The following is a 57,671-nucleotide window of genomic DNA, read 5'->3' as shown; positions in this document are numbered from 1 at the left end:
CGGCGACCGGCTCGACGACATCGCGGTCCCCACCGACGGGCTCCCCGAGGGGATGCAGCTCACGGCGGCCGACGTCGTCGCGGACGGGCTGCGCGTCACGGCGAGCGGCACCGACGTCGTGCTGCGCGCGCAGGGCTGACCGATGGACTGGTGGCAGCAGACGTGGCACGACGTGACCACGGCGCAGGAACCGCCGTCGACGACCGTCGTCGTGCTGCTCGGCGTGGCCCTGCTCGCGGTGCTCGTGGTGCCGTGGGTGTGGCACCTGGTGCGGCACGCGCTGACGATCGTGCACGAGGCCGGTCACGGGTTCGTCGCGGTGCTCGTCGGCCGCCGCCTGTCGGGGATCCGCGTCCACTCGGACACGTCGGGGCTGACCGTGTCGGTCGGCAAGCCGCGCGGGCCGGGCATGGTCGCGACGACCGCCGCCGGGTACCCGGCGCCCGCGCTCGTCGGCCTCGGCAGCGCCGCGCTGCTCGCGCACGGGTACGCGCTCGCGGTGCTGTGGCTTCTGCTCGTCGTGCTGCTGCTGGTCCTCGTGCAGATCCGGAACTGGTACGGGCTGTGGGCGGTGCTCGTGAGCGGCGCGGTGCTCGTCGCGGTGACGCACTGGGGCACCGAGCCCGTGCAGTCCGCGTTCGCGTACGCGATCACGTGGTTCTTCCTGCTCGGCGCGCCGCGAGCCGTGCTGGAGATGGCGTCACAGCGCCGTGACCTGCGCCGACGCGGGGGCACCGACACCTCGGATGCCGGCGCGCTGGGCCGTCTCACGCACCTGCCCGGCGGCTTCTGGGTCGCCGCGCTGCTGCTGGTGTGCGTCGCCGCGCTCGCGCTCGGCGGCTGGTGGCTCCTGGGCTGAGAGCCGGATCGGCGAAGCGGTCACGACGTCACGCACCTGTCGAGCGCTCGGCGCATCGCGCGCTTCTCGTCGGCCGTCACCGAGAGCCCGTACGCGCCCTTCACGCGCACCTGCCGCAGCACGTACGCGCACCGGAAGCCGACCGACGGCGGCAGCCACTCGGCCGCGTCGGCCGCGCCCTTGTCCTGGTTCGCCCCGCCGTCGACGGCCAGCAGGTTGGCCGGGTCGTTCGCGATGCGCAGCCGCTCGCGCGCCGACCACTCCGACGCGCCCGTGCGCCACGCGTCCTGGAGCGCGACGACGTGGTCGATCTGCACGTCGGCCGAGCCGGGCCCGCGCGCGAAGCGGATCACGGTGCCCGTGTAGGGGTCGTCGAGCGTGCCAGAGAGCACCGTGCACCCGTCGGTGTCGACGACGACCGCCGTCAGGTCGCGGTGCAGCACGTCGTCCCGGGTGTCGCAGCCGTTGCGGTCGTCGTCGGCCCACGGCGTGCCGAACGCCGCACGGTCGTACGTGCCCGCGTCGCCGCGCGGGGCGACCGTGAGCGCGTCCAGCGTGCGACGAGCCACCGCCAGGTCGGCCGCCGGCACCGGGTACCGCGCGGACGCGCGCGCGGCCAGCCACCGCGGCCCACCCAGCCCCAACACGAGGCACACCATGAGCACCGTCGCCCACACCCATCGCACGTCCACGCCCGCCACGGTGCACGAGGCGGCGCCGGCCACGTGCGCGCCCTCCACCTGTGGATGGCTCGACGGGCTGCTGCCCGGCTGACCGTCGGCAACCGCAACCAGCGGCACCTGTGACGCGAGTGGCCTGGTGTGGCCCCGGCGGGCTCACTCCAGCACCACCAGTCACAAGTGCCGCTGATCCGGTCACGAGACGGCGGGAGATGCCGGCCAGCGGGTCAGTCGCCGCGCAGCACCTCGGCCGCGAACGCCGTGGCCCGCTCGCGCAGGCCGGCGATCCGCCGCTCGATCACCAGCTCCCGCATCGACTCGAGGTCGCTGCCGACCTCGGACCGCGTGGGCGGGCGGCGCACGTTGCGCGAGCACCGGAAGTCGGTGCAGATCAGCGTCCCGATGGTGTTGCCGCGCCGCCCGGCGGCGCCGGCCCGACGAGCGACGTAGAGGCTGACGTCGGCGGTCTCGACGACGTCCTCGCACCACGCGCACATCGCGCGGCGGCGCACGCGCTTGACGGAGTCGGTCGAGCGCAGGAGCAGGCCGGTGGGCGAGCCGTCGAGCTCGACGACCGCGTACGCGGACAGCGGGGCCTTGCGGTCACGCCAGCCGAGGTACTCGAGCCGGTCCCAGTCGATCGTCGACAGGTCGGGGATGGTGGCCTGGGCGGCCTCGCGGCGCGACGCGTTGACGAAGGAGGCGCGCAGCTGCTTCTCGGTCAGGGGTTGCATGGGACGGTCTTCCCGGTCGGTGGGTCCGCGCAGGGCAGGGGCCAGGCGCGGCGGGCTTGCGAGAGCGCAGCACCCGACCGGTGGGACGCGCCGACGAGACGCGAGAGGTCAGAGGGTGCCGCGGTGCCGGCGGTCGGCTGAGCAGGCCGTGGCGGCCACCCCGCAACCTGCGGCGATGCGGTGCATCTCGCTCCTCGTCGTCAGTCGGGCCCCCGTGCGGGACCGACCCATCATCGCGCCCGGTGCGCGGGACGCGCCAACCGATACCCGGCGGTCAGTCGACCGGGGTGAGCACCAGCACGGGGATGAGCCGGTCGGTCTTGGTCTGGTAGCTCGCGTAGTCGGGCCACGTCGCGACCGCGCGCTCCCACCACTCGTCCCGCTCGGTGCCCGCGGCCTCGTGCACGCGGTAGTCCTTGCGGGTCGCGCCGTCCTGCAGCTCGACGAGCGGGTTCGCGACGAGGTTGTGGTACCAGCGCGGGTGGTCGGGTGCGCCGCCCTTGGAGGCGACGACGGCGTACGAGCCGTCGTGCTCGACGCGCATGAGCGCGGTCTTGCGCAGCTTGCCGCTCGTGGCCCCGAGCGACGTCAGGACGATGACGGGCCTGCCGCGCAGGGTGTTGCCCTCGCGGCCGTCGGTGGCCTCGTAGAGCTCGGCCTGCTCGCGTGCGTGGTCCGACGTGCTGGGTGCGTACTCACCGCTCAGTGGCATACCCGCCTGAACGACGAGCGCCCGCGGCAACATTCCCGGGGCGCGGAGTTCATCCAGGGGCCCCTCCGCGCCGATGTCCTGCGTGGGACGATCGCGTCCCCCTCGACCTAGGAGCCCCATGCGGTACAACCCGCCCCCCAACTGGCCCTCGCCCCCGCAAGGCTGGGAGCCCCCGCCCGGCTGGACGCCGGACCCGTCCTGGCCCGAGCCGCCGCCGGGCTGGCCCCTGTGGGTCGACGGTGAGCCGGTGGCGACCACGACCGACGCGGACCGGTACCGCAAGCACGCGGTGCGCTCGTTCCTCATCGGCGTCGCGGTGTTCCTGGGCGGTGCGATCTCGACGATCGTCGCGTCCGGGAAGAACGGCGGGATCATCTGGTGGGGCGGGATGCTGTTCGGCGTCGTGCTCTTCGTGCGTGCCTTCACCAGCTACCGCGACTACCGCAAGGCAGGGGGCGAGCGCCTCGCCCCGCCGCTGACGGCAGTCGCGGCGCTCGGTCTCGTCGGCTGCCTCGCGGTCGGCGGGTTCGCGGTCACGAAGCTCGTCGAGGCGGAGTCGCTGTCCCCCACGGCCGGCTCGTGCTGGGACGGCGCCGACGGCGACCAGCTCGCGCTCGTCCCGTGCTCGTCGGGTCACGACTTCAAGGCGACCCAGGTGGTCAAGGACGAGAACGACTGCCCGGCCGACGCGGTCGCGTGGGTCGAGGGCGACGGCTCGGACCGTCTGTGCCTCGTCGAGGACGGCGCCTGATCGCCGGACGATGAGCCCGAGGGGCTGCCCGTCAGTGCATCCACGGGGTGTGGGAGACGCCGACGAGCAGCCCCTCGGGGCTCTGCAGGCGCGCGGTCGTCTGCCCCCACGGCTCGAGGTGCGCCTCTCGCAGCAGCTCGTGACCGTTCGCGACGAGCTCCGCGGCCGCCTCCGCCACCGCCTCGTGGCTGGCCACGTCGAGCTCGAGCCACGCCTGCGGCACGGGCCGGTCGTCGGGCCAGGTCGGGGAGCCGAACGTCGACTCCGCCGCCTGCGCGAGCGGCCACAGCGCGAACGCCTTGACGCCGTGCATCGAGTCGTTGGTGAGGTATCCCGGCGCGGGCTCCTCGAGCGGGATGCCGAGCCCGCCCTCCGACCAGAACCCCTGCGCCGCGTCGGCGTCGCGCGTGATGGGACCGAACCCGGCGACGAACGAGATCTCCATCGCCCCAGCATGCCCGTTCGCACGGACCCGCGTGGGCCTCAGACGGCCGGGACGTCGAGACCGTGCCGACGGTCCCCGAGCACGATCGCGGACACCTCGGCCTCCTGCGCCGCCGAGAACGGCTGCCGCGCCCGGACGGCCGCAGCGACGGACTCCTCGACGATCTCGGCGTTGAGTCGCGCCGCGACGAGAAGTCCTGCCGCGGCCGAGACCTGCACCATCGCCGACAGGTCCGCGACGTTGCCCGCGGCCCAGACCCCAGGGACGTCGGTGCGACCGTCCGCCGCCGTGGGCACGACCGGACCGCCCGGCCGGTCCTCGGGCTTGCCGCCCAGCTGTTCGTACAGGGCTGTGCGTGCGACGAACCGCGGCGCGACGGCCACGACCTCCACGGGGACCTCGCGTCCGTCGGCGAGCACGACCGCGCTCAACGCGCCGTCGTCGTGCCGCAGGCTCGCGACCCGGCCGTCGACCACGCGCACGCCTCGCGCCGCGAGCGCCTCCCACGCCTCGTCCTCCGGGTCCGGCATGGCGTCGAGGAAGAGCGTGACATCGTCGCTGAGCTCACGGAAGAGCTGCGCCTGGTGCAGGCTCCCCGGTCCGCTGCCGAGCACCCCGATGCGTCGGTCACGCACCTCCCAGCCGTGGCAGTAGGGGCAGTGCACGACGGCCCCGCCCCACAGCTCGCGGACGCCGGGGATGTCGGGCAGCTCGTCGACCAGGCCGGTGGCGAGCACGATGCGCCGCGCGTGGAGCGTTCGCCCGTCGGCGGTGCCGACCTCGAACGCGCTGCCGGTGCGACGTGCTGCGACCGCCGTGCCGTGGACGACGCGCCCCCCGTAGCCGGCGAGCTCGGCCCGGCCGGCGGCGAGCAGCTCGTCGGGCCGCACACCCTCACGGCCGAGGACGTTGTGGGCGCCGTGCGACGGCGCGTTACGTGGCTCGCCGGCGTCGAGGACGACGACGTCGCGACGAGAGCGCGCGAGGCCGACGGCGGCGGCGAGGCCGGCGGGTCCTCCGCCGACGACGAGGACGTCATGGATGCTGGGCATACGGTCGACGGTAGACGCGCCATGCGCGCTGCGCATACCGTCTTGCCTATGGCGCAAGAACTGGACATGGAGGGGATCGTCCGCCGACGCATCCGCGGACTGCGGATCGCGCGAGGGTGGTCACTCGACGCGCTCGCGGCTCGGTGCCATCTCAGCCCGTCGAGCCTCAGCCGGATCGAGACGGGCGGACGTCGCATAGCGCTCGACCAGCTGGTGCCCATCGCGCAGGCGCTCGGGACGACGCTCGACCAGCTCGTCGAGCCTGCCGGCGACGACGACGTCGTGATCCGGCCCGAGCCGGAACGCAGGCACGGCACCACGACCTGGGTCCTGTCCCGCGACCAGCCGGGCGTGACCGTCGCCAAGATGCGGCTGACGCCTCAGCCGCCGCACGAACCGAGGGTGCACCCGGGCCGGGAGTGGTTCACGGTGCTGTCCGGCGTCGTGCGCGTGCAGCTCGGTGACCGCTCGATCCTCGTCGCCGCAGGCCAGGCCGCACAGTTCTCGACGATGGTGCCGCACGTGATCGAGGCGCACGAGGCGCCGGCCGAGCTGCTCACGATCTTCGACCGCGACGGCGAGCGGGCCCACCTGGCCGACGGGCCGCCCTAGAGCCCGGCGAGCGCGCGCGCCTGCAGCAGCACGTCGTCGAGCATCTGGGGAGTGAGCCGCCCGGTGAACGTGTTCTGCTGGCTCACGTGGTAGCAGCCCAGCAGGGTCAGGCCCGACGAACCACGGGTCACCCGCGCCACGGCGCCGTGCCCGAACGTCGGGGCCGGCCGGGGCACCTCCCACCCCAGTGACCCGAGCGTCCGCAGCAGCGCCCGCCACCCGAACCCGCCGAGCACCACGACGACCGCGGGGTCGACGAGCGCGAGCTCGCGCGCGAGGAACGGCGCGCACCTCTCCCGCTCGTCGGGCGTGGGCGCGTTGGCCGGGGGCGCGCAGCGCACGGGCGCGGTGCACCGGATGCCGGTCAGCGTGAGCCCGTCCCCCACGTGCGCGGACGTGGCCTGGGAAGCGAAGCCGGTGCGGTGCATCGCGGCGAACAGGAAGTCGCCGGACCGGTCGCCGGTGAACATGCGCCCCGTGCGGTTGGCGCCGTGCGCGGCGGGTGCGAGGCCGACGACGAGCACGCGCGCGTGCGGGTCGCCGAACCCCGGCAGCGGCCGGGCCCAGTACTCGTCGTCGCGGAACGCGGCCCGCCGCACACGTCCGACCTCCTCGCGCCACGCGACCAGCCGCGGGCACGCGCGGCAGGACACGACCTCCCGGTCGAGCGCGGCCAGCCCCGGCACGGACGCGTCCGCGCCGATGACGGCGGCGACCGAGGGCATCACTCGAACCGGCTCGGGTCCCCCGACCCGACGCGCACCACCTCGGGTGCCCCCGAGGTCCAGTCGACGACGGTGGTCGGGGTCGTGCCGCAGTCGCCCGCGTCGAGCACCGCGTCGAGCTGGTGGTCCAGCTCCTCCTTGATCTGCCAGCCCTCGGTCATGGGCCACTCGGACCCGGGCAGGAGCAGCGTCGACGAGAGCAGGGGCTCGCCCAGCGCAGCGACGAGCGCGTGCGCGACGGGGTGCTCGGGGATGCGTACGCCGACGGACCGCTTCTTGGGGTGCGCGAGCCGGCGGGGCACCTCAGGAGTCGCGGGGAGGATGAACGTGTACGGCCCCGGCGTCGCGGCCTTGATCGCGCGGAACGCGCTGTTGTCGAGGTGCACGAGGTGCCCCAGCTGGGCGAAGTCGGCGCAGACGAGCGTCAGGTGGTGGGTGTCGTCGAGGTGCCGGATGCGCCGGATCTTCTCGGCGCCCGCGCCGTCGGCGAGCGCGCCGAGCGCGTAGCAGGAGTCGGTCGGGTAGGCGATGACGCCGCCGTCGCGCAGGATCGCGACCGCCTGGGCGATCGCGCGCGGCTGGGGGTCGTGGGGGTGGACCTCGAGGTAGCGGGCCATGTTCGCGAGCCTACGAGCGTCGCGCGCAGCGTGCCCGCTCGCTGCCCACGGCGCGGGGGGTCACGATCGGGTGACGGTCGTTGACAACGTTGTCATGCACCCCGCATCCTGACCGCCTCACCCACAGGACCGCGAAGACGCGGCCCGCAGTCGTCCGAGGGGTTCAGTTGACATCGTCGTCGCTGCGCACGTCCGTCCCGTCGCCCGCACGCCGCGGGCTCCTGCGCCGCCTCGTCGTCGGTGCCACCGCGTTCGCCGTCGCGCTCCCCGCCGCCGTCCTCGCGCCCAGCTCGCCGGCGACGGCCGACGACGGCCCCGCGTACGGCGCGCCCGACGCGATCGCCGCCGACTACTACGCCGCACTGCTGCGCCACACGCGATGGGCGAACTCGGTGTTCGACTCGAACCTGGGCGTCTACAAGTCCGCCGACTTCGACTTCGCGGTCGTGCTCGGCAACGCGGTGCTCCTCACGCACGGCGACTACGACGAGCAGCTCGCGGGCATCTCGAAGGCAGACCTGCGGACGCGGACCGTCGCGACCATCACGTACTACGCGGCGAAGAACCGGTTCGTCAGCCCCACCGGCACGTGGGGCAAGCAGCTGTTCTGGGACTCGACGTTCCAGTCGTACTTCCTCGACGCCGGCCGCCTGCTGTGGGACGACCTCGACGCGACGACGCAGGCCAGCCTGAAGACGATCGCCGCAGGTCAGGCGCAGTACACGGCGAGCCTGGACTACGGCGACGACCCGATGTCCGGCTCGTGGACGCCCGAGTGGCCCGACGGGCGCTGGGAGCGGGACACCGCCGCCGAGGAGTCCGGCGTCTACACACAGGCGCTCGCGCCGGGCCTCGCCTGGGCCGACGAGGGCGCCGACACGTCTGCGTGGGAGTCGCAGTTCGGCGACTGGGTCCGCAACGCCGTGGGTCAGCCGACCGCCGACAAGAACAACCCGACGGTCGTCGGCGGCAAGGCCATCTCCACGAACGTCACGCACAACATCTACGACACGTACGTCACCGAGAACCACCAGACGGTCGCACCGCACTACCAGTCGGACCTCTGGCGCTCGGGCGGCCGCAACGCCATCCAGTTCATCCTCAACGGCAAGCCCGTCCCGGACGTGCTCAAGCAGCAGCCCAACTCCGCCGAGCTGTGGAAGTCGCTCGAGCTGCTCATGTCGGCCCAGGGCGAGCCGTTCATGCCGATGGTCGCCGACCGTGAGTACCTGTACGGCCGCGACGTCATCCCGCTCGCGTTCGTCGGCCAGGTGCTGCGCAACCCCGACGCGGTGCGCGCCGAGGCGAACCTCGCGGCGGCGCTCGAGGACTACCAGGCGTACGCGCCGGTGGACCGCCTGGCGAAGTTCTCCGGGGAGCCCAAGTACGAGCCCGAGGCGCGTGCGGAGATCGCGATCGCGTACCTGCTGCACGTCGAGGCGGCCGCGTCGGACGAGGGCGTCGTCCAGCCCACCCCGCAGGAGCAGTACTTCGCGCGGATCTCCGGCGTGCGCGACTACGGCGAGATGCCTGGGCTCACGGTCCAGCAGTCGCAGAAGGCGTGGGCGGCGGCGTCGAGCCGCAAGGGGTACGTCAAGTTCCCGTGGGTGCCGGGCCACGACTCGTGGCTGTTCCAGATCTCGGGGTCGACGCAGTTCCTGTACCCGAACCCCGGCGCGACCGTCGACCAGCGCAGCACCACGGTCTACACCGCACCCCGCGACGGCTTCGAGGGGACGGCGTCGCTGTTCCACGCGGGCGACTCGTACGCCGGCCAGGTGACGCTCCCGACCGGCTCGTCGGTCTACGCGACGACCGGCGCGGGCCGCGAGGACGGTGCACTCACCGTCCGCAACCTGGACCTGGGCGGCTACGACGGCCTCGACGGCTCCCGCACGTACACGACCGCCGACGGCTCGGTCACCGAGTCGCTGCCCGTGACCCGTGCCGCGGACCCGCTCGACGCCAACGCCGCACGCGTCGACGACCTCGACCTGGCGCCCGTGACCGCTCGCTACGTGCGCATGCAGGGCATCCAGGGCGACGCGAAGTACGGCTACTCGATGTACTCGTTCCACGTCTACGGAGCCGACGGCGCCTCCACCGACCTCGCCGCCGGGAAGACCGCGACAGCGTCCAGCGCGGACGTCGGGGGCAACAAGCCCGCCTCGGCGGTCACCGACGCGAGCGCGAGCACGCGGTGGGCCGTCTCGACGGGCGACCGCCTGCGCGGCGACTCGTGGATCCAGGTGGACCTCGGCTCGGAGCAGACGGTCGGCGCGGTGCGCCTCGCGTGGGAGTCGAGCGCCGGTGCGCGGTACCTCGTGCAGACGTCGACCGACGGCAGCACGTGGACCACGCAGAAGCGCTACGGCCCGGACAACCCCGCCGACGCGAACGTGGCCCGGCTCGACACCGTCGAGCTCACGCCCACGGGTGCGTCCGCCCCCGCCCCGGTCGAGGCCCGCTACGTCCGCATGCAGGGCGTGCAGGGCGACGCGACCTACGGCTACTCGCTGTACGGGTTCCGGGCGTACACGCCCGCGGGCGTCGACGTCGCGGCGGGCAGGCCGGCGACGGCGTCGAGCGCAGCCTCGGGCAACGCCGCCTCGACCGTGACGGACGGCAGCTCGACGACCCGCTGGGCCGTCTCGACGGCAGACCGCCTGCGGGCCGACTCGTGGATCCAGGTGGACCTCGGCTCGCCGCAGCAGGTCGCCAAGGTGCAGCTGGGCTGGGAGAAGGCGGCCGGCCGCGAGTACCTGGTCCAGACGTCGCTCGACGGCAGCACGTGGACCGACGCGGCGCACTTCCGCTACACGGGCGACCAGATCGTCAGCACCGACGACTCCTGGATCGACGTCGAGGGCACCGCGGGCTTCGTGGTCCACGGGTCGGACGCGCCGATCACGGTGTCCCGCGCCGACGCGGCCCACCACGTGGTGCGCCTGGCGGACTCGCCGACGACGAGCTCGCACCCGTTCCTCGTGGAGATGCTGCCGACCGACGCGACGGGCACCGCCGCGCAGGCGGCCGCGCCGCAGCCCACCGTGGCCGACGAGGGGGTCCTCGCCAGCACGCTCGACGGGTACCTCTCGCTGTTCAACCTCACGGGTGAGGACGTCACGACGGACGTCACGTTGCCCTACGGCGACGACGAGGTCGCGCTGTTCGCCGGCACGCAGCGGCTCGGCGCATCGGCCTCGACGCTCACCGTCACGGTGCCCGCGGGCACGGCGACGGTGCTCGCGCCGCGGATGACGCTCGCGCGTGCGGCGATCCCCGCCGACGGCATCGTGGCGAAGGTCGACGACGCGCGGTCGCTCGTGCTCTCGTCGGCCGCCGACGCGACGGTCGAAGTACGCAACGTGCAGACCGCCCAGCGCAAGACCGTCGAGGTCGCCGCGGACGACGAGGCCTCCGTCCTGTTCGCCGACGCGACGGCCTTCCCGGTGCAGGACCTCGCGCTCAGCACCATCACGTTCCCCGGGTCGGTGCTGCCTGCGGGCATGACGTCGCCGTCCCGCGCGGTCGACGGCGACGCGGGGACCTCCTGGGTCCCCGGACCCGACGGGCGCATGGTCGTCGACCTCGGCGCGGCGAAGAAGGTCGGCAAGGTCGCGCTGGCGTGGGACGGCACGGATGTTCCCGGAGCGGTCGTCTCCGTGAGCGACGACGGCCTCACGTTCCGGGACGTCGGGACGCCGGCCGGTGACGCGACGACCGGTGTCGTCGACGTCGACGCGACCGTGCGGTACGTCGCCGTGAGCACGCAGTGGGCCGCGGGCGACTCCGGCCTGGCTGCGTTCCGGGTCCTCCCTCCGGGCGTCGACCAGGAGCTCGCGCCCGGTCCGATCACCGGCGAGCTGCCGGTGTGGACCGTGGGCGAGCCGGTCACCGGCGCGCTCGCGGCGAGCGGCACGCCCGCGCCCGAGCTCACGGTCACCGCCGGCGCGCTGCCCGCCGGGGTCTCGCTCGACGCCGGCACGGGCGTCCTGAGCGGCACGCCGACGAAGGGCGGGCCGTTCGAGGTGACGGTCGCCGCGTCGAACGGCGTGGGCGAGCCGTCGACGCGCACGTTCACGGGCACCGTCGCCGCGATGACGCCGACCCTCACGCTCGAGGGCACGGTCGCGGGGACGACGAGCGGCACCCTGACCGCCACGCTCGAGGACGCCGCCGGCGCGGTGCTGACAGCGGCCACCGGCTCGGTCGCGTTCTACGCGTCGGCGTCCGCAGCAGGTGAGCCGGTCGCGACGGTCGCCGTCGAGGACGGCGTCGCGAGCACCGGGGTGACGGGCCTCGCGCCCGACAGCTCGACCGTCTACACCGCGGTCTTCACGCCCGCGGACCCCGCCACGTACGCGCAGGCGACGTCCGAGCCGGTGACCCTCACGACGACGCACGACGTGGTCGACTCCACGACGACCGCCACGGTCTCGTCGGTCACGTGGGGCACCGCCCCGGTCGCGCGGATCACGGTCCGCGCGGGCGGCGACGCCGCGTCCGGGACGGTCTCGGTCCGGGTCGACCAGGGCGCGGCGGTCACGGCGACCCTGGCCCACGGCGAGGCGACCGTGAAGCTCCCGGCGGACCTCGCCGTGGGCACCCACACCGCGGAGGTCTCGTTCGCCGGTGACCCGGGCACGCGACCGTCGTCCGCCACCGCGAGGTTCACGGTGTCGAAGGCGTCGGTCACGCTGGCCGTCACCTCGGTCACGAGCACCACGTACGGCAGGCCGGCCAAGGTCACCGCACGCGTCACCGCGTCGGGCAAGGCCGCGGGCGGTTCGGTGCGGGTCGACGTCGACGGCCGCGCGGTGGCCACCAAGGCCCTCGCGTCGGGTGCGGTGTCGGTGAACCTGCCCGCCTCGCTCGGGGTCGGCCGGCACTCCGTGCGCGTCACCTACCTCGGCAGCGCGACGACCGGCACCGCGGCGCTCACGCGCTCGCTGACGGTCGCGAAGGCGCCGACGAAGGTCGCGCTCACGCTGTCGTCGCACAAGGCGACCGCACGCAAGACGAGGCTCACCGCGACGGTCACCGTGACCGTCCCGGGCACGTCCGTGGTCCCCACGGGCAAGGTCGCCGTGAAGGTCGGCGGGCGCACGGTCAAGGTGTCGCTCACGAGCGCGAAGCACGGTCGCGTGAAGGTCACGCTGCCCGCGTTCACGACGACCGGCTCGAAGGTCGCCGTCACCGCCACGTACGGCGGCAGCGGAAGCCTCGAGGGTGCGACGAGCGCGACGACCCGCGTCGCCGTGAGCAAGGCGACCACGAAGGTCTCGCTCAAGCTCTCGCCGACGACGGCCGTCGCGCACCGGACCAAGGTCAAGGCCACGGTCGTCGTGCAGGTGCCCGGGACCAAGGTGCACGCGACGGGCAAGGTCACGATCAAGGTCGACGGGCGGACCGTGAGGACGGTGTCGCTCTCGAGCGCGAAGCACGGCCGGGTGACCGTGACGCTGCCCGCGTTCTCGCGGAGCGGGAAGGTCGCGGTGACGGCGACGTACGCGGGCTCGGGCACGCTGCGCAGCGCGTCGAGCGCACGGGTCTACGTCAAGGTCGTGCGCTGAGCACCAGGTGGTCCGGGCACGGGTCGTAGTGGTCCGGGCGGAACGTGAGCTCCGCCCGGCCACCCGTGATCGAGCGCAGGTCGAGCACGTAGCGCCCGAGCTCCGCCTCGGGGACGGCGGCCTCGACCAGCACCGAGCCGTCGTCGAGCGACGTGGTCGACGTGATGTGGCCGCGACGCCCTGACAGGTCGCTCATGACGTCGCCCTGGGCGTGCGCGGGCACGACGACCTCCACGTGGCACACGGGTTCGAGCACGACGGTCCCGCCGGTCGCGAGCGCCTCGCGGACCCCGGAGGCCGCGGCGGTCCGGAACGCCATGTCGGACGAGTCCACCGAGTGCGACTTCCCGTCGTACACCTCGACGCGCAGGTCCACCACGGGGTACCCGTGCGGCCCGCCCGCGGCCATCGCGTCCGCGATCCCCTTGTGCACCGCGGGCAGGTAGGCGCGCGGGATGGAGCCGCCGACGATCGCGTCGACCACCTCGAGCCCCGACCCGGGCGCGGCAGGCCCGACGCGCAGCTGCACCACAGCGAACTGCCCGTGCCCGCCCGACTGCTTCTTGACCCGACCCTCGGCCGCGACCTCGCGGCGTGCGGTCTCGCGGTAGCCCACGGGCACGGGCGACGTGGTCACGTGCACGCCGAACACGCGCGCGAGCCGTTCCAGCGCGACGGCCAGGTGGGTGTCTCCGAGCCCGCGCAGCACGGTCGCGTCGGTGCTGCGGTCGACGCGCAGAGTCGGGTCCTCGGCGAGCAGGCGAGCGAGCGCGGCGGACAGGCGGTCGTCGTCGGACTGCGTGACGGGCTCGAGCGTGAGGCCGTACACCGGCTCGCGTCCGCGCAGCGGCACCGGGGTCATGGACGCGGCCGGCCCCTGGCGGTCGGCGAGCAGCGTGTGGGCGGGCGTCCCGGTGAGCTTGGCGACCGCGACGACGTCGCCCGCGCGTGCCTCGTCGACCGGGAGGTGGTCCTTGCCGCGCAGGCGGAACAGGCCGGGGACTCGCTCGTCGGCCCGCGTGGTGGTGTTGACCAGCCGGTCGCCGGGCCGCAGCGTCCCGGACAGCACGCGCAGCACGGTCACCTGGCCGACGAACGGGTCGGCCACCGTGCGGAACGCGTGCGCGAGCAGCGGCCCGGCCGGGTCCGGCGCGACCGCGACGTCCACGTCCCCCGCCCGCACGCGGGCCTCGCGCGAGGCCGGCGCGAGCTCGCACAGCAGGTCCGCGAGCCGGTCGACGCCCACGCCGGACAGCCCGCTCGCGACGAGCACGGGCGTCGCCTCGAGAGCGCCCACCTCGTGCGCGAGCGCCTGCTCGAGCTCGGCCGCGCTGGGCACCTCACCGGACAGGTAGCGCTCGAGCTGCTCGTCGTCGTGCGCGACGATCTCCTCGGTCACCTCGTCGTGCAGCCGGTGCTCCTCGTCGGCGACGTCCGCCGGCAGGTCCTCGTCGTGGTGGCGCCCGTCGGCGTCGTAGGCCAGCCCGTGCTCGGTCAGCACGTCGGCGACCCCGTGGAACGCCTGCTCCTCGCCCCACGGCAGCTCGAGCGGCACGAACCCGTCGCCGAACGCCGCGCGCAGCTGGTCCAGCACGCCGCGGAAGCTCGCGCGCGCCTTGTCCTCCTTGGTCACGACGACCATGCGCGGCACGGCCGCCTCCACGACGGCCCGCCACGCGGCGTGGGTCCCGGCCTGCACGCCGTCGACCGCGGACACGACGACGAGCGCGAGGTCCGCGGCGCTCAGCGCGGCGTCCGTCGTCCCCGCGAAGTCCGCCGCACCCGGTGTGTCGAGCAGCGTCAGGACGAACCGCGCGCCGCCGACCTCCCACTCGAGCGGCGCGACGCCCAGGCTCAGCGACACCCCGCGCGCGACCTCCTCGGGCTCGTGGTCGCTCACGGTCGAGCCGTCCTCGACGCGCCCGGGCCGCGGGATCGCTCCGGCACGGTGCAGCAGCGCCTCGAGGAGCGTCGTCTTGCCCGCGCCCGCGGCGCCCACGAGCGCCACCGTCCGCGCCCCCGACGTCGTCCCCGGCCTCGTCGCCTGGTCCATGGTCGTCTCCCGGTCGTCACCGGTCGCCCGCGGCCTGCCGCCGTCGGCCACCGGGATCAACATAACGACGTGCGCCGCGCGGCGGCAGGACGAGAGTCCCGGGGGACGACGAAGGGGCCCGCCGGATGCTTCCGGCAGGCCCCCTCGGCTGTCAGTGCGTCAGGCGGCGTCGAGGATGTCGACGACGAACACGAGCGTCGACTTCGCGGGGATCGAGCCCTGCGCGTTGTCGCCGTAGCCCTTGTCCGGCGGGATGACGAGCAGCACCTGGCTGCCGACCTTCTGCCCGACGAGGCCCTCGTTCCAGCCGTCGATGACCTGCGCGGCGCCGATGTTCGCGATCGGGAAGACCGACGGGGTGCGGTCCCACGACGCGTCGAACTCGGTGCCGTCCCACAGCCAGCCGGCGTACTTGACGGTGACGACCTGGCCCTTCTTGACCTCGGCGCCCTTGCCCTCGATGAGCGGCTGCGTGACGAGCGTCGTCGGCTTGTCGGCCTTCGAGGGAGCCATCGTCGGCTTGCCGCTGCTGTCGAGCGTGATGACGGGCAGGCCGTCCTTGGGGGCGACGGCGGTGCCCTCGGCGCGGTCGGGGATGGTGCGCGAGTCGACGACCTCGATCGCGAACACCTGCGTGCTGCCCGTGGTGTTCGCCGCGAGCACCGCGCGGGCGCCGACGTGGGCGCCCTTCAGCGCGGTGTCGAGGTCGGGGATCCCGGTCGAGCCGGCCGTGAAGGCCTCGGGGTTCGAGGTGTACGTCGACTGGCTGACCGAGCCGTCGGCCGCGTTGACCGCGACGAGCTGCGTGATCAGGGTGTCGCCGTCCTTGATCTCCTTGCCGGAGCCGTCCTTGACCAGGTTGCCGACGATGCCGCTCATCTCGAACGGCTTCTTCGGCAGCGTGATCTTGGGCTCCTTGCCGGCCTCGCCCTCGAGCTTGATCTGCTTGACGAGAGCGATGTCAGCCGCGCTGGCGGTAGGCGCAGCGGTCGCGCTGGCCGTAGGGTCAGCGGAGGCGGTCGAGGACGCCGTCGGCTTGCTCGACGCGTCGTCGTCGGAGCCGCACGCCGTGAGCGAGAAGGCCAGGGTCAGGGTCAGCGCTCCGGCAGCGACGCTGCGGACGATGTTCGTGCGGCGCACGAGGTTCTCCGTCGTTCAGGGGGCTCCACCCCGGACGACGAGGCGGCGGACCCGGGAACGGTACGCGATGAACCTGGACGTGCGCTGAGCGGGGTCGGCCTGCGGACGTCCCGGCCCGGCCGGGACGGTGAAGTCGTCGTCCGACGGACGACGAGAAGGAGGAGAAGTGGCACGACCTGCCCAGGGGCGGTCCGGGCGCGCACGCTCGGGAGCGCAGCGCTCGCAGCGTCCTCGTCGACCCGACGAGGAGGGGCTGATCCCGGTGCTCGCGGGCATCGCGCGTGACGTCGACGGCGCCGTGCAGCGACCCCCGACGCGCCCGGCCGTGCGCACCAAGTTCCAGGTCGTGGCGCTGCTGGTGCGCGAGGAGCGCGCGCGCGTCATGGGCGACGCGTCCCTCTCGTCGGCCAAGAAGGCGAACGAGCTCAAGCGGCTCGACGGCGTCGCGACCCTCCTGGCCAAGATCGCCGCGCGGGACACGTCGCTGCTGGCGCTGCTGGCCGACGACGCGCGCGTGTCCCAGGCGGCACGCGACTACAAGGCGTCCGTGCTGCGCGCCGGCGGCATCGAGCCCCCCGACGAGCCCGAGCCGGTCGCGCCCGTCGTCGTCGCGCCCGTCGCCGAGCACCGCGTGGTCCCCCGCTCGGTGGTCTCGCGCCAGCTCGCCAACCCGTTCCTCGCGCCGGACTTCGAGGCCGCCGCCGAGCGCGTCGCCGCCCGCCCGCGCCGCCTGGCCGGCTGGGAGCTGCTCGAGCCGCTGTTCCGCTCGTTCGAGTACGCCGCGACGGGCAAGCCGGCGTGCATGGACCTGCCCGACGGTCGCGGCGTGTCAGCCCCGCTGGGCCGCCAGCTCATGCCGCACCAGGCGCAGGTGGTCGCCGCCGCGGCGCGCGGTCACCGCACGTTCCTGCTGGCCGACGAGCCGGGGCTCGGCAAGACCGCGCAGGCGCTGCTCGCGGCGCAGGCAGCCGATGCGTTCCCGCTGCTCGTCGTCGTCCCCAACGTGGTCAAGGCGAACTGGGCGCACGAGGTGAGCATGTGGACGCCGCTGCGCAACGCCACGGTGATCCACGGCGACGGCGAGCAGGTCGACGCGTTCGCGGACGTGGTGATCGTCAACTACGAGATCCTCGACCGGCACGTCGGCTGGCTGGGTGAGCACGGCTTCCGCGGCATGGTGGTCGACGAGGCGCACTTCATCAAGAACAAGTCGTCGCAGCGCTCGCAGCACGTGCTCAAGATCGCGGACCGGATCCGCGAGCGGACCTCGAAGCCGCTGGTCATGGCGCTGACCGGCACGCCGCTGATCAACGACATCGAAGACTTCCGCGCGATCTGGCAGCTGCTGGGCTGGATCGACGACACCGTGCCGCTGGGCGGGCTCATGACGGCCCTGGAGGACGCGGGCCTGACGCCCGCGGACCCCGGCTTCTACTCGTCGGCGCGGTCCGCGGTGATCGACCAAGGGATCGTGCGGCGGCGCAAGGTGGACGTCGCGGCGGACATCCCGGCGCGCCGGGTCGCGGACCTGCCGGTGGAGCTGGACGGTGCCGTCGCGCGCTCGATCCGGGCCGCGGAGGCCGCGCTCGCCGCGCGGCTCGTCGCCCGGTACCGCTCGGCGATCGAAGCGCGCGACTCGTCTCCCGAGGGCATCGACCTCGACCTCGCCCGGCGGATCGCGGCCTCCGAGCTCAAGGACTCCGACGAGCGCGCCGGCGGCGAGAACGTGTTCACGATGGTCCGCCGCATCGGCCAGGCCAAGGCGCCCATGGCCGCCGACTACGCGGCGCAGCTGGCCCGCAACGTGGGCAAGGTGGTGTTCTTCGCGAAGCACGTCGACGTGATGGACCAGGCGGAGCGACTGTTCGCGGACCGTGGCATCTCGTACGTGTCGATCCGCGGCGACCAGACCGCGCGCGCCCGTTCTGCGGCGGTGTCGTCGTTCACCGACGACCCGTCGGTGTCGATCGTCGTGTGCTCGCTCACCGCGGCCGGCGTGGGCCTGAACCTGCAGGTCGCGTCCAACATGGTGCTCGCCGAGCTCTCCTGGACCGACGCCGAGCAGACCCAGGCCATCGACCGCATCCACCGCATCGGCCAGTCCGAACCCGTCACCGCGTGGCGCATCATCGCGGCGCAGACCATCGACTCGAAGATCGCGGAGCTCATCGACGCGAAGTCCGGGATCGCGGCGCGGGCGCTGGACGGCGCGGCCGAGGAAGACCTGCCGGGGTCGGTGGACGTGCAGCTGGAGGCGCTGGTGGGGCTGCTGGTGGACGCGCTGGGGGCGGCGGGCTAGCGGTGCTCCTCGAGTCGTCGGACGGTGCGAGCGTCGAGCTGCGGATCGTGGGATACGAGTTCCCCTCTGCCCCGGCGCGTGACTCGGATGCGAACTGGCTCGTCGTCGAAGGTCGCGTCCGGACCGCCGACGGCCGGGCGTGGACGTTCCGCGACCCCTGCCTCATGACCGACGACCTTCCCCGGATGTCCCGGTGGTTGAGGGCGGTGGCTGACGGGCGCGTGCCCGCAACGGCCGTGCCTGTTCCGGAGTCGCGGCTTCTGGCGTTCACCGAGCCGAACCTCGCGTGGAGCGTGGGCTCCGTGAGCGCGGACGAGGTCGTGGTCAGGACCCACCTCTCGCTCGAGAGCGCGCCGCGGCTTCTTGCTGGCGACGTCGAGCTGTACGAGTACTTCGTCGAGCTCAGGCTTACGCCGGCGGCGCTGCGTGGGGCGGCGGCGGCGTGGGACGACGAGGCGGCGCACTTCCCGGTGCGGTGACGTCCCATCGCAGGCTCGTGGCTTGCACATTGCTAGCATGAGCACCATGACGACGCTATACATCCGGGACGTGTCCGACGACGTCGCCGAGACCCTCAAGGCGCGCGCCGCGGCGGCGGGCACGTCGCTCTCCGCGTACGTCAACCTCGAGCTGACGAAGATCGCGGCGCGGCCGACGAACGCGCAGCTCGTCGAACGCCTTCGCGCCCGCGACCGGTCGGGTGGGCCGACCACCGAAGAGATCGTCGCCGAGGTCCAGGCCGGCCGGCGGTGATCGTGGTCGACGCCTCGGCGCTGGTCGAGGCGCTGGTCGGTCGCGCGCCGGATGCCGGGCTGCTCGATGCGCTGGCCGACGAGGTGAGCGCCCCGCACCTGCTCGACGTCGAGGCCATGTCCGTGCTCCGCGGCCTTCTGCTGGGCGGCAAGATCAGCGCGGAAGCAGCCGACGCGGCTCGGCGCGACCTGTTCGCGTTGACGATCGTGCGTCACGATCTCGAACCGCTCGCCGAGCGGGTATGGGAGCTGCGGCGTCAGTTCACGGCATACGACGCGACGTACCTGGCTCTGGCCGAGGCGCTCGGGTGCCCGCTTCTCACATGCGACGCGAAGCTCGGCGCACGGGGGCACAGAGCCCAGGTACGCGTGCTTGCTGGCGCACGCTGACGGGGAGGCGATCGCCGAGCCGATACGGTGCCTGGGCATGGTCACGGACGAGCCAGACGATGACTGATCGAGGAGCGGCGATGGGGAGCGAGATCGAGCTGGTCTCCGACGGGGACGGGCTCGCCGTCATCGGCGACCGGGCGGCCGTCGACCGCTTCCTGCTCTCCGCCGGGCTCGATCGCGCACCGGCGCGCGAGCTCGACGTGCATCGCCTGTGGTCTGTCGCCACGTCCGCAGGGGCCGCGACGCAGATCGGTAGCGAGGTCGCCGCGAACTCCGGCCGCTGGGTGAAGCTCACCGCGGAGTCCGCCGAGGCCGTCAAGAAGTACGGGCTCATGCCGACGAAGAAGCCAGGGATCAGTCACGCCATGGCGGGCCAGCGCGGGGACATCAAGCAGTGGCTGCAGATCGAGAACGTCCCGACTCTGTTGGGGGGGCCGTTCGCGCTCACGGCGCTGGCGACGATGATGCAGCAGCGCGCCATGCAGGAGCAGATGGACGAGATCGTCGAGTACCTGCGGGAGATCTCCGAGAAGGTCGACGAGATCCTGCGCAGGCAGAAGGACGCCGTGCTCGCGGACATGATCGGCGTCGACCTGATCGTCGAGGAGGCGCTCACGGTCCGCGACCAGGTGGGCCGTGTCTCCGAGGTGACCTGGTCGAAGGTGCAGAGCGCCGGCATGACGATCGCCCGCACGCAGGCGTACGCGATCCGGCAGCTCGACGGCATCGCGGAGAAGCTCGAGACGAAGGCCGATCTCGGGGACGTCGGCAAGGCGACGCGAGAAGCCGAGCCGCAGGTCCGGGAGTGGCTGGCCGTCATCGCCCGGACCTTCCAGCTCCAGGACGGGGTCTCGATCCTCGAGCTCGACCGCGTGCTGGACGCGGCCCCTCAGGAGCTCGACAGCCACCGCCTCGGCCTGCAGACCGCACGACGAAACCGCCTCGAGCTCATCAGCACCGCGACAGCCCGGCTCCTCACGCAGATGAATGCGACCGTGCAGAAGGCGAACTCGAAGGTGCTCCTCAACCCGTTCGACGCTCCCGCCGCTGTGCGGTCGAGCAACGACGTCGCCACGGGGGTCCTGGAGTTCCGCGCGCGGCTCGGGATCGAGTCGGGGCACGAGTCGGTCGACGCCAAGGGCTGGCGGCAGGCAGCGACGGAGACGCGCGACAAGGTCGTGGCGAAGGCGTCTCAGGGCGCTGCGGACGCGGCGCGGCTCGGGTCCGAGACGTACGACCGCGCGGCGGGAGCGATCCGGTCGGTCGGTGCCGTGGGCGCCGACGAGGTCGCGGAGGGCACGTCCCGTGCTCGGGCCGCGACCGAGGACGCCGGGCAGGCGCTCAAGGGACTGGCCACCGGAGTGGTCGACGGGCTCGGTGCCAGGTTCAGGCGCAAGCGGGACGACGCGCACGACGACATCGCGCCCACGGACCACGCCTGAACCAAGTCGGTCAGACGGTGATGCTAAGCCTGTGCTCCGCCCAGTGCTTCGCCAACCACTCGACCTGCGACTCCTGGAGCCGGAGCTTCAACGGCTCGTCGTGGAGCCGGGCGTACTGCGGATAAGCCGACAGTTCCGGGGCGACGTCGATGTGCAGCTGCGCAGGATCGACCGCGAGGGCGCCGTCGTCGAACAGTCGGTGGATGTCGCGGCGCAGCATCAAGCCGCCGTGCGCGTGATGCTCACCCAGCCGCGCATAGCTGTACAGGTGACCGGCCTCGAGGACGCGCTCGGGTGCGCCGCCAGTCAGGGCGCACACGTTGCCCTGGTTCGCGAGGAGGTGCTGGCGGAACTTGCTCTGGCCCCGACGTACCCGGACCAGTGACTGGCGGAATCCTCCGGCGAGCTCGACCTGCACGTCGCCGGACGACCACGCAAGGTCGGGGGCGCGAGCACTCACACGATTGATCGCGCGGTCGGCATTCTTGCTGACCAGGGCGTCGCGGAATGCGGACCAGTCGAGCGGCCGCATCGCGTTGATGTCGATCGCGTTCCGCTGGACGGCGCGAAGCTCGCGCTCGTCGAGGACGCCGTCCAGCGCCGTCCACGCGGCGTCGTACCTGGCGGTGTACAGGTCGACGTCGACAACGTCAGTGAGTGCGGTCTCGAACTCGGCCTTGCAGCGCATGCAGCGGAACCGCGGCACCGCGCGCTTGCGGTCCGAGATCCGCGTCGTCCGGCACTCAGGGCACCTGCTCAACATCTTTCGACCGGGCTCGGTCTCGATCGCCTCGATGACGGAGACGCCGAGAAGTCGCTCCTTGTCCCACAGGGCGATCGGGTCGCCGACCTGGAGGTTCTTGTGGTTCGGGACATTGCTGTCCCACGAGTAGTACGCGTCGTACTGGTCGTCGTAGCCGGCGTTCCCGCCATGGCCACGGTTGTCGCCCGCGGCCATGAGCAGCCACGCACGGCGCGGTGCGTCGTCCACGACGCGAGCTTGTCACGACCACGCGCGCGAGGCGTCGATCGACACCGGCGACGGCGATGTCAGATCACGCCGTCGGGAAGTGCTCAGCGAGCCGACGATGCAGGTGGTCGACCTGCTCCGGCCCCAGCGGACCTTCGCCGTTGAGCACCTGTGCTGCCTTCTTCGGCCACAGCACGTCGACGGAGTCGACGGCGAACGCTCCGCCGATCAGCGGCCAATCGGCGTCGACAAAGCAGAGCATCCCTCGTACTCGCGTACCGGGAGCGACCGATTCGACGACGGCACGCACCAACTCGACCTGCTTGTGCACGCCCGTGAGCAGCTTGGTGCAGTCGCGGCCGCCCACCGTGAACGTCGTCGTCCTGGGCCGGAGGATGCCACCTTGGACGCGCAGGTTCGGCCGACCCTTGTAGCGCTTGGCATCGATCACGTACACGCCTGACGGCGCGACGGCGATGTGGTCGATGTTCGCCTTCGAACGGGGGATGCGCCGATCGTGGAGCACTCGCACCTGCTCGTTCGCCCACTTCTCCAGGCTCCGAGCGACCACCTGCTCGCCGACCGCCCCGGAGCTCCACGCTCGGGTGCTCTGCGGGTCGTCGGACACGGCTAGCAGGAATCCGCCGATGCGAGGATGCGCGGCGCGGACTCGCTCTTCGCGCCGCGCGGCGCGTCGGTCGTGCTCACGCTGGGCGGATGCACCCGCGACGCCGGCGACCACAGGGACAGGCTGAGGGGCCGGGGTGTCGTCGGCCGGTGCGTCAAGGGCTGGCGGGGGCCCGATCGGGACGGGGCACTCGACGCAGCGCACAGTCTTGGTCGGCCGTTCGTACACCGCGACCACCCCCGGGGCGATCGCGGTTCCGCACACACGACACCGCCCCGCGTACCGCAGCCGCATGGTCTTCTCGCCGCCGGGAGCCTCGGCCGGTGTCGTCGTCACGCAGGCGAGATCGGCATCCGCGCCCGCGCACGAGAGCCCCGGACCAGCGACTCCCCCGGAAGGATGATCTCCATCCGGAACCCGTCGCCCGCCCGCAGGGCGCGTGCCGACCCGCCGTGCGCGTGCGCGATGCCGCGCACGATCGCGAGCCCGAGCCCCGCGCCCGCGGGGGTGCCCAAGCCGGTGCCCGTACGTGCGGAGTCCGCGCGCCAGCCGACGTCGAACATCCGCCCGAGGTCGTCGTCGCCCACACCCGACCCGCTGTCGGTGACACCCAGCACCACCGATCCGTCGTCACCCAGCCCGCCGGACACCAGGACCTGTGAGCCGGCCGGGGCGTACCGCAGGCTGTTGGTGAGCAGGTTGGAGACGGCTCGACCCAGCTGGTGGGGGTCCGCCACGACGACGAGGTCGTCGAGGCACGCGGGCACGATGCGCATCTCGCGGGCGTCCGCGAGCGGGCGCAGGTCGGCGGCGGTGTCCGAGACGAGGTCGCGCAGCGCGACGGGCTCGGTGCGCAGGGTCAGCGCCCCGCTCTGCAGCGTGGAGAGCTCGAACAGCGCGTCGACGAGGAGGTTCACGGCGTCGACCTGCTCGCGGACGCGGCGCAGGTAGGCGGCCGGGTCGTCGACCGTCCCGTCCTCGAGTGCCTCGGCCATCGCTCGGATGCCCGCCAGCGGTGTGCGCAGGTCGTGCGACACCCACGCGACGAGCTCGCGACGTGACGCGTCGAGGCGCTCGACCTCGTCGCGCGCGGTGGCGAGGCGGCGCGACGAGCGCGCCAGCTCGGCGTCGATGTCGTCGAGCTCGGGCCAGCCGCTGGGCCGGGCGACCACGACCTCGCCGTCTCCGAGCCGTCGCGCCTGCTCGCCGAGCCGGGCGAACGACGAGCGGGCGGCGCGCGCCGTGAACGCGGCCGCCGCGAGGCTCAGCAGTGCGGAGCTGCCGACGACCCAGACCAGCACGGTGAGGTCGTGCCGCGACAGGTACATCTCGCCCGCGACGGCGAGCGTCGATGCGGCGACCGACCCGACGGCGACGCACGCGACCACCGTGAGCCGCTCGCGCATCGTCGCGCCCCGGCGCAGCCGCAGCCACAGCAGCGCGAGGCCGACGACGACCGCCGTGCACGCCAGCGACGTCGCGCCGACCAGCAGCAGGTCGGCGGGCCGCAGCGGCATCACGGCTCGCGCCCGTCGGGGGTGAACCGGTACCCGCTGCCCCACACGGTCCGCAGGTAGCGCGGCTCGGCGGGGTCCGGCTCGATCTTCTCGCGCAGGCGGCGCACGTGGACGGTGACGGTCGACGGCTCGCCGAAGCTCCACCCCCACACCTCGCGCAGCACGTCCTCACGTGTGACCACCCCGTCGGCGTGCTTGACGAGGTGGACGAACAGCTCGTACTCGCGCGCCGTCAGCACGATCTCCTCGCCGTGGCGCGAGACGCGGCGCAGCGACGGGTCGACGCGGAACGGTCCGACGTGGAACGGAGACAGCGGTGCTCGCGCGTCGGCGCTGCGCCGCACGAGCGCCGCGACGCGAAGGTGCAGCTCGCGTAGGACGAACGGCTTGGTGACGTAGTCGTCGGCCCCCCGTTCGAGCCCGTCGATGCGGGCGCCCACCGAGTCGAGCGCGGTGAGCAGGAGGACCGGCACGCCGGAGAGCTCACGTGCGCGGCGCAGCACCTCGTCACCGGTCAGACCGGGGAGCATCCGGTCGAGCACGACGACGTCGGGGACGCGCTCCTCGAGCTCGGCGACGGCGCGCACGCCGTCGGAGACCGCCCGGACCTCGTACCCGTGCGCCGTGAGGTAGTCGTCGACGACGGTGCGCACGGTCGGGTCGTCCTCGACGAGCAGCACGCTCGCTCCGCGCTCGGGTGCAGGTCGCGGCGCGGGCAGCGCCCTGCGCTCGTCGTCGGCCTGCGGGCCGGGTCGCGTCATGCGCCGAGCGTAGGCCGGGGCGCCGTCGCAGAGGCGACCCCTTACGGTCCCGCAACCTCTTCCCCACGGCTCACGGGACCTGGTTAGCGTCGCCAGCCGCCGGACGGGATCGTGCCGGCGACGACGACAACGAGGAGACGACCATGCGTTTCAAGGCACTCGCCGCGACCTTCACGGTGGGCCTGGTGCTGGCACTGTCCGCCTGCGGCGGCAGCTCGGACGACGACGCGTCGGGAGGGCAGCCGTCGGCGACCACCACAGCGGCGTCCGACGCGATGTCGAGCCGGACCGGGACGTTCGAGGGCCTCAACGGCAAGAAGGTCATGGGCACGGTGTCGGTGGACGGCGACCAGGTGGTGCTGTCGGGGTTCTCGTCCGACGAGGGCCCTGACCTGCACGTCTGGCTCACGAACGGCACTGCGGAGAGCGACGTGACCGCCGGCACCGAGGTGGACGCCGTCAAGTTCGACCAGGCGTCCCAGACGTTCACGCTGTCCGGGGTCGACGCCGCGAAGTTCGACACGGTCGTCATCCACTGCGACAAGGCCAAGGCGGTCTTCGGCGCCGCCCCGCTGGCGTGAGCACGGTCCGGCGCGCGACCCGGGCGGGCGTGGGGCTCCTCACGCTCGTCCGGGTCGCGCTCGGCGCGCTCTGGCTGCACGAAGGCGTCGTCAAGGTGCGCGCGGGGTTCGGGGCCGCGGACATCGGGTTCGTCGCGGACAACGCGCGCACCGACGGCCGCGTCCCCGGCTACTTCTCGGCGTTCGCCGACCACGTCCTCGGCCCGGCCGCGGGCCTGTTCGGGGTGCTGATGCCGGCGCTCGAGATCGGCCTCGGCCTCGCCCTCGTCGCGGGCGTCCTGACCCTCACCGCGGCGGTCGGTTCGGTCGTCACGTTGATGTCCTACTGGAGCGCGGACCAGCTCATCGACCAGTACCCGGTCATGGTGCTGCTCGCGATCCCGCTGCTGCTGTGGCCCGCGGCCGCGGCGCGGCTCTCGGTCACCGCAGCGGTGCTGCGGCGCCCAGGCCGCGCCGGGACGCGCATCGACGGGACGCGCTGGGAAGGTGCCCGTCGCTGGCTGTAGGAGGGGGCGGACGCGGCCGCGCGCGCCGCGGCGGCCCGCGCCCCCTACCGCAGCGGCGGCAGGATGTCCCGCTGCAGCTCCAGGAACTCGTCCATCATCGCCACCGCCCGTGGGTAGGAGTCCACCACGGGGTCGATGAGGATCGCCTGCAGCAGCTTCTCCTTCGACTCCTCGGCGTACGCCTCGACGAGGAGCTTCTGGATGCTGCCCTGCAGGTTCCAGCTCGCCGTCATGACCTCGGGGAACCGCTCCATGGGCGTCGGCACGAGCCTCCCGTCGACGGCGGTCGCGGCGACCTCGACGACCATGTCGTCCGGCAGGCCCGGGATCGCGCCACGGTTCGGGATGTTGACGGCCGGCAGGGGGACCTCGACGCCGTAGCTGAGCGCCTCCATGATCGGCGCGGCGAGCTCCTGCGACGTCTCGAGAGGTCGCTCTCGCCAGTCGTCGTACGACGAGGGAGGGGCATCGGCCAGGAACCCGCGCGAGATGTCGGCGCGGTCGATCGAGTAGTACCACTCAGGCGTGCGCGCGCCCGCCTCCCAGGGCGACTCCGCCGCCGGGTCGTAGAAGTACTGCAGCTCGCCCGGGACGAAGTCCATCGCCCAGGACAGGTACTCGCCGATGTGGTTGCTGCCGGGCGAGGCCCACAGGCCGAACCGACGCAGCAGGATGCGCGAGAGGGCGATCTCGTGCCACTCGGAGACCCAGTTGGCCTTGCTCTCGATCTCGCGCAGCCGGGGGTAGAGGTCCTCACCGGTCACCTTGTGCCGGATCCGCTGGAAGAACTGGAAGTGGTTGATCCCGCCGGCCGCGAGGTCGAGCTCGTCGAGGGGGACGTCCAGCAGCGCCGCGATCTGGCGCGAGCCGCCGAAGTAACCGCCGCACAGGCCGACGGCCTGTACGGAGGTCAGCCGCGTGATGGCCTCCACCACCTTGTGCTCGGGGTTGGAGAAGTTCAGCAGCACCGACCCGGGTGCGAGCCGCTCCATCGTCCGCGCGATCTCGAGCAGCGGGGGGATCTGCCGCAGGGCGTGGAACAGGCTCCCCGGCCCGCCGTTCTCGCCGAACACCTGCTTGAACCCGTACTTGCGGGGCAGATGGAAGTCCTGCGACCAGTAGTGGTAGCGGTTGGTCTCGATCGCCGTGACGACGTAGCTGGAGCCCTCGACGGCCCGCTCGAGGTCGGTCGTGCTCCAGATCTTCGCGTTGTGGTGAAGGCGGCCGGCGACGTCGTGCGCGTAGGCCTCGACCTCGGCCAACGGCTCCGCCAGGAGGTCCATGAGGACGAGCTCGAGCCCGTCGCCGGCGAGCGGCTCGCTGAGCAGGACGTCCCGCACGCACTGTGCGCCCCAGTCGCGGCTGGCCGCGCCGATGAGTGTCACCTTCATGGCGGTGGATGCTCCGATCGTCGTTGTTCGAGCGGTGACGCCGGGGCTGCTTCGGCGCAGGGAGCCCGATCATGGCACGCGCGAGCACCTAGGCTCGACGCACGGTCGGCACCAGTCGGCCGCCGACGAGACGAGATGACATGACCCCCCTGCGCTTCGGCGTGATCGGCTCCGGCTGGCGTGCCGAGTTCTTCGTCCGCATGGCCCGCCTGTTCCCCGAGCGGTTCACGTGCGTCGGGGTGGTCACGCGCGGCGAGGAGCGTGGCCGCGAGGTCGAGCAGCAGTGGGGTGTGCCGACGGTCCGACGAGCCGACGAGCTGGATCGCCCGGACCTCGTCGTCGTCGCCACGCCGTGGCCCGCGACGCCGGACGCGATCCGGGAGCTGACGTCGCGCGGGGTCCGGGTCCTCGCCGAGACTCCCCCGGCTCCCGACGAGGCGGGCCTGCGCCGGCTGTGGGACGACGTCGGCGGAACCGGCCTGGTCCAGGTCGCCGAGCACAGCCCGTTCATGCCCGCGCACGAGGCCCGGACGCAGGCCGTGCGAGCGGGTCTGATCGGCGAGGCGACGAGCGTACAGATCTCGTCCACCCATCTGTACCACGCGGTCGGACTGATCCGGAGCATCCTCCAGACCGGCCGCCACGACGTCACCGTCCGTGCCAGCACCCACGAGTCGTCGCTCGTCGACCCCATGAACCGCGACGGGTTCACGGGCGACGTGACCCCCAAGACCGCCACCACCATCCTCGCCACGCTCGACTTCGGGAACGGCAAGAGCGCGCTCTACGACTTCACCGACAACCAGTGGCACAACCCGCTGCGCACCAACCGCATCGTCATCCGCGGGTCGCACGGGGAGATCGTCGGCGACGAGGTGACGCGATGGGTCGACGAGCGGACCATCCTCACGTCGAGCATCAACCGACGCGTGTCCGGGCTCGAGCAGAACCTCGACGGGTTCGACCTCGAGCACCTGAGCCTCGACGGCACGGTGCTCTACCGCAACGAGTTCCACGGCGCGCGCCTGGCGGACGACGACCTCGCCGTCGCCGGGCTGCTCGACGCGACCGCCCGCTGGGTCCGCGGCGACGGCCCCGAGCCGTACCCGCTCGCCGACGGGTGCCACGACCACCTCGTCGGCCTCGCCATCGAGGAGGCCGGCCGCACGGGCCAGCCGGTGTACGTCCAGGCGGGGGCCTGGGCCGGGTGATCGCCAGTCTCGTCCTCGGCGTCGTCGCGATGAACCTGCTCGCGATCGCGCTCGTCGTCGCCCGCGGCCCCGTGTTCCGCACGCGCGTCTACCGGCCGATGCTGCTCAACCTCGGGCTGTCCGCCGCCCCGTTCGTGGTGCTGGTCATCGGGGTGGGTGCCGTGGCCGTCGCCCGCATCGTCGCCGGGCCGTGGGGGGAGGGGGTCGTCGCCGTCCTCGTCGTCCTCGCATGGCTCTTGCTGCTGCCCAACGCCGGCTACCTGGTGACCGAGCTCAACCTCTCGCACCGGCAGGAGGGCGAGCACGTGCCGATGTGGTTCGACGTGGTGCTCGTCATCTCGCTCGCCATGTCCGGGGTGCTCAACACCGTGCTCAACGTGCTCGTCGCGCAGATCGAGTGGGTGCTGCTGCGGCACGGCGACACCGCCGCGAGCATGCGCTCGTGGGACACCGTTCTGCTCACGGTGCTGGTGCTGGTGCTCGTCGCCTTCGGCATGTACCTGGGGCGCAGCGTGCGCCTCAACAGCTGGGACGTGCGGCACCCGACCTCCCTGGTCCGCAAGGTCGTGCGGCACCTGCGAGCGCCCGGGGCTCTGGGGAACGCGGCCGGCTTCACGTTCCTGTACGCGCTGTTCCTCGGGATCATGTACATCGTGGTCGCGGGGCCCGTGGTGCAGGCGGTCATCGAGCTGGAGGACCTGCGGGCGTAGGGGCGTCTAGCCTCGGACGATGAACTGGCTCGAGGTCGTCGGCTGGATCGGCTCGCTGCTCGTCATCGTCTCCCTCATGCAGGCCCGCGTGCTGCGGTTCCGTTGGTTGAACCTCGCTGGGGCGGCGATCGCGACGGTGTACAACGCGGTGATCGGCGTCTGGCCGTTCGCGGTGATGAACGGCGTCATCACGATCATCGACATCTACTGGCTGGCGAAGCTGCTGCGCGAGCGGCACGACGACGGCGCGTACGAGGTGGTCGAGGTCGCTCCCGACGACGCCTACCTCGCGCACCTCATGCGCGTGCACGCCGATGACATCGCGCGCTTCCGGACCGTCCCCGGGGCGGCCGCCGACGCCGCCTTCCTCGTGGCGCGGGGCGACGAGGCCGTCGGCGTGGTGCTCGTGCGTGACGAGGGCGAGGGCGTCGGGCGCGTCGACCTCGACTGGGTGACGCCCCGCTTCCGCGACTTCACGCCGGGCGAGTTCGTGTATCGGCGCTCGGGGGTGTTCGCCGACAAGGGCTACCGCGAGCTGGTGCACGCCGACGTGCCCGGGTCGCGCGAGTACCTGGGCCGGGTCGGGTTCACGCAGGCGGGCGCCGAGTGGGTGCGACCGGTCGCGGCGTGAGCGCGCCGCGACCGGTCACGTCACCGAGCGGGAGACCTGGGTGGTGCGGCCGTCGGCAGTCGTGACGCGCAGGCGGACGACGAACGGCGCCGCGACCCGCACCGCGACGTCGTACTCGTACGGCGGGTCGTCGCTCGCGCGCGTCACCTGGATCGGGTCCGTGCCGAGGCGGGCGCGCTGCGGGATGTCGACGAGCGCGATGTCGAGCGACACCGGGAGCGTGACGGTGCCCCGACCGGGCAGGACGGGGAGCACAGGGAGCGTGGGCAGCACCGGTGCGAGCGTGCGCGAGCCCGGGATCGGGAACGGCGTGAGCACCCGCCGCGGCGCGGACACCGTCACCGTGAGGTGCGCGCCGGGCTCCAGCGCGGCGTCCGACGAGGCGCGGACCAGCACGAACCGGCCGACGACCGTCGACACGTCGATGATCGTCAGCGTCGGCGGGTCGGGCGCGTAGCCAGGGACGGTCACGCTCTGGGTGGTCACCCGCCCGAGCGGGTCGACGAGCGTGAGCGCCACGTCGACCGGGTCGGTCGCGACCGGGCGCGTGAACCAGAGCGCGAGCGGTGTCCGTCCGGAGGCCCGCGCGCCCGAGCGGGCGACGAGCGCAGTCGCAGCCTCGGGCGGTTCACCGTCGGCCAGCACCACGGGTCCGGCCGGCACGAGGCGCAGGTCCGTCGGGTCGACGACGAGCGGGCCGGCCGTCGCCGAGAGCCGGAACGGTCCGTCCGCGACGAGCCGCACGGGCGCGGACGTCGACGACGTCACGAGGATGCCGTCATGGCCGCCGCCGAACACGGTCGCGACGAGCGGTGCGAGGTCGGGCGGGCCGTCGGGGCGCACCCGCACGGTCACGACGTCCGAGGCGAGCGACGGCACGCCGCGGACCGCCGCGACGGGCACGGTGTCGACCGGCACCGCCACGGCGCGCACGTTCCAGTCGTCCCACGACGGGTCGAACCCGCCCGACCAGGACGCCGTGTACACGTCGAGACCCGAGGCCGGGTCAGGCGCGGCGCCGGGTGCGGGGGCCACCGCGGGGACGATCGCGAAGGCAGGCCCCATCGTCTCGGCACGCATGGCCGCATCCGCCGATCGCGTCCTGTACAGAAGGAACGACGACACTGGTACGTCGGAGTCGGCGGTGAGCGAGAGCGTCACGGTGCCGGCCGCGCCGATCACCGACCGCACGCGCGGCGGACCTGGCTGGCGCAGGCGCGGCGGGGTCACGGCCTGCAGCACCAGGTGCGCGGGCGAGTCGCTCGGCCAGTCGGAGCCGACGCCCGTGTCGGACAGGGTCGTCACCGTGAACAGGTGGATGTCCGTCGACCCGGTCGGCAGCGCGACGTCCGACTCCCGCGCGGTCGCCGGCAGCTCCTGGATGCGCCGGAACGTCGCCCGCCGCTGCGTGGGGTTCATCGCGTCGTACGCGTCCCACAGCTGCTGGAGCCGCACGCCCGGCAGCGTCCCGTCCGGTGCGCGCTGCGCGAGCCCCGCCGACTGCCGCAGCGCGGTCTCGGCGCACTCCCACACCACGATCCCCTTGCGCGCGTCGAGCGGCGCACCGGACGCGACCGACCAGTGCACACGCACGTGGCTGTGCCCCGACGCGTCCGGGGTCGAGCCCATCGGCACGCCCGGCGGGGGCGGCGGCAGGATCGGCGGGATCGGGACGGGCGAGGCGACTCCCGCGAGCGCGGGGTGCGCGGGGTCAGGCTGCCAGCCCGCGTCGGGCACCACCGCGAGCGTCGTGCGCGCCCACACCTGTGCCCCCCAGCGCGGGGTCGACGAGAAGTCGAGCGACGGCACCGGGATCGTCACGCGGTAGCGGCGGCCGTGCGCGCCCTGGGCGGCTCCGGGTGCGACGACGACCTCGCCGGACTCGTCGAGATGGTCGACTGTGACCCCCGCGGGCGGCGTGAGCGCGTCGCCGACGAACGTCAGCGCGACGTCGCGCCGGAACGCGCCCGCCGGTGCGGGCAGCACCGGGTCCACCCCCGCGGGCGGCGGGGCCGACGCGGACGTCGTGCGCCACAGCACCGACGCGAGCGTGAGCGCGGTGGGCGTGCGCGTGTCCCAGTCCACCGACACCTCGACGACCATCGTCGCCGCGCACGTGGGGGACCCCGCGTACGACGACGTGAGCGACACCCCGATGATCCGCGGCCCGGGCGGTGCCGGCTCGGTGCCGTCCCACGAGACCTCGGCCCACGGCGACCAGACCCCGAAGACGTCCTGCACCGCGACCGGGTAGGTCACGTGTCGCCCGCCCGAGCCGAGCGGGATCGTCTCGTCGGGGTCCACCATCGACGTGCGCGCCCAGTCGAGCGACGGCTTGACGCCGTCCGGCACCAGGACGAGTGGGCGCCGGTCGCCCGCGGGCAGGTCCTCGGCCAGCACGGCCGCGGGTGAGCCGCCCGACGACGACGCGAGCAGACCCGCCGTGGGCCGGCCCATCGCGACCGATCCAGGCACGCGGTCCCACTGCACGCGCACGGTCTCGCGCCAGGGGTCGTCGCGATGCTCGGGGGACAGCAGCCCCGAGCGCCGGGACGTGAGCCCGGACGGTGTCGTCGTCGCGACGTGCTGCTGCGGGACCGGGACGTAGGCGGCGACCGCGATCGGACCGGTGCCGACGGGCGTGTCCGGGTACTCGGCCGTGACCAGGTACTCGAGCCCCTGCGCGTCGGGCAGGTCGGACTGCCGGTAGGCCGTGCCGAAGCCGGTGGCGAGCGCGAGGAACGGGTCCGCCGAGGCGGGCAGCGTGAGCAGCGAGAGCGGGGACAGCGTCGCTGTCGTGGACAGCGACGACGTGCGGCCGTCCGTGGTCGACGGCGGGTCGACGGGCGGGGAGTCGGCGAGCGCCGCCTGGTCCGCGGGCGTGAGCGACGGCCGGTACAGGCGGTCGATGCGCGGCAGCAGGTCCTTCTCGATCTCCTTGAGCAGTGTCGTCGTGTCCGGAGCACGCCAGGGCGGGGACAGCACGAGGCCCGACGGCGTGAACGGCACGTACCCGAGCGGCGGCCCGCCGCGGTCGAGGCGCTGCTGGGCGGCGTCCCACGGGGAGGTGGGCGCGGAGACCAGACCCTGCTTGGAGGTGTCGTAGGCGGTGCCGCCCCACGGGTCGGGTGCGGGCAGGCCGACGACCTCGAACGGCTTCCACCCGCCGTCGTCGATCACGGTCTGCAGCGGCACGACGCTCACGACGGGGTCCGTGCCGTTGACGAGCAGCACGCGCGTGATCCCGGACGTGCGCAGCGCGAGCGTCACACGCCCGCCCCCGGCGCCGGACTGCGCGGTCGCCCCCAGTGCCTCGGACAGCCCGCCGTGCCGGTAGGTCCCGACGATCCCGACGGGCTTGCTCGGGTCGACGACCTGCGCGTCCACGGTGACCCACGCCGAGAGCACGGGCAGCCGCAGCGTGAGCCCGTCGTCGTGCGGGACCTGCACCACCGTCACCTTGCGCTGCTTGGGCCGCGGTCGGCCGACCCACACCGTGAACGGCCCGAAGGGCACGCCGAGCTCGGGGTTGCACTGCCAGCGCAGCGCCACGTCGCCGCCGCGGTCCTTGAGCGAGGACACGTCGAGCAGCGCCGTCCCGGGCTCGACGTGCGTGAGCACGGGCGAGACACGGCCCGCGGCGCCACCGACCTGACCGCGCAGCACCACGGGCCAGGGCACGACCGATCCCGTGGCTCGCAGCCAGTAGGGACGTGAGATCCGGTCCATCAGTCCTCCACCTCCCACGGCGCGCTCTCGAGCAGCACCTTCACGGCGGTCACGGCGTGCTCCGGCTCGCCGGACAACTCGTCGGCCGTCCGGACCAGCTCCACCACCAGCTGCGTCCCGCGGGCTCCCGGTCCGAGCAGCACCACGGCCCGCGTGTCCCCCGGCGCCCGCACCACGCGCGTCACGGGGGCGGCCGACGACGCACCGACCCGCAGCGTCATCCAGTCCCCCGGCCGTGGCGCCCACCAGGCGTGCGTGGGGTCGTCGGAGTCGACGGGGCCGGACACCTTCGTCGGCACCAGGCGCGAGCGCCACATCGCCTCGCTGCCCTCGACGACCACCGCGACGGGCTGCGGCACGGCGTCACCGGACCACAGCACGCGCACCCGCGGGTAGCGCGGGACCTCGGGCACCGCGAGGCCCGCCGCCTGGAACGCGGCGTCGAGCTGGTCGCCCGTGGGGCGTTCGGTCAGGGCCGCGAGCGCCGACGGCGTCGGGACGAGCGCGGGCTCGGGCCGGGCCGCGGCGAGCAGGCCGGCGAGCTCGGGCACGTCGTGGAACCTCGACGTCGTGAACGGCACGCGGTAGATCCGTCGCCCGGCGGCGTCGGCCGCGGCGCCCTTGGGGACGGCGAGCACGTCGAGCAGGTAGTCGGTGAGCGGCTCGAGCGGGTAGTCGAGCGTGATGACCGAGTGGTACGTGCGGCCGTTGTCCGACGGCGTGCAGCCGGCGGCGTCGAGCAGCGCGCCCACCGTCTCCTGCCACGGGGTCATCACGGACATCGTCGTGGCCTGCAGGATCTCGCCGATCTCGAGCGGCACGGTCACCCCCGTCCCGGCCGCACCGCCGCCGGGGGGCTCGGGGTGCCGGCCGGAGGCGGACCGCACGACGATCCGGATCTCCTCGCCGTACGCGTCGAACAGCTGGCCGACCTTCTGGGTCGCGAGCGCGACGCGCAGCGGCTCGCCGAGGAGCACGCCCGTCTCGCCGTCGCCGGGCGCGGTGGTGAGCAGCCAGGGGTCGAGCCGCTCGGGAGCGCGGTCGGGGCCGTCGGCGACGAACCGGAACTCCTGCACGGGCCCGGCGGTGTACGCCTCGGGTGCGGTGGCCGGGGGCTGCGCGTCCTGCTTGAGGTACTGCGACTCCCAGTGCACGCGCACCGTGTACTCCTGGCCGGGCAGCAGCAGCGCGTGGTCGTCGGGATCGTCCGTGACGGCCGTCGTCGCCGCGTCCTGGTCCTCGTTGAGCGTCGTGGTGTCCCAGTCCTGCCGGATCACCTCGGCCGCGGTGGTGCCCGCGACGCCGATCACCCAGAAGGCCCTCCCGACGAGGTCCGCGATGCGGCGGTCCCAGCCGATCTCCACCGTCACGGTCCCGTCGGGCACCTTGGGCTGCAGGAGCACCGCGACCAGGTCCTTCGCCTGTGCCGCGATGACGCGCGCCGCGATCTGGATCGCCCGGTACACCGGGTCCTGCCACGGGCCGGTCGCGTCGAGCCACGCGGGCGGCAGCGGGTGGGTCGACGACACCATGTCAGCGCCGTGCGCGCGGTACTCGTCGAGCACGCGTCCCTCGGCGTCGAGGAAGTGCACGACGAGCCCCTGCTCGATCGCGCGCCGCGGCACGAGCAGCAGCGCGTCCATCGACGCGAGCCCCGCGTCGACGCGGAACGTCACCGAGTCCGCGAGGTCCGAGGGCCGGAAGCCGAGCTGGTCCCACGCCTTCTTGACAGCCTCGACCTCGTGCTCGTCGGCTTCGGGGGCCGGCTCGCCCTCGTCGCCCGTGGGCGAGCGCAGGATCGCGCCGTGGCACGCACCCGTCGAGCCCGTGGCCTGGCGGCTCCACGCGGTCTGCGCGTCCTGCAGCGAGACGCCGTCGGCCAGCAGCTGCAGCACGTCGGCCGTGCCGGCGCCGGTGGCGGGCAGGCTCCCGAACGTCGCCGACGCGCCCGCGGCTGCCGGTAGCGACGCGACCAACCGCCCCGCCCCCGCAGGCCGCGCGCAGGCCACGGCGTCTCCGACGACGACCGCCGGGTCCGTCCCCTGTACCAGGTCGACGAATGCGTTCCCCGTGCGCCACGGCTCGTGCACCACGGCCTGCGAGCCCGCGGGCGCCGAGCGGAACGTGCCCGGCTCGTCCGGCCACGCGACCGCGTCGAGCACCCAGCCCGCGGCCGACGGCCCGCTCGCCTGCTCGTCGAACGTCCACAGCACCGGGACCGCCTTGGCGACCGGGATGCAGACGGTCCCCCAGCGGTCCTCGACCGTGCGCGTGAGCTCGCGGCCCAGCACCACGGCACGCGGCGTGGGCGTCGGCAGCCAGGACAGCAGCGCGAGCGCGGGCCCCACCTGCGGGTCGCCGACGAGCTGGCGCGCCCACCACGTCGCGGGCGTCGAGCCGGCCGTGAGCGTCCCGACGAGCTCGACCGACGTGACCCGGTACCGCCACCACGTGTCGCCGCGCCGCATCCATGGGTTCGCCGGGAGCCCGTTCGCGCCCCGCGCCTTGCCGCCCAGCACCACGTCTCCGGGGGCGACCGACGGCGCCGTGTCGAACAGCACCACGGGGATCGCGTCGAGCGGCACGCTCGGCAGCGGGTCCGCGGAACCGGTCGCCACGGCCCGGCCGAGCACGCCGTCCACGGCACGGTCCACCGCGGTCCCGTCGACCAGCGCAGGCGAGCGGGACACGAGCGAGACGCCGGACACCAGCAGCGGCGGCACCGGCGGCACGGGGGTGTCGTCGCCGATCGTCAGCTCGACGCAGCCCTTGACGCTGAAGAAGAAGAAGTCGACCTCGCCGCACACCTGCCCGTGCACGTACGTCCGGTCCTCGACGTGCTCGGTGGGCAGCCCCTGGTCGGTGATCTGCCGTCCGACGAGCACGGTGAGCTCGGCGCTCGCGGAGATGCCGATGATCCACAGCCGCAGCTCGCCGCTGACGTAGATGCGCCCGCCGATCGCGAACGGCGAGAACGACACGATCGCGTCGAAGCCGGCCGCGACCTCGAGGTACAGGCCCACCGCCTTCGAGCCCATCAGCACCGCGCGGATGTGGAACCCGACGGCGATCGTGACGCCGCTGGTCACGAGTGGCAGGCCGTCGATGTGGATCGTCGTGCCGTCGCCGTGGATCATCAGGTAGCCGGTGCCCTCGAAGACGTCGAGGACGCTCACGGTCACCGGGTTGGTGTTGGTGCCGAGGTCGACGAGCCACTGGTCGAGGTGGTTGGCGTCGAAGAATGCCGTGACCGGCACGCGCACCTCGAGCAGGCTCTTCACGCTGTACGACGCGACGAGGCCGATCGTGACGGTGCCGCGGCCGAAGTCGAGGTCGAGCACCGCGAGGAACGTCGCCTGCTCGCTCGGGTCCTTGAGGTCGGGCGGCGCCTTGATGACGTCCGCCTTCATCGCGAACAGCAGCCGCGGCCCGGGCACCTCGACCAGCACGAGCCCCTTGAGATGGACGATGTACCCGCCCTCGGACGTGCCGAGCAGGATGCCGCCGGCCACCGCGAACGCGCCGGGCTGCACGTGCCAGCCTGCGGGCTTCATGACGGACGCGTTCGGCTCGGTGAGCTGCTTGGTCAGCCAGTCCAGGGCCGGGACCTGCGCGTTCGGGTCCTCGCTGCGCGCGAAGTTCACCGCGACGCCGCCGAGGAACCCGTAGATCGCGAGCCCGGAGTTGGCGAGCGGGATCGGCACAGGGAACTCGACCTCGGCACCGATGAGCACGCCCGTGACGCCCTGGTCCTGCTCGACCGCGAGCTGCGCAGCGATGCGCAGCTTCACGGGCGTGAGCGTCACGTCGAACGCGCCCTCGAACCCGTTCTCGAGGATCTTCACGTACCCCGAGCCGTGGATGACGTCGGGGATGTCGATGCTCGCGCCCAGGGCCGTGAGCTGCGGGAACTCGGCCTGGTCGAGCCGGATCCGCACGCGCGCCGAGTCGACCGTGACGACGCCCAGCTCGACACCCAGGCCCACCTCGACCTCGAGGTAGAGCGGGTTGTCGCGACTGATCCGCCCGCCCAGCACGCGCAGGATGTCCTGCAGCGCCTCGGGGCCGATGAGCGAGCCCATCGGGATGTCGAGCGAGTACCCCGCCGCCGGGTCGAACACGGGCAGCGGCACGTACTGCACGGTGCCGTCGGGCTGCGGGTCCGAGCGCCACTGCGAGCGCAGGCCCACCGCCTTGTAGCGGGCGGTCAGCGGCTTGGCGGGGTCGACCTTGAGGATGCCGACGTCGAAGCTGAACGCCGTCTCGACGTCGAGCAGCACGCTGATGCTCGTCGAGCGCGGGCCGCTGCCGTTCGTCGGGTCCACCAGGCCGTTCGTCACGACGAGCTGCCCGCCGTGCAGCGTGATCTTCTGCGTCGTGATGACGCCCGCGGCACCCACGGCGACGGCTGCGCCGCCGACGAGCACCATCGGCACCAGCTCGCCCGCGGTGGGCGACGGGGGCGTGACCGCGGCCAGCAGCGGGGACAGCACCGCGACCGCGCCGAGGATGTCGAGCCCCGTCTGGTCGCCCGCGCCCCTGGTCTTCTGCCAGAGGCCGTCCTTGTCGTCGTCGATCGCCTTGAACTGCGCGGTGACGTCCCACGACGAGCGGTCCTCCGCGATGCGCAGCCGCAGCAGGAACTGGCTGATGCCGTCGCTCGGGTTGTCGCGCGGCGGGATGTGCGCGCCAGGCTTGGTCGAGGAGATCTGGTTCTCCGCGGCCGTCTGGATGTCGATCTCGCCGTAGACCTCGGCGCGCACGAACGTCGAGCGCACCAGCTCGACCGTGACGCCGAGCTTGCGGAAGCAGTCGGGGACCGGCTGGCGGGTGGGCGGCGGGTCGACGACCGTCGTCGTGCTGGTGTCCGGCGCGTGGCGCTCGAGGTGGGCCGTGACGGTGACGGTCTGGTCGAGGTGCGCGGTGGCGCGCGCGTGCCACCAGTCGGGGGCGTCCTGCGGGGGCGTGCCCGTGGTGCCGCTGGCCTGCGCGGCGGTCTCGCCGTACGCCGTGCCGGCGGTGACGTGCGTGAACGCGAGCTGCGGGCCGCCGGTCTCGTCGCTGGTCAGGAGGGCGACGAGCGCGTCGCGGCGGCGCTCGGACAGGCCCTGGTTGTGGTCGGCGGTGCCGTCGTGCCCCTCGTAGGAGGCCCAGCCCTCGACAGTCCAGGTCGCGTTCGCGGGCAGCGCGCGCAGGCGGGTGAGGCTCGCGGGGTCGAGCAGTCGCTGCGCCGTGCCGGGGTCGTGCCTGCCGGCCCAGTGCTGCGCGTACATGCGGCCGGGCGTGAGCCAGAACCGCGTCGACGGGCCGCCGTTCATCTCGGGCTCGGTGGGGTGGTCGAACTCGTAGTAGGCGTCGATCGTCACGAGCGGGCCGCCGCCCGTGCGCTGCACCGCGACGCTCACGTCGACCGGGTGGCCCGACGTGACGGGGATCGACGCGGTCGGGCCGACGACGTCGGCGTGACCCGACCAGCTCCACGTGATCGTCGTCGCGTCGGTCACCTCCGGCGAGAGGTAGGCGACGACCTCGTCGGCCGAGGCGCCCGCCCGCACCAGCACGCTGTAGCCGACGTCGGACGTGGTGGTGGGCGTGACGTCGGCGCCGTCGGGGCTGTTCGTCGTCGCGTCGCCGCGCCGCGACGCGTGGAACGTGCGTGTCGTCGTGTGTGCGCCCGCGTCCGTCGCCTTGACCTCGACGACCACGTCCCCCGCCGCGGGGATGGTGAGGACCGCCCGGTCGGAGACGGTCGAGACGCCGTCGACCGTGATGGTGAACGCGAGCGGCGCGATGCCCCCGCCGCCGTCGGCGTACAGCGTGACGTGCTCGGGCAGCTGCAGCGGCGCGATCGGGTCGGTGTCGGGGACGCCGATCCACTCCCCCGCGGGCGTCTGGAACCGCAGCCGCAGGTGCGGCGCCGAACCCCGGTTCACCACCTCGGCGTTGAACTCCCCCGTGACCCCGGCGCTCGCGCCGAACCCGATCCACAGCTCGCGCACGCCCGCGCTGACGGCCAGCCCCTCGAGCCCGCTCGGCGCGACGAACAGCCGCACCTCCGGCAGGTAGAGGCCCTGCCACGCGTCGGGCATGGTGCGCGCCCCCGCGGGCACGCCCGACGGGCCCGCGGTCCCGGACAGGTCGAGCACCGCGGCCCGGAACGCGAAGCCGACGACGTCACCCGGCCCGATCAGCGCGTACCCGGGTTCCATGCGCACCAGGTCGACCACCGGGTCGGCGGGCGTGCCGCCCGTCGTCGCCGGCTCGAGGTCCACGCCCACCGACCCGCCGGCCGGACGCAGCACCTTGACCTTCACCGCGGGCAGCCTGAACCGCACGGTCGGGTGGTCGGGGTCCGCGCGCAGCTGCCCCTGGCCGTCGAGCTTCGCGCCGCGCAGGAACGGCATGCGGATGGCCGACGACGGCACCGACAGCACCAGCCGGACCGTGCCGTCGGGATCCCCGCCCGGGCCGGTGAGCCGCAGGCCCAGCTCGATGCCGAAGCCCGACGACAGCTCGATCGCGCCGCCGTCGCCCGTGGAACCCGACCCCGGCGCACCGCCGTGCGAGATCTCGCCGCTCGACAGGTCCATCTCGAGCGAGCGGTCCCCGCCGATCGTCGTCGACCAGATCTTCCAGGTGTGACCGTCGTCCTCGGTGCGCTCGGTCGACGACGGTGCGTCCACCGCGTCGAGCAGCGGCTTGAGCTGGTCCAGCGCACCGCCGGACGTGCCGGAACCGGGTAGGTCGTCCCACAGGCTCATCGCCGGGCCCCCTCGCGCGGGAGATGCTGTCACCCGAAAGGGGGACGAACCAGGCGTACTGATACAACCCGGGCGGCGTCAAGTGGTTCGTCGCCGATCGGTTCCGGATGCGGGTAGTCGCACCCGGTGTGACGGTCGACGTGTCGACGGCTGCGTCGACAGGAACGTCGAGAGGAGACGGTGATGGCCGTGACGAGCTTCCAAGACCTGCCGCTTGCGGACCGAGACCGCGAGTGGGACGGCGCCGCCGCCGAGAAGCGGGTGCGTGAGTGGGCGCACGCGCAGGACGAGCCGAACGAGCGCTACCGCGACGCCCACGTCTGGTACGACGCAGACGCCAAGGAGAACTTCACCGCCTACAAGTTGCTCGTCGCGGACGTCGTCGACGGCCGGCTGCGCGCCGTGCCGCGCGGTGTGTTCGCCGCCGCGGCCGTGATGCAGGGGTCGCGCGGAGGCGTCGACGTGCCGGACAAGGACCGCGACCGCATCCGCAGCCACCTCGCCAAGTACTACGCGAAGCTCGACGAGACCGCGCCCTGGGACGAGTGAGGTTCACGCGCTGAGGGCGGGGGCCTCGCTCCGCTCGTCGTCGTGGCGGACCTCGAACCAGACGGTCTTGCCGTCGTCGTGCGCACGCATGCCCCAGTCGGAGGCGAGCCGGTCGACGAGCCACACCCCGCGTCCGCCGTCGTCCTGCGGGCGCGCGTGCTTGAGCACCGGCGGCGCGGAGTACCCGTCGCGGGCCTCGACGCGCACGCGCTCGTCGTCGACCTCGACGAGCAGCCGCACGGGTGGCCGCGCGTGCCGGACCGCGTTGGTCACGACCTCGCTCACGAGCAGCACGACCACCTGCCGACGTGACGCGTCGACACCGGCCTCGACCAGCCGGTCGTCGGCCCAGCGCCGCGCGGGCGCGACCGCACGCGCGTGCGGCTCGATCACCCGCTCGTCGTGCATGCGTGCTTCTCCCGTCCGTCGCCTCTCTCAACGGTCGGGCGGACCCGCCGATTCGGCAACTCGAACTCGGGGCGAAGTCCGGTTCGTCCGGTTCGGGGCTGTCACGATGGTCGCCATGCCCACGCCCGCCCCGACCCGCGCCCAGGTCCGCCGCTGGCGCCAGTACCTGGCCGACGAGCGCGCCGAGGCCGCGGTCTACCGCGATCTCGCGTCCCGCCGCACCGGTGAGGAGCGCGAGATCCTGCTCGCGCTCGCGGAAGCCGAGGGGCGTCACGAGCAGCACTGGCTGGACCTTCTGGGCGACGACGTGGGCAAGCCCGTGCGCGGTGACGTGCGCACGCGCGTGCTGGGCTGGCTCGCGCGGCGGTTCGGGTCGGTGTTCGTCCTCGCGCTCGCACAGCGGGCGGAGGCGCGCTCGGAGTACGACGACGACGCCGACGCGACCCCGCAGATGGCGGCCGACGAGCGCATCCACGAGGAGGTCGTGCGCGGACTGGCGATCCGCGGGCGCAACCGCATGTCGGGCACGTTCCGCGCCGCGGTGTTCGGCGCTAACGACGGCCTCGTGTCCAACCTCGCGCTGGTGCTCGGCATCGGCGCGAGCGGTGCGCCCAACCACACCGTGCTGCTCACCGGCCTCGCCGGCCTGCTCGCGGGAGCGCTGTCCATGGGGGCTGGCGAGTACGTGTCGGTGCGCTCGCAGCGCGAGCTGCTCGAGGCCTCCCGCCCGGGACCCGCCGCGGGCGACGCGCTGCCGCACCTGGACGTCGACGCGAACGAGCTCGCGCTCGTCTACCGGGCGCGGGGCATGGACGCCGTCGAGGCGCAGGAGCGGGCGGACCGGGTGCTGCGCTCGCTCACGCCGGCCGGGGTGCCGGCGCTGGGGGTGCCGTCGGTGGCCTCGTCGGGCGAGGACGCGCCCGACGGCGACGCGCCCGACGAGCACGAGACGATCGGCACCGCCGTGGGTGCCGCGCTCGCCAGCTTCTGCTTCTTCGCGTCCGGCGCAGCGATCCCCGTGCTCCCCTACCTGTTCGGCGCGCAGGGGTACGTCGCGATCGCGTGGGCCGCGGGGCTCGTCGGGATCGCGCTGCTCGGCACCGGCGCCGTCGTCGGCCTGCTGTCCGGCACTTCGCCGGCTCGCCGCGCGCTGCGCCAGCTGGCGATCGGGTTCGGCGCCGCGGCGGTCACCTACCTGCTGGGTCTGACGTTCGGCGCGGGCGGGGTGTGACGCGCCTGTCGTCGGACCGGGGTTTAGGCAAGCCTTGCCTTGTGTCTATCCTGACGACGTGACGACGACCGCCGAGGCCCTCGTGACCGAGCAGCCGTTCCGGATGTTCTCGGTCGCGGTGTCCGCCGTGCAGCGCCTGTGCCCCAGCGTGCTCCGGCTGACGTTCACGGGCGACGACCTGCACCTGTTCGCCGACAACGGCTTCGACCAGCGCATCAAGTTCTTCCTCCCGCTGGCCGACGCGCCCTACGCCGAGCTGCTCGACCTCGGCTCGAGCGCCGACTGGTATGGCCACTGGCGTGCCCTGCCCGACGAGCGCCGTCACCCCATGCGCACCTACACGGCCCGGGCTGTCCGGTCCGATGCGCGCGAGGTCGACGTCGACGTCGTCCTGCACGGCGACCTCGGCCCCGCCTCGCGCTGGGCCACGTCCGCGGTCCCGGGCGACGAGATCGTGATCCTCGGCCCCAACGCCGCGTGCCACGGCCCGCACGGCGGCGTCGACTTCGTCCCTCCTGCCCACCCCGACCGCCTGCTCATCGCGGGCGACGAGACCGCGCTCCCCGCGATCGCCGGCATCCTCGAGCGCCTGCCCGCCGACGCGCGCGGCGAGGTGCTCATCGAGATGCCGCTCTCGGAGGACCAGCTCCCGCTCGCGGCCCCCGCAGGTGTCGCGGTGCGCTGGTACGGGCGCGACGGCGCCGAGCACGGCTCGCTGCTGGTGCCCGCGGTGCAGGCCGCGTGCCGCCGGCTGCTGCCGTCGTCGGCCCCCGCGGTCGGCGAGCTGGAGGACGTGGACGAGGACCTGCTGTGGGAGGTGCCGGTCGACGAGTCCGGCCGTCCGCTCCGCGAGGAGGCCGCGCTGTACGCGTGGCTCGCGGGGGAGTCGGGGGTCATCAAGACCCTGCGGCGGCACCTCGTCACCGAGTGCGGCGTGGACCGCAAGGCCGTGGCGTTCATGGGCTACTGGCGCCGCGGCAAGGCCGAGCTGAACTGACGGGTTCGTGTTGACGGACCGTACGAATGCTCAAGACGCGGTTCATTGAACGGTCGTGATCTTGATGGGTCCGCAGTCGCTGGTTGTGAACAGCACCGGCGGTCTGGTCTCAATCCCTGAGACGCCAGCCGTGCAGCCTCTCCATCGGACCCTTGTTGTCGTCGGGGTACGGGCCATCGCGATCGCCTGGATGCGCCAGGCTGTGGGTGGACACTGCCGACGTGGATATCGGTGAGTTCTGGGTCTATCGAACGCGGGACAGCGACCCTTCTCAGAGGGTGCGCGTTCGGTCCGTTCATCACCGCAAGCGCGGCTCGCGGGTGGAGGTCGAGTTCCTGGACGGGGCTGACGCAGGCCAGGTTCGGAACGTCCCCGGTCGGCGGCTGCGGGTCCCGTGGTCACAAGTGGAGACGTTCGATGCCCGCATGGCAGCACTCGACCGCTTGGAGCACGACGGCATCACGGAAGTCGAGTCGTCCGCCGTCGAAGCCGTCTACAACCTGCTGCTCCCCGCCGAACTCGCGTGGGCAGAGTGGACGCCCGTGCACTGGGCGACGCGGATCCCTGACCCTGAGCGATTCGCTGACGACACCGGCCTTCCCCTTGCGTCGATCGTCCAGGAGGTGGCGAACACATCGGACGAGGACGGACTGCTGCTCTCGCCACACGGTTCGATGCTGATCGCGGCCGCCTTGTGCCGAGCGAACACGGAAGCGGTGCTGTCGCACGTGGACTCTGAAGAACGGGTCGCTCGTCACAAGTGCGCGAACGGGGGCGCGTTCCGACCATCGGGTGGCCGGAGTGAGCCGACTTCGGCTCAGTGGGAGTGGCAGTGGTACCTCGAGTCGACCCGCCCACTGCTCGAGCTCCTCCGGGAGTGGTGCGGGCATCGCGCGGTCACGGTCCACGAGCGCCTGGTGGCAGCTGAGAGTGAAGTCGCGCGCCTCGACGAGCTCGTCAGCCGACTCGTCGACACGGTCCGGACTCACGGAGACGAGCTGCTCGCCGAGACTTTCGCCCGCGAGCACATCGACGAGCAGGTCACCCCCTACAACGTCCGAACGCTGGTCGAGCGCCCCTTGTCGCCCGCTGAAATCCCGGTCAGCGTCGAGTACAGGCGTCGGCCACGCTGGTCGTGAGTGATCAGCCGGCCATGGCGCGGTGGGTGGACGACTCGTCGAAGCAGGCTGTGCAGCCGCCTCTACGATCCGAACGACGTCACCTGCGGGAGAGATGAGGGTCGGTGTACTCAACGACGTTCACGTTCGAGGGTCGTGTCCTGCGGCTGGAGCTCGGCGACGCGACCCTTGAGCCAGGCCGTGGGGCCCACCGCTTGCGGATCCCGTTCACCTACCGGTGTGGCGCACAGAGTGACCATCTCAGCGGTCGACTGATACAGGTGTTGGGAACCGTCCGCGACGCAGACGGCTGGCATTGGCTTGGCGACGTGCCCCCCGTCACCCTCTTCGTGTACCCGGGCGACGGCGCAACGAACAACCTGGCGTTGACCTTGAGCGACCACCAGGTGCTGTCGTTGGCGCAGACGGAACGTCTAGACCTTGATCTACAACTTGAACTGATCGCGACTCTCCTCGGAGAAGCCGTCCCACCAGCAGTTCAGAGCGTTCAATACCGAATCCCCGGCAGGCATTGGGCCGAACTGACTGAGCGGCTCGGCACGCACGTCGGAATGTACGTTCGTGTGCCGGTGCCGGGCTTTGGTGAGGACGACGCGCACGGTGATGCAGCGCCCCTGTTGAGACGTGCCGTAGACCGCCTCCAACAGGCGAAGACGTTGAGGGCGAACCGAGACTGGGAACGGTGCGTCGGTGCATGCCGGAACGTTCTTGAGCTCTTGCGCAGCACCGCAGGGATACCCAGAGCCAGTGGTCTGCCCGCTCGGCAAGAACGGTCGAAGGACGAGCGCTGGGCCGCGCTGTTTGACGACGCCTGGAGCTTGACGTCCGCGGCCAACCATGACGATGCGGTCACGAGCCAGTTCCGCTGGTCCCGTGCGGACGCCGACGCGGTTCTGGCAGTCACCGCCGCGCTGCTCGTCCGGTACAGCGAGCTCGACAGCTGACTGTCCACCCAGACGGCAGGTTCTCGCTAGTGACGTCACGAGCGGGATCTCGTATGGTCGAGCTTGTGACAAGGATCAGGTAACAAGAAACCGGTCACAAGCCATGGGTGTCGAGGAGGTCTCGTTGGACCTGGGCGATGACCGCCGAAGTCCTCGCCACGACTTGTACTGCCGCACGTAGCCCTGAACTGGCTGCTCGAGCGGGCGTCAGCTGGGCGAACCCACCGCTGGCTTCGGCAGAGCGTGGAGATGCCGGACACCTCAGCCTGCACCGCCCGGTCTGTCAGCGCTGGGTGACAGGATCTGCTCGTCGGGGCGCGTCGGATGCGGAGAGTGACTCTTGAAGCTTCAACGCACGTACGTCCGCTTCTTCCGCTCGTTCAACTTCGACTACGAGCGGAAGGCGCACCCCAGGGCGACCGCCGAACCGTGGGAGAAGACCGACCTTGGCTGGTACCCGTTCGTCAGGATGGACGTGGACCCGCACGTTACTGCCGTCGTCGGCGCGAACGAGTCGGGGAAGAGCCACCTGCTGGACGCTGTCCAGCGCCTCCTGACGGATGACGTCGTCGACCGGCAGGACTTCTGCCGGTACTCCGACCTGTACTCCGTCGAGCGCGGCGAAAGGCGTGTCTCTGACTTCGCCGGCCTCTTTCGGGTGGAGTCCGCGGACGATCGGTCGGTCATGCAGGCGCTCGGCTACAGCGGCGAGGACGAGTTGTACTACGTGCGTGCGGGAACCGGGCAGTCGTTCGTCTTCACGCGCACCTCTCCGGATCAGCGAGCGCTGACTTCCAACGAAGAGAACCAGTTGCGCGCGGTGTTTCCCCATGTGTTCCGCCTCGAGACCGAGGTCGCCCTTCCTGCGAGCATGAGCATCCGCCGGCTCGCAGGAGAAGGAGAAGACACGCTGCCGAACCGCAGCGGGCGGCGCACCATTCTCACTTCGCTGCCTCTCGCCGACGCGAACGAGTCGCAGTCGAAGGCATGGTTGCAGTCCATTACCCCGCTGTTCCGGACGCCCGTCGTTGATGCCCAAGCCTTCCAGCAGCGCGAGAGGGAGTACCAGCTGGGTCGCAGCCTCCTGATCGACGTCGCGAAGATCGACCCTGCCTCGTTCCGCGACCTTGACGCGGCCCTAGCCGCCGAGCGTGAGGGCGAGGTCAACGCGATCATCCAGCAGATGAACAACGCGATCGCCCGCCACCTGAACTTCCCGAAATGGTGGGCGCAGGACCGCAACTTCCAGCTGCTGCTCTCGCCCCGCGAGCACGAGGTGGCTTTCACCGTCCGCGACCGCACCGAGACCGAGTACTCCTTCACCGAACGCAGTCGAGGTCTGCGGTACTTCCTGTCGTACTACGTCCAGCTTCGAGCGAACACGGTGCCCACCGGGCGGGAGCAGTTGTTGCTGCTCGACGAGCCGGACGCCTACCTCTCCGGGGTGGGGCAACAGGATCTGCTGCGCATCCTCGAGGAGTTCGCCCTGCCGGAGGACGGATCTCGCGGCGGGCAGGTCCTCTACGTGACGCACTCGCCCTACCTGATCAACCGGAACGCCGCGCAGCGCATTCGCGTGCTCGACAAGGGCAGCCACGACGAAGGTACGCGCGTCGTCACAGACGCCGCGCGGAACGGCTACGAACCGCTGCGCTCCTCGCTCGGCCCGTTCGTCGCCGAGACGGCATTCATCGGCGGATCGAACCTGTTCGTCGAGGGGCTCGCAGACCAGGTACTGCTAGCTGGCGTCTCATCCCACCTGCGTCGGCACGGCACCACCGGATTGAGCCAGACACTCAACCTGAACGACGTCACCATCGTGCCCGCCGGCTCCGCAAGCGCGATCCCGTACCTTGTCTACCTCGCACGAGGTCGCGACGAGGTGAAGCCTCCGTGCGTCGTTCTGCTCGATGGAGACACCTCCGGCCAGGACGCCGCGCGCAGACTCAGGAAGAACCCCGCAGGACGTCGCGCGTACATCCGTCCGGAGTTCATCGCGATGGTGGACGCCTGGGCCGGCGCCGAGACTCGACTCGAGGTCGAACCGGACGTAACCGTCGAAGAGCCGGAAGACCTCATCGCGCTGCCAGTCGCCGCGGCCGCAGCCCGTCGCTACGCCGAGACGGTGCTCCATGCCGACGCCGAAGCGGCTCGCGGCCTGACAGATGCTGTGCTCCTCAGCCAGCTCGCCGAGTCGCAGAGTGTGTGGGACGCAGTAGAGAAGGCTTTCGCCGTGACCTTCCCCGACGAGCACATCGAGAAGGTGGGCTTCGCCCGCGAAGTCGTTGCGGTGCTCCAGCACGCGACAGACATGGCGACTACCGACCCGCTGCACGTCGCGGCAGAGCAGACGAGCTCCAACTTCGCGTTGCTGCTCGGCCACCTCGCCGACCTGCTGCGCGACGCCCGCGCCCTGGAGGACGACTCGCAGCAGCGCGACCGAGTCGATCGTCTGGTCCGGAGCTTCCTGCTCGATCATCAGGACGGTGTCAGGCGAGACGCGGCACGATTGGTGTTCCGAGAGATCGAGAAGGCGCTCGAGGACTCCGACGAGGGTGACGCCCGTCGGACCGAACTTGCCTCGATGCGCCGAAGGTTTCAACTCGATGAGGAGCCGCTCGAGCTGGTTCCCGACTACGAGCAGTTCAAGACCGAGCTGGCAGGGCTGCGACTCCAGCAGCGTCTGGCGGCGCAGGAACGCTCAGATGTCGACAACGTGCCGGTCGTGCCCGGAGCGAACCTCGGCGCGACGAGCAGCCCAGTGACCGCGCCGCAACCCTCTGCGACCGCGCCGGCCCCGTAGCCGTCGCTGCGGCGGTCCTGCATCGGCGCCCGCGGCGGCATGCTGAGAGCTGACCCTGCGACGCCCCAACTGCTGAGGCAGAAGTTAACTTCTGTGGCAGGTGAGGCGTCGTATCCAACTCGGCACCAAGACCGTAGGCAGAACCGTGCGTTTTCCCAGGTGTCGAAGTCATTCATGATGCCCGTCAGCAGTTCGGTCTCGTCCGTCGGCCGCACCTCGCTCGGCGGCCGCACCCCGAGCGCAACCCTTCGGCGTGAGAGTCGAACGCCAACCGCGCGCTCTCGGCCCGAACACGCGCTCTCGCGCCAGACGAGGTCACCCGGTGGCGGCAGCGACGTCGCGGTCCTCCGCGGAGGGCGGCGAGCGAGGCCATCCGGGCAGCTGGAAGCCGTTTGAGATGCAGCCGTGGGTGCTACCTTCCGAGAACTCGAGGAGGGTGTACATGAGGCCGAGAGGTGTCGCTCTGGGAGCGGTCGTGGTTGGTCTCCTCTCGTCGTGCTCGGCCACGGCGGCCGAGCCCTCTGCCGGCGCAGACGGCCTGGTGGGCCAGGTGCTCTCCGTCACGTCGTCTGCGGGGGAACCCTTCGACGCGACGGCGAATCTCCCCACGCTCACGTTCGAGCGTGGCGGAAGCTGGTCCGGCTCGACGGGGTGCGACGCGATGTCAGGGACCTACGCCATCGACCACGACCGCTTGACCCTTCTGTCGGCGACCAGGGGTGATCGCGAGTGCGTGCCCAACGACTTCGATCCCTCGGCGCTCGTGGGTGTGGCGCTGGTCGTGTCGCGTGAGGGCAGCGAGTACATGCTCGCGGGCACCGATCTCCAGGTCACCCTGCACGCGAACGCGTGAGCTCACGCTGACCTGCAGAGGTAGACGTCAGCCCCGCTCGACGAGCGCAACCCTTCGGCGTGAGAGTCGAACGTGAACGGCGCGCTCTCGGCCCGAAGCCTCGCGCTCGCGGTGACGGAGACACCGTCGCGTCGGTGTCCCCGGCAGGTGCGGTGATCGTGGAGCGCTTGGTCGACGCTGCCGGTTCAAGTCGCGCCGGTCTCGCGCCGAGAGTCGGAGGGTGAGCAGACACTCGGAGGCCGGGCCGCGCCCGCTCGTGGCCGTCGGGCTCCTCTACCTCGGGCGCGCGCTGCCCGTGCTCGCGCTCCTGGCGATCCTCGTCAGCCGGGCGACGAAGGCCACCTGGGAGAACGGGCCGGTCGACGAGTCGGGGTTCGCCTCCTCGTGGCAGCCGACGACCGCGATGCTGCTGGGCTTCGCGCTCGGGTTCGCGTGGCCGTTCGTCGTGCTGCCCGTGGGGTCGTCGGCGCTGGCCGCCGTCGACGAAGACATGGTGACCCTGGACACCGTGCTGGGGCGGAGAACCGTCGACCTGTGGTCCGCCCGGATCTGGCGCGCGTACCTGCCCGGGCGGGGATGGGGCGCGCACCTCGTCGTCGTCGGGACACCGCGGCGGTGGGTCGCGCTGATCGCGTCGGAGGTCTGGAACCCGTACGGCGACCCGCGGATCTCGCGGTTGCGAGCGACCGGGGAGTCGGCCTTCCGACGAGGGCTGCGCGGCGTGGTGCTGATCGTCTGCTACGCCGCCGGGGCGCTGTTCGTCGGCATGGTCGTGGGGCAGCTGGCGGGGGTGATCTGAGGTCGGGACCGTCCGCGACCCTCAGAACTGGTCTGGACAATCGTCCGGAATGTCTACGCAAGTTGCCGAAAGTTCACGCTCTTGACGCCCAAATTGGTCTAGTCCAACACTGGCGATTCGCCCATATCGCTCATGGGCGCCCCCTCAGGAAGGACAGATCGTGCAACGGAGCAGACTGGCCGCCCTCGGCCTCGCGGCTGCCACCATCGTCGGTGGAGCCGTCGGAGTCCTCGGAGCAACGTCGGCAGACGCCGCACTCAGCACCAACTGGTACGCCGCAGCGCCGTACCTCATGCCGCAGAGCAACAACCCGCCGGACCCCGTGACCGTCATGAACGCGACCGGCGCCAAGGCGTTCCAGCTCGCGTTCATCCTCGCCCCCAACGGCGGCGGGTGTTCGCCCACGTGGGACGGCACGACGTCGATCAACTCGGAGACCGTCGTCTCCAACGCCATCTCCCGGATCCGCGCCAACGGCGGCGACGTGTCCGTGTCGGTCGGCGGCTACGGCGGCACGAAGCTGGGGCAGACGTGCGGCACCCCCGCAGCCACCGCCGCGGCGTACCAGCAGGTCATCACCAAGTACAACCTCAAGGCCATCGACTTCGACCTCGAGGAGCCCGAGTACGAGAACACCGCGGCGATCGCCAACGAGCTGGGCGCCGCGAAGATCCTGCAGGCCAACAACCCGGGCCTGTTCGTCTCGGTCACCATGCCGGGCACCGCCTCGGGCACCGGCTGGTTCGGCACGCAGCTGCTGGACCAGGCGAAGTCCATCGGCTTCACGCCCAACAACTTCTCGATCATGCCGTTCGACGGCGGGTTCAACGGGGGCTCGTCGCAGGTCGCGGCGCTCGAGGCGTTCCACGGCCTGCTCATGTCCCACATGGGCTGGGACAGCGCCACGGCCTACGCGCACGAGGGCTTCTCCGGCATGAACGGCAAGTCCGACGTCAGCGAGATGTTCTACACGTCGGACTTCCAGACGGTGCTCGACTACGCGACGAGCCACGGCCTGGGCCGCTTCACGTTCTGGGCGGTCAACCGTGACCGTGCGTGCGTCGGGACGACCGACAACAGCGTGTGCAGCAACGTGCCGCAGAACGACTGGGACTTCACCAAGTTCACCGTGAAGTTCGCCGGCGCGACGCCCCCGACGACCACGCCGCCGACGACCCCCACGCAGACGCCGACCACCCCCACGGGGTGCACCGCGCCGCAGTGGAGCAAGACGGCGATCTACGTCGGCGGGAACCACGTGACCTACCAGAGCCACGACTACACCGCGAAGTGGTGGACCCAGGGCGAGACGCCCGGGACCACCGGCGAGTGGGGCGTGTGGCAGGACAACGGGAGCTGCTGAACCGGTCCGGCCGTGGCGCGTGCGCATCCGCGCGCGCCACGGTCGGCTCGTCAGTCCCGCGCGGCCGCGCGCAGCGCGCGGAACGCGCCCGTCGACCACAGCGCGAGCGCCACCAGCACCGGCTGGAAGAACAGCCGCGCGAGTCGCTTGCCGTCGGTGTCCAGTCCGAACCCGTCCTTGTGCTCGAGCCACTGCCCGACGTTGCCGGGGAAGATCACGACGAAGAACGCCGCCGCGACCAGCCCGACGGCGACCTTCCAGCGGCCCAGCGTGACGAGCGCGGTCCCGAGCGCGATCTCCACCCCGCCGGACACGAGCACCGTGAGGTCGGCGTCGACCGGGAACCAGTCCGGGACCTGCGCCTGGAACTCGTCGCGCGCGACGGTCAGGTGCGTGATGCCGGCGAACACGAGGCCGGCGCCGAGCGCGATGCGCGTGAGCGTGCGGGGGAGCGAGGTGCTCGTCGGACGGGTGAGGAGGCTCAGGTCCATCGGGCGATCGTCACACGCGCCCCCGGCCCCGGCATCCGCGTGCAGAGACCGTGATCTTCACGTCCGGCGGAAGAATCGCGTTCCTTGACGCCCCGCAGCCCCGGCGCGGGTGCGGGCGGCGTGGACACGATGGCGGCGAGGCCCGACGAGGCCTCGGGAGGAGACACCGCCATGACCACGCTCGCCGACGCACCGACCGCAAGCACCGCAAGCACCGCCAACCCCCGCCGCACCAACCTCGCGCGCACGACGCTCGCCGACGTCGCCGCCGCGACCGGCGACGTCCACGCGTGGGTAGCGGCCGTCGCGGCGCTGACCGTGCCGGACGCGGTCGTGTGGTGCGACGGCAGCGAGCGCGACGAGCTGGTCGCGGGGATGGTCGCCTCCGGGACGCTGATCCCGTTGGACCCCGAGCTGCGCCCGGGTTCGTACCTGGCGCGTTCGGACCCGGCGGACGTCGCGCGGGTGGAGTCCCGCACGTTCATCTGCTCGGCCGACGAGCGGGACGCCGGGCCGACGAACAACTGGCGGGCCCCCGACGCGATGCGCACGGAGCTCGGCGCGGTGTTCGCCGGCTGCATGCGCGGCCGCACGATGTACGTGGTGCCGTTCTCGATGGGGCCGGTCGGTGGCCCGATCTCGCAGCTCGGCGTGCAGGTCACCGACTCGCCGTACGTCGTCGTGAGCATGGGCGTGATGACTCGCGTGTCCCCGCAGGTCAGCGCGCTCGTCGAGGGCGGGGCGGCGTTCGTGCCCGCGGTGCACTCGGTGGGCGCGCCGCTCGTCGGGCCTGGAGGACGCCGTGCCGACGTGCCGTGGCCCTGCAACGAGACCAAGTACATCTCGCACTTCCCCGAGAGCCGCGAGATCTGGTCGTTCGGGTCCGGGTACGGCGGCAACGCGCTGCTCGGCAAGAAGTGCTTCGCGCTGCGGATCGCGTCGGTGATGGGTCGCGACGAGGGGTGGCTGGCCGAGCACATGCTGCTGGTGCGGCTCACGTCGCCGCAGGGGCGGCGCCACCACGTCGCGGCGGCGTTCCCCTCGGCGTGCGGGAAGACGAACCTCGCGATGCTGCGCCCGACGCTGCCGGGCTGGACGGTCGAGACGATCGGCGACGACATCGCGTGGCTGCGGCCCGGGCCGGACGGCGAGCTCCGCGCGATCAACCCGGAGGCAGGGTTCTTCGGCGTCGCGCCCGGCACGGGCCAGGACACCAACCCCGCGGCGATCGCGACCCTGCAGCGCGACACGATCTTCACCAACGTCGCGCTCACCGACGACGGCGACGTGTGGTGGGAGGGGCTGACCCCGCAGCCGCCCGCGCACCTGACCGACTGGACCGGCGCGGACTGGACCCCCGAGGCCGGCACGCCCGCGGCGCACCCGAACAGCCGGTTCACGGTCGCGGCCGCGCAGTGCCCGACGATCGCGGACGGCTGGGACGACCCCGCGGGGGTCGTCGTCGACGCGATCGTCTTCGGCGGTCGTCGGGCCACCAACGTGCCGCTCGTCGCGCAGGCCGAGAGCTGGGAGCACGGCGTGTTCATGGGCGCGACCATCTCGTCGGAACGCACCGCCGCGGCCGAGGGCGTCGTCGGCGAGCTGCGCCGGGACCCCTTCGCGATGATGCCGTTCTGCGGATACGACATGGCCGACCACTGGTCGCACTGGCTGCGCGTCGGGGCGGCGCTCGACCCGGCCCGACGCCCGCTGGTGTTCCAGGTCAACTGGTTCCGCAAGGACGATGCGGGCCGGTTCCTGTGGCCCGGGTTCGGGGAGAACTCACGCGTGCTGGCGTGGGTGGTCGACCAGGTGGACCGTGCGCGGGGGCTGCGGACCGACGTGGGCGCGGTCACGAGTCCCGTGGGTCTGCTGCCCGCGCCCGGCGCCCTCGACACCCGCGGGCTGGACGTCGACCTCGACGCGCTGCTCGCCGTCGACCCCGGCGCGTGGGCGCTCGAGGCCGACCTCACGCAGGAGTTCTTCGCGACGTTCGGCGACCGCGTGCCGGCACCGCTGGGCGCCCGGCTCGAGCGGTTGCGCACTGCGCTGGACGGCTGACGATTCGCCCCGCTTGTTCCGTCTATGGTGTGTGCGGCAGGGGGCCCTGCCCGTCGTGACCGCCCGCGGTCCGGCGACGACGAGCGCAGGAGGACGGATGACGACGACGAGGGACGCGGCCCTGCCGCAGCGGGTGTGGATCGCGGTGGCCGGCGTGCTGACGCTGGTCGCGGCGCTGATGGTGCCGGCGCGGGCGGACGCGGCGGCCGCGCCGACGGTCTCGATCAGCACCTCGACGGTCCGCACCGCACAGGGCAGCAGCGGCTACGACGTGCCGTTCGACCTCAAGCTGAGCGGCGTCACGTCCGGGCTCACGGCGGACGTCGAGCTCACGACCCCGGGCCACGACGTCACGCTCGCGACCGCCTCGCTGAAGGCCGGCCAGACGCGCTGGACGGGGCGCGGAGGCGACGTCAGCCGCGCGGTCGTGCCCGTCGGGAAGTCGTGGAGGCTCACGGCGCGCATCATCAGGTACGTCAAGAACAGCGACGGCTCCCGCAGCGGGTACACGCTGGCCACCGCGACGCGGAGCGGCACGATCGCCAAGGCGCTCACGCCGACCCTCACGGTCAAGGCGGACACGCTCGTCAAGAGCTCCGCGAAGTGCAGCCGCGACACGTGGACGGTGCAGGCCGCGAACCTCGACGGCTCCGGCGCGCCGCTCGTCGCGGGGACGCTCACGCGCGGGAAGCAGACGATCAAGGGGACCACGTACCCCGCGGTCAACGGCTCGCAGAAGATCACGTTCACCTGGTGCCCGGAGGAGTACCCCGCCGGGTCGTGGACGGGTTCGGCCAAGCTCACCGTCACGGGCGGTCCGTCGACCACCAAGCGCGCGACCGTCAAGGTCGTAACGACGCCGGTGCTCAAGGTCACCTCGGTGAGCGGGAGCCGGACCAAGTCGGCCAAGCGCACGGTGTACGGCTACGCGGTGTCCGGCAAGGACGTCGCGGGGAAGTCGGTCCGGTTCTACTACAAGGCGTCGGGCAAGACGACGTACACCTACGTGGGCAGCGCCAAGATCGCCTCGAGCGGACTGTTCAAGCTCTCGACGTCGAAGGTCTACACGGGTTACGTGTACGCCACGATCGCCGCGTCGACGTACACGCACTCGGCGAAGTCGTCGTCGTTCGCGATCCACTCCTCCGCGCTGCGGTAGCGGCCGCGGGTCGTCGCGGCGAGGGTGGAGCGGTACCTCGCCGCGACGACAGGAGGACGGCCATGGCCGACGAGCGCACGATCCTCGACGCAGTTCCCGACGGGTTGCTCATCGGGGGCGCGTGGCGCACCGCCGCCCGCCGGTTCGACGTGACCGACCCGTCGACCGGAGACGTGATCAAGCAGGTCGCGGACGGGACGCCCGACGACGGGCTCGCCGCGCTCGCGGCCGCCCACGACGCGTTCCCCGCCTGGTCGCGCACACCCGCCCGCGAGCGCGCCGAGCTGCTTCGGCGTGCGTTCGACCTGCTGCAGGAGCGGGCCGACGACATCGCCCTGCTCATGACGCTCGAGATGGGCAAGCCGCTCGCCGAGTCGCGCGCCGAGGTGACGTACGGCGGCGAGTTCCTGCGCTGGTTCGGCGAGGAGGCCGCGCGCATCCAGGGCCGGTACGGCGCGAACCCGGAGGGCACCGGGCGGATGATCGTCACGCGGCACCCGGTGGGGCCGTGCTACCTGATCACCCCGTGGAACTTCCCGCTCGCGATGGCCACGCGCAAGATCGCGCCGGCGCTCGCGGCGGGTTGCACGGTCGTCGTGAAGCCCGCGTCCCTGACGCCGCTGACCACGCTCGCGTTCGCGCAGCTGCAGCTCGACGCGGGGCTGCCCGCGGGCGTCGTGAACGTGGTGACGACGACGAGCTCCGGGCCCGTCTCGGAGGCGATCATCGGGGACCCGCGCCTGCGCAAGCTGTCGTTCACGGGCTCCACCGAGGTGGGTCGCTCGCTCCTCGCGCAGGCCGCGGACGGCGTGCTGCGCACGTCGATGGAGCTGGGGGGCAACGCGCCGTTCGTCGTCTTCGAGGACGCCGACCTCGACGCAGCCGTGGACGGCGCGATGGCCGCGAAGTTCCGTAACATCGGGCAGGCGTGCACGGCCGCGAACCGCTTCGTCGTGCACCGATCGGTCGCCGACGAGTTCGCGCGCCGCGTGACCGAGCGGGTCGACGCGCTGCGCGTCGGCCGCGGCACCGAGGACGGCGTGACCATCGGCCCGCTGATCGACGACCGCGCGGTCGCGAAGGCCGACGAGCTGGTCCGCGACGCCGTCGACCGCGGCGCGACCCTGCGCACGGGCGGCTCGACCGTCGACCGCCCCGGCACGTTCTACGAGGCGACCGTGCTGAGCGACGTTCCGCGCGAGAGCCGGCTGATGCGCGAGGAGATCTTCGGACCGGTCCTGGCGATCACCCCGTTCGACGACGAGGACGAGGCCGTGGCCGTCGCGAACGGCACCGAGTACGGGCTCGTCTCGTACGTGTACACGCGAGACCTGGCACGCGGGCAGCGCATGATCGAGCGGCTCGAGACGGGGATGCTCGGGCTCAACGTGGGGGTCGTCTCCAACGCGGCGGCGCCGTTCGGGGGCGTGAAGCAGTCCGGCCTGGGCCGCGAGGGCGGCGCGGAGGGCATCGGCGAGTACCTGGAGACGCGGTACACCCTCACGCCGGACCCCTTCGCCTGACCGTCTCCCGCCCGCCCGAGGGTCAGGGGGTCAGGAGGGTCATCGTCTGGGCCAGCTGGCTGCGGACCCAGGCGTCGTGGTCCGAGGTGAAGCCGCGATAGGCGGTCTCGATGACCATGACCAGCACGAGGTGCAGGCAGTACAGGCGGCGGCGGATGCGCTCCGCGTCGGTCGTCGGCGCGTGGCCGTAGCCGCGGACGAAGGGTGCCGGGTCGCCGAAGTCGGGCAGCTCGGTGCCGACGAATCCGGCCTCCATGAGCGGGTCGCCGTACAGCGCGCGCTCGTGGTCGATGATCGCGACGATGCGGCCGTCGGCCACCATGACGTTGGAGTCCCACAGGTCCCACTCGACGAACCGCGGCTCGGTGACCTCGTCGAGCGTGTGCGCGTTCGCGGCCAGCACGCGGCGCACCTCGTCGTACGGGTGCCCGAGGTCCACCGACCGCCGCTCGCCGTCGCGCAGCACGTCCTCGACGATGCCGACGAACGTCTCGCGCCACGACGACGAGCCCGGGCCCGCGAGCGGCCCGAAGCGTTCGCCCCGGATCTCGTTGAGCCGCCGGTTGGCGTCGCCGAGCTGCTCGAGGAGGTCGTCCCGCCGGGCCGGTTCGAGCTGGTCGCGGACGAGGCCGAGGTTGTCGCCCTCGACGAACGGCATGAAGAACCAGTCGGCATCGACGAGTGCGTGGTCCGTCGAGGCGTGGTCGACGACGGGGACGGGCACGTCCGTGCGGTCGCGGACCATCGCGAGCGCGTCCAGCTCGATCCGCATCGCGCCCCGCTCGTACGCCATGACCTCGACGTCCGCGGGCGGCGCGATCTTCAGGACGACGTCGCGCCCGTCGCGCAGCGTCACGCGGTAGGCCACGTTGAACCAGCCGTGCCCCAGCTCGGCGAGCCACTCGACGTCCGGGCCCGTGGGCACCAGGTCCGGGCCGTAGGCCCGTGCGACCATCGCGCGCACCGTCTCGGGGGTCTGGCGGTTCTTGGTGATGCTCTCCATCGAGTCCTCGTCCGGGAAGGCCCCGGCGACGACGACGGGGCGGGCGGGGGAGGCGACCGGGAGGGCGACGGGCCCGCGGCAGCTCTGGGTGTAGAAGCCGGCGGGCGGCG

46 protein-coding genes (1 of these 46 running past the window's edge) are annotated in these 57,671 nt (G+C 72.5%); 27 read left to right on the top strand and 19 right to left on the bottom strand.

What is annotated here, in order from left to right:
- Positions 1-139: the 3' end of a DUF2993 domain-containing protein gene (locus tag AW16_RS0111050; protein ID WP_029290371.1), read on the top strand. Its footprint begins 557 nt before the window's first position; 139 of the gene's 696 nt are visible here — the last part of the coding sequence; its start codon lies off the left edge, out of view; the stop codon is at positions 137-139.
- 3 nt (positions 140-142) lie between these two features.
- Positions 143-859: a M50 family metallopeptidase gene (locus AW16_RS0111045; RefSeq protein ID WP_029290369.1), complete on the top strand. Its 717-nt coding sequence runs from the start codon at positions 143-145 to the stop codon at positions 857-859.
- 20 nt (positions 860-879) lie between these two features.
- On the opposite strand, the gene AW16_RS0111040 is transcribed toward AW16_RS0111045, so the two are convergent.
- The 3 genes from AW16_RS0111040 to AW16_RS0111030 all read right to left on the bottom strand — a co-directional run bounded on the left by AW16_RS0111040 (position 880) and on the right by AW16_RS0111030 (position 2,985).
- On the bottom strand, positions 880-1,551 hold the full coding sequence (locus AW16_RS0111040) for an HNH endonuclease family protein (protein ID WP_029290367.1): 672 nt from the start codon (positions 1,549-1,551) through the stop codon (positions 880-882).
- Positions 1,552-1,766: 215 nt separating this feature from the next.
- A complete protein-coding gene (locus AW16_RS0111035; RefSeq protein WP_029290365.1) occupies positions 1,767-2,273 on the bottom strand; it encodes an FBP domain-containing protein in 507 nt (168 codons plus the stop codon).
- Between the two features lie 274 nt (positions 2,274-2,547).
- Positions 2,548-2,985, bottom strand: coding sequence for a nitroreductase family deazaflavin-dependent oxidoreductase (locus AW16_RS0111030; RefSeq protein ID WP_029290364.1), 438 nt, complete (start codon positions 2,983-2,985; stop codon positions 2,548-2,550).
- Between the two features lie 247 nt (positions 2,986-3,232).
- Between AW16_RS0111030 and AW16_RS0111025 the strand changes: the two genes are divergently transcribed.
- Complete coding sequence (locus AW16_RS0111025; protein WP_029290362.1) at positions 3,233-3,736, top strand: hypothetical protein; 504 nt, start codon at positions 3,233-3,235, stop codon at positions 3,734-3,736.
- Positions 3,737-3,767: 31 nt separating this feature from the next.
- On the opposite strand, the gene AW16_RS0111020 is transcribed toward AW16_RS0111025, so the two are convergent.
- Together AW16_RS0111020 and AW16_RS0111015 are read right to left on the bottom strand one after the other, a co-directional pair.
- The gene (locus AW16_RS0111020; RefSeq protein WP_029290360.1) at positions 3,768-4,181 is read right to left on the bottom strand and encodes a glyoxalase; all 414 of its coding nucleotides are present in this window, start codon (positions 4,179-4,181) and stop codon (positions 3,768-3,770) included.
- 38 nt (positions 4,182-4,219) lie between these two features.
- Positions 4,220-5,233: an NAD(P)/FAD-dependent oxidoreductase gene (locus AW16_RS0111015; RefSeq protein ID WP_029290358.1), complete on the bottom strand. Its 1,014-nt coding sequence runs from the start codon at positions 5,231-5,233 to the stop codon at positions 4,220-4,222.
- 48 nt (positions 5,234-5,281) lie between these two features.
- Between AW16_RS0111015 and AW16_RS0111010 the strand changes: the two genes are divergently transcribed.
- The gene (locus AW16_RS0111010) at positions 5,282-5,845 is read left to right on the top strand and encodes a helix-turn-helix domain-containing protein (RefSeq protein WP_029290356.1); all 564 of its coding nucleotides are present in this window, start codon (positions 5,282-5,284) and stop codon (positions 5,843-5,845) included.
- Here the strand turns inward: AW16_RS0111010 and AW16_RS0111005 are convergent.
- Both AW16_RS0111005 and AW16_RS0111000 read right to left on the bottom strand, forming a co-directional pair.
- On the bottom strand, positions 5,842-6,570 hold the full coding sequence (locus AW16_RS0111005; protein WP_029290355.1) for a uracil-DNA glycosylase: 729 nt from the start codon (positions 6,568-6,570) through the stop codon (positions 5,842-5,844). The genes AW16_RS0111010 and AW16_RS0111005 overlap by 4 nt on opposite strands.
- Positions 6,570-7,187 (bottom strand): L-threonylcarbamoyladenylate synthase, encoded by a 618-nt coding sequence (locus AW16_RS0111000; RefSeq protein WP_029290352.1) that lies wholly within the window; start codon positions 7,185-7,187, stop codon positions 6,570-6,572. The genes AW16_RS0111005 and AW16_RS0111000 overlap by 1 nt, the downstream gene beginning before the upstream one ends.
- 167 nt (positions 7,188-7,354) lie before the next feature.
- Between AW16_RS0111000 and AW16_RS17750 the strand changes: the two genes are divergently transcribed.
- Positions 7,355-12,763: a discoidin domain-containing protein gene (locus AW16_RS17750; protein WP_051681874.1), complete on the top strand. Its 5,409-nt coding sequence runs from the start codon at positions 7,355-7,357 to the stop codon at positions 12,761-12,763.
- Here the strand turns inward: AW16_RS17750 and AW16_RS0110985 are convergent.
- Together AW16_RS0110985 and AW16_RS0110980 are read right to left on the bottom strand one after the other, a co-directional pair.
- Complete coding sequence (locus AW16_RS0110985) at positions 12,747-14,816, bottom strand: elongation factor G (protein ID WP_029290350.1); 2,070 nt, start codon at positions 14,814-14,816, stop codon at positions 12,747-12,749. The two genes, AW16_RS17750 and AW16_RS0110985, sit on opposite strands and share 17 nt — an antisense overlap.
- 159 nt (positions 14,817-14,975) lie before the next feature.
- Positions 14,976-15,956 carry an FKBP-type peptidyl-prolyl cis-trans isomerase gene (locus AW16_RS0110980; RefSeq protein WP_029290348.1) on the bottom strand — a complete coding sequence of 327 codons (981 nt, stop codon included), beginning with the start codon at positions 15,954-15,956 and terminating at the stop codon, positions 14,976-14,978.
- Positions 15,957-16,122: 166 nt separating this feature from the next.
- Between AW16_RS0110980 and AW16_RS0110975 the strand changes: the two genes are divergently transcribed.
- From AW16_RS0110975 to AW16_RS0110955, 5 genes are all read left to right on the top strand, one after another.
- The gene (locus tag AW16_RS0110975) at positions 16,123-18,255 is read left to right on the top strand and encodes a DEAD/DEAH box helicase (protein ID WP_029290346.1); all 2,133 of its coding nucleotides are present in this window, start codon (positions 16,123-16,125) and stop codon (positions 18,253-18,255) included.
- A 47-nt stretch (positions 18,256-18,302) separates the two neighbouring features.
- On the top strand, positions 18,303-18,734 hold the full coding sequence (locus AW16_RS0110970) for a hypothetical protein (RefSeq protein ID WP_156044142.1): 432 nt from the start codon (positions 18,303-18,305) through the stop codon (positions 18,732-18,734).
- Between the two features lie 37 nt (positions 18,735-18,771).
- Entirely contained in the window at positions 18,772-19,008 is a 237-nt protein-coding gene (locus AW16_RS0110965) for an antitoxin (RefSeq protein WP_231496021.1), read from the top strand.
- Positions 19,005-19,397, top strand: coding sequence for a type II toxin-antitoxin system VapC family toxin (locus AW16_RS0110960; protein ID WP_029290340.1), 393 nt, complete (start codon positions 19,005-19,007; stop codon positions 19,395-19,397). The genes AW16_RS0110965 and AW16_RS0110960 overlap by 4 nt, the downstream gene beginning before the upstream one ends.
- Before the next feature lie 80 nt (positions 19,398-19,477).
- Positions 19,478-20,842, top strand: coding sequence for a hypothetical protein (locus AW16_RS0110955; protein WP_197021610.1), 1,365 nt, complete (start codon positions 19,478-19,480; stop codon positions 20,840-20,842).
- A 10-nt stretch (positions 20,843-20,852) separates the two neighbouring features.
- On the opposite strand, the gene AW16_RS0110950 is transcribed toward AW16_RS0110955, so the two are convergent.
- From AW16_RS0110950 to AW16_RS0110935, 4 genes are all read right to left on the bottom strand, one after another.
- Positions 20,853-21,833 carry an HNH endonuclease signature motif containing protein gene (locus AW16_RS0110950; RefSeq protein WP_081861604.1) on the bottom strand — a complete coding sequence of 327 codons (981 nt, stop codon included), beginning with the start codon at positions 21,831-21,833 and terminating at the stop codon, positions 20,853-20,855.
- Positions 21,834-21,897: 64 nt separating this feature from the next.
- Positions 21,898-22,554 carry a nuclease-related domain-containing protein gene (locus AW16_RS0110945; RefSeq protein ID WP_231496020.1) on the bottom strand — a complete coding sequence of 219 codons (657 nt, stop codon included), beginning with the start codon at positions 22,552-22,554 and terminating at the stop codon, positions 21,898-21,900.
- Between the two features lie 218 nt (positions 22,555-22,772).
- Positions 22,773-23,957 (bottom strand): sensor histidine kinase KdpD, encoded by a 1,185-nt coding sequence (locus AW16_RS0110940; RefSeq protein WP_034648844.1) that lies wholly within the window; start codon positions 23,955-23,957, stop codon positions 22,773-22,775.
- A complete protein-coding gene (locus tag AW16_RS0110935) occupies positions 23,957-24,718 on the bottom strand; it encodes a response regulator transcription factor (protein WP_081861603.1) in 762 nt (253 codons plus the stop codon). Before AW16_RS0110935 ends, AW16_RS0110940 begins: the two co-directional genes overlap by 1 nt.
- 143 nt (positions 24,719-24,861) lie before the next feature.
- Between AW16_RS0110935 and AW16_RS0110930 the strand changes: the two genes are divergently transcribed.
- Positions 24,862-25,299 (top strand): DM13 domain-containing protein, encoded by a 438-nt coding sequence (locus AW16_RS0110930; protein WP_029290328.1) that lies wholly within the window; start codon positions 24,862-24,864, stop codon positions 25,297-25,299.
- The gene (locus AW16_RS0110925) at positions 25,296-25,805 is read left to right on the top strand and encodes a DoxX family membrane protein (protein WP_051681873.1); all 510 of its coding nucleotides are present in this window, start codon (positions 25,296-25,298) and stop codon (positions 25,803-25,805) included. The genes AW16_RS0110930 and AW16_RS0110925 overlap by 4 nt, the downstream gene beginning before the upstream one ends.
- A gap of 44 nt (positions 25,806-25,849) precedes the next feature.
- Here AW16_RS0110925 and AW16_RS0110920 read toward each other — a convergent pair whose 3' ends face one another.
- Positions 25,850-27,196: a hypothetical protein gene (locus AW16_RS0110920; protein WP_029290324.1), complete on the bottom strand. Its 1,347-nt coding sequence runs from the start codon at positions 27,194-27,196 to the stop codon at positions 25,850-25,852.
- Positions 27,197-27,336: 140 nt separating this feature from the next.
- Between AW16_RS0110920 and AW16_RS0110915 the strand changes: the two genes are divergently transcribed.
- Genes AW16_RS0110915 through AW16_RS0110905 form a run of 3 tightly spaced genes read left to right on the top strand, consistent with a single transcriptional unit; the run spans position 27,337 to position 29,748 of the window.
- On the top strand, positions 27,337-28,407 hold the full coding sequence (locus AW16_RS0110915) for a Gfo/Idh/MocA family protein (RefSeq protein ID WP_029290322.1): 1,071 nt from the start codon (positions 27,337-27,339) through the stop codon (positions 28,405-28,407).
- A complete protein-coding gene (locus AW16_RS0110910) occupies positions 28,404-29,117 on the top strand; it encodes a DUF1361 domain-containing protein (RefSeq protein WP_051681872.1) in 714 nt (237 codons plus the stop codon). Before AW16_RS0110915 ends, AW16_RS0110910 begins: the two co-directional genes overlap by 4 nt.
- Before the next feature lie 19 nt (positions 29,118-29,136).
- Positions 29,137-29,748 (top strand): hypothetical protein, encoded by a 612-nt coding sequence (locus AW16_RS0110905; RefSeq protein WP_029290318.1) that lies wholly within the window; start codon positions 29,137-29,139, stop codon positions 29,746-29,748.
- Between the two features lie 15 nt (positions 29,749-29,763).
- Here the strand turns inward: AW16_RS0110905 and AW16_RS0110900 are convergent, their stop codons facing one another.
- Both AW16_RS0110900 and AW16_RS0110895 read right to left on the bottom strand, forming a co-directional pair.
- Positions 29,764-33,477, bottom strand: coding sequence for a hypothetical protein (locus tag AW16_RS0110900; protein WP_029290316.1), 3,714 nt, complete (start codon positions 33,475-33,477; stop codon positions 29,764-29,766).
- Positions 33,477-40,238, bottom strand: coding sequence for a DUF6603 domain-containing protein (locus AW16_RS0110895; RefSeq protein ID WP_029290314.1), 6,762 nt, complete (start codon positions 40,236-40,238; stop codon positions 33,477-33,479). The genes AW16_RS0110900 and AW16_RS0110895 overlap by 1 nt, the downstream gene beginning before the upstream one ends.
- 183 nt (positions 40,239-40,421) lie before the next feature.
- On the opposite strand from AW16_RS0110895, the gene AW16_RS0110890 reads away from it, so the two are divergent.
- A complete protein-coding gene (locus AW16_RS0110890; RefSeq protein ID WP_029290312.1) occupies positions 40,422-40,787 on the top strand; it encodes a hypothetical protein in 366 nt (121 codons plus the stop codon).
- Positions 40,788-40,790: 3 nt separating this feature from the next.
- Here AW16_RS0110890 and AW16_RS0110885 read toward each other — a convergent pair whose 3' ends face one another.
- Positions 40,791-41,195: an ATP-binding protein gene (locus tag AW16_RS0110885; protein ID WP_029290311.1), complete on the bottom strand. Its 405-nt coding sequence runs from the start codon at positions 41,193-41,195 to the stop codon at positions 40,791-40,793.
- 106 nt (positions 41,196-41,301) lie between these two features.
- On the opposite strand from AW16_RS0110885, the gene AW16_RS0110880 reads away from it, so the two are divergent.
- The 8 genes from AW16_RS0110880 (at position 41,302) to AW16_RS0110845 (ending at position 51,324) form a co-directional block, all read left to right on the top strand.
- Positions 41,302-42,426 (top strand): VIT1/CCC1 family protein, encoded by a 1,125-nt coding sequence (locus tag AW16_RS0110880; RefSeq protein ID WP_029290309.1) that lies wholly within the window; start codon positions 41,302-41,304, stop codon positions 42,424-42,426.
- Positions 42,427-42,529: 103 nt separating this feature from the next.
- Positions 42,530-43,423, top strand: coding sequence for a siderophore-interacting protein (locus AW16_RS0110875; protein WP_081861606.1), 894 nt, complete (start codon positions 42,530-42,532; stop codon positions 43,421-43,423).
- A gap of 206 nt (positions 43,424-43,629) precedes the next feature.
- Entirely contained in the window at positions 43,630-44,562 is a 933-nt protein-coding gene (locus tag AW16_RS17745; RefSeq protein WP_051681871.1) for a hypothetical protein, read from the top strand.
- Between the two features lie 104 nt (positions 44,563-44,666).
- Positions 44,667-45,506, top strand: coding sequence for a hypothetical protein (locus AW16_RS0110865; RefSeq protein ID WP_029290304.1), 840 nt, complete (start codon positions 44,667-44,669; stop codon positions 45,504-45,506).
- 340 nt (positions 45,507-45,846) lie between these two features.
- Entirely contained in the window at positions 45,847-48,309 is a 2,463-nt protein-coding gene (locus AW16_RS0110860) for an AAA family ATPase (RefSeq protein ID WP_051681870.1), read from the top strand.
- Positions 48,310-48,631: 322 nt separating this feature from the next.
- A complete protein-coding gene (locus AW16_RS0110855; protein WP_029290301.1) occupies positions 48,632-49,162 on the top strand; it encodes an META domain-containing protein in 531 nt (176 codons plus the stop codon).
- A 220-nt stretch (positions 49,163-49,382) separates the two neighbouring features.
- Positions 49,383-49,961 carry a hypothetical protein gene (locus tag AW16_RS0110850; RefSeq protein ID WP_156044141.1) on the top strand — a complete coding sequence of 193 codons (579 nt, stop codon included), beginning with the start codon at positions 49,383-49,385 and terminating at the stop codon, positions 49,959-49,961.
- A gap of 160 nt (positions 49,962-50,121) precedes the next feature.
- Positions 50,122-51,324, top strand: coding sequence for a chitinase (locus AW16_RS0110845; RefSeq protein WP_029290297.1), 1,203 nt, complete (start codon positions 50,122-50,124; stop codon positions 51,322-51,324).
- Between the two features lie 50 nt (positions 51,325-51,374).
- Here AW16_RS0110845 and AW16_RS0110840 read toward each other — a convergent pair whose 3' ends face one another.
- Positions 51,375-51,815: a membrane protein gene (locus AW16_RS0110840; RefSeq protein WP_034648829.1), complete on the bottom strand. Its 441-nt coding sequence runs from the start codon at positions 51,813-51,815 to the stop codon at positions 51,375-51,377.
- Between the two features lie 171 nt (positions 51,816-51,986).
- On the opposite strand from AW16_RS0110840, the gene AW16_RS0110835 reads away from it, so the two are divergent.
- From AW16_RS0110835 to AW16_RS0110825, 3 genes are all read left to right on the top strand, one after another.
- The gene (locus AW16_RS0110835) at positions 51,987-53,876 is read left to right on the top strand and encodes a phosphoenolpyruvate carboxykinase (GTP) (RefSeq protein ID WP_029290294.1); all 1,890 of its coding nucleotides are present in this window, start codon (positions 51,987-51,989) and stop codon (positions 53,874-53,876) included.
- A 97-nt stretch (positions 53,877-53,973) separates the two neighbouring features.
- Complete coding sequence (locus tag AW16_RS0110830; protein WP_029290292.1) at positions 53,974-55,035, top strand: hypothetical protein; 1,062 nt, start codon at positions 53,974-53,976, stop codon at positions 55,033-55,035.
- Positions 55,036-55,097: 62 nt separating this feature from the next.
- Positions 55,098-56,558, top strand: coding sequence for an NAD-dependent succinate-semialdehyde dehydrogenase (locus AW16_RS0110825; RefSeq protein ID WP_029290290.1), 1,461 nt, complete (start codon positions 55,098-55,100; stop codon positions 56,556-56,558).
- Positions 56,559-56,580: 22 nt separating this feature from the next.
- On the opposite strand, the gene AW16_RS0110820 is transcribed toward AW16_RS0110825, so the two are convergent.
- Positions 56,581-57,671: phosphotransferase family protein (locus AW16_RS0110820; protein WP_231496019.1), on the bottom strand; the 1,091-nt coding region annotated here is incomplete at its 5' end.

The organism is Cellulomonas sp. HZM (assembly GCF_000708885.1).
Classification (GTDB): Bacteria; Actinomycetota; Actinomycetes; order Actinomycetales; family Cellulomonadaceae; genus Cellulomonas.
This window is presented reverse-complemented; position numbering and strand designations above follow the sequence as displayed.

Excerpts from the sequence above, each read along its gene's own strand:
- AW16_RS0111020 (WP_029290360.1), bottom strand. The coding sequence starts at position 4,181 with ATGGAGATCTCGTTCGTCGCCGGGTTCGGTCCCATCACGCGCGACGCC.
- AW16_RS0110880 (WP_029290309.1), top strand. The coding sequence starts at position 41,302 with ATGGTCGCCATGCCCACGCCCGCCCCGACCCGCGCCCAGGTCCGCCGC.
- AW16_RS0110920 (WP_029290324.1), bottom strand. The coding sequence starts at position 27,196 with ATGAAGGTGACACTCATCGGCGCGGCCAGCCGCGACTGGGGCGCACAG.
- AW16_RS0110985 (WP_029290350.1), bottom strand. The coding sequence starts at position 14,816 with ATGGACCAGGCGACGAGGCCGGGGACGACGTCGGGGGCGCGGACGGTG.
- AW16_RS0111000 (WP_029290352.1), bottom strand. The coding sequence starts at position 7,187 with ATGGCCCGCTACCTCGAGGTCCACCCCCACGACCCCCAGCCGCGCGCG.
- AW16_RS0110840 (WP_034648829.1), bottom strand. The coding sequence starts at position 51,815 with ATGGACCTGAGCCTCCTCACCCGTCCGACGAGCACCTCGCTCCCCCGC.
- AW16_RS0110965 (WP_231496021.1), top strand. The coding sequence starts at position 18,772 with ATGAGCACCATGACGACGCTATACATCCGGGACGTGTCCGACGACGTC.
- AW16_RS0111015 (WP_029290358.1), bottom strand. The coding sequence starts at position 5,233 with ATGCCCAGCATCCATGACGTCCTCGTCGTCGGCGGAGGACCCGCCGGC.
- AW16_RS0110935 (WP_081861603.1), bottom strand. The coding sequence starts at position 24,718 with ATGACGCGACCCGGCCCGCAGGCCGACGACGAGCGCAGGGCGCTGCCC.
- AW16_RS0110915 (WP_029290322.1), top strand. The coding sequence starts at position 27,337 with ATGACCCCCCTGCGCTTCGGCGTGATCGGCTCCGGCTGGCGTGCCGAG.
- AW16_RS0110930 (WP_029290328.1), top strand. The coding sequence starts at position 24,862 with ATGCGTTTCAAGGCACTCGCCGCGACCTTCACGGTGGGCCTGGTGCTG.
- AW16_RS0111010 (WP_029290356.1), top strand. The coding sequence starts at position 5,282 with ATGGCGCAAGAACTGGACATGGAGGGGATCGTCCGCCGACGCATCCGC.
- AW16_RS0111005 (WP_029290355.1), bottom strand. The coding sequence starts at position 6,570 with ATGCCCTCGGTCGCCGCCGTCATCGGCGCGGACGCGTCCGTGCCGGGG.
- AW16_RS0110885 (WP_029290311.1), bottom strand. The coding sequence starts at position 41,195 with ATGCACGACGAGCGGGTGATCGAGCCGCACGCGCGTGCGGTCGCGCCC.
- AW16_RS0111045 (WP_029290369.1), top strand. The coding sequence starts at position 143 with ATGGACTGGTGGCAGCAGACGTGGCACGACGTGACCACGGCGCAGGAA.
- AW16_RS0110835 (WP_029290294.1), top strand. The coding sequence starts at position 51,987 with ATGACCACGCTCGCCGACGCACCGACCGCAAGCACCGCAAGCACCGCC.
- AW16_RS0111035 (WP_029290365.1), bottom strand. The coding sequence starts at position 2,273 with ATGCAACCCCTGACCGAGAAGCAGCTGCGCGCCTCCTTCGTCAACGCG.
- AW16_RS0111030 (WP_029290364.1), bottom strand. The coding sequence starts at position 2,985 with ATGCCACTGAGCGGTGAGTACGCACCCAGCACGTCGGACCACGCACGC.
- AW16_RS0110900 (WP_029290316.1), bottom strand. The coding sequence starts at position 33,477 with ATGGACCGGATCTCACGTCCCTACTGGCTGCGAGCCACGGGATCGGTC.
- AW16_RS0110890 (WP_029290312.1), top strand. The coding sequence starts at position 40,422 with ATGGCCGTGACGAGCTTCCAAGACCTGCCGCTTGCGGACCGAGACCGC.
- AW16_RS0110955 (WP_197021610.1), top strand. The coding sequence starts at position 19,478 with ATGGGGAGCGAGATCGAGCTGGTCTCCGACGGGGACGGGCTCGCCGTC.
- AW16_RS0110940 (WP_034648844.1), bottom strand. The coding sequence starts at position 23,957 with ATGCCGCTGCGGCCCGCCGACCTGCTGCTGGTCGGCGCGACGTCGCTG.
- AW16_RS0110830 (WP_029290292.1), top strand. The coding sequence starts at position 53,974 with ATGACGACGACGAGGGACGCGGCCCTGCCGCAGCGGGTGTGGATCGCG.
- AW16_RS0110875 (WP_081861606.1), top strand. The coding sequence starts at position 42,530 with ATGTTCTCGGTCGCGGTGTCCGCCGTGCAGCGCCTGTGCCCCAGCGTG.
- AW16_RS0110905 (WP_029290318.1), top strand. The coding sequence starts at position 29,137 with ATGAACTGGCTCGAGGTCGTCGGCTGGATCGGCTCGCTGCTCGTCATC.
- AW16_RS0110895 (WP_029290314.1), bottom strand. The coding sequence starts at position 40,238 with ATGAGCCTGTGGGACGACCTACCCGGTTCCGGCACGTCCGGCGGTGCG.
- AW16_RS0110825 (WP_029290290.1), top strand. The coding sequence starts at position 55,098 with ATGGCCGACGAGCGCACGATCCTCGACGCAGTTCCCGACGGGTTGCTC.